This is a genomic window from Azospirillum sp. UENF 211521, assembly GCF_058780535.1.
The window spans coordinates 286527-342897 of the sequence record NZ_JBSNCF010000005.1 but is presented as its reverse complement, the minus strand read 5'-3'; the positions used below and the strand labels follow the sequence as shown (position 1 = coordinate 342897).

51 protein-coding genes (2 of these 51 only partly in view) are annotated in these 56371 nt (G+C 69.9%); 34 read left to right on the top strand and 17 right to left on the bottom strand.

Translation table 11 applies throughout. The features are described 5' to 3' along the window. From ACWPN5_RS30745 to ACWPN5_RS30725, 5 genes are all read left to right on the top strand, one after another. Positions 1–143, top strand: the end of a protein-coding gene (locus tag ACWPN5_RS30745) for a class I SAM-dependent methyltransferase (protein WP_145683894.1). The gene continues 565 nt to the left of window position 1, outside the view; 143 of the gene's 708 nt are visible here — the last part of the coding sequence; the start codon falls outside the window, past its left edge; it ends in the stop codon at positions 141–143. A 508-nt stretch (positions 144–651) separates the two neighbouring features. Next, complete coding sequence (locus ACWPN5_RS30740) at positions 652–1020, top strand: nuclear transport factor 2 family protein (protein WP_200478277.1); 369 nt, start codon at positions 652–654, stop codon at positions 1018–1020. A 49-nt stretch (positions 1021–1069) separates the two neighbouring features. Then, positions 1070–1918 carry an alpha/beta fold hydrolase gene (locus ACWPN5_RS30735; protein ID WP_492299346.1) on the top strand — a complete coding sequence of 283 codons (849 nt, stop codon included), beginning with the start codon at positions 1070–1072 and terminating at the stop codon, positions 1916–1918. A gap of 61 nt (positions 1919–1979) precedes the next feature. Beyond that, positions 1980–2825, top strand: a complete 846-nt coding sequence (locus ACWPN5_RS30730) for a helix-turn-helix domain-containing protein (RefSeq protein ID WP_492299344.1) — start codon at positions 1980–1982, stop codon at positions 2823–2825. A 102-nt stretch (positions 2826–2927) separates the two neighbouring features. Continuing rightward, positions 2928–3356 (top strand): nuclear transport factor 2 family protein, encoded by a 429-nt coding sequence (locus ACWPN5_RS30725; RefSeq protein WP_492299342.1) that lies wholly within the window; start codon positions 2928–2930, stop codon positions 3354–3356. A 63-nt stretch (positions 3357–3419) separates the two neighbouring features. On the opposite strand, the gene ACWPN5_RS30720 is transcribed toward ACWPN5_RS30725, so the two are convergent. Together ACWPN5_RS30720 and ACWPN5_RS30715 are read right to left on the bottom strand one after the other, a co-directional pair. Continuing rightward, positions 3420–4010: an IMPACT family protein gene (locus tag ACWPN5_RS30720; RefSeq protein WP_145683904.1), complete on the bottom strand. Its 591-nt coding sequence runs from the start codon at positions 4008–4010 to the stop codon at positions 3420–3422. Positions 4011–4456: 446 nt separating this feature from the next. After that, a complete protein-coding gene (locus ACWPN5_RS30715) occupies positions 4457–4990 on the bottom strand; it encodes an RNA polymerase factor sigma-70 (RefSeq protein WP_492299340.1) in 534 nt (177 codons plus the stop codon). 154 nt (positions 4991–5144) lie between these two features. Here ACWPN5_RS30715 and ACWPN5_RS30710 point away from each other — a divergent pair, with 154 nt between their 5' ends. Continuing rightward, positions 5145–7574, top strand: a complete 2430-nt coding sequence (locus ACWPN5_RS30710; RefSeq protein ID WP_492299338.1) for a TonB-dependent siderophore receptor — start codon at positions 5145–5147, stop codon at positions 7572–7574. Between the two features lie 13 nt (positions 7575–7587). Here ACWPN5_RS30710 and ACWPN5_RS30705 read toward each other — a convergent pair whose 3' ends face one another. Then, on the bottom strand, positions 7588–8583 hold the full coding sequence (locus tag ACWPN5_RS30705) for a FecR family protein (protein ID WP_492299337.1): 996 nt from the start codon (positions 8581–8583) through the stop codon (positions 7588–7590). Between the two features lie 209 nt (positions 8584–8792). Here ACWPN5_RS30705 and ACWPN5_RS30700 point away from each other — a divergent pair, with 209 nt between their 5' ends. The 6 genes from ACWPN5_RS30700 to ACWPN5_RS30675 all read left to right on the top strand — a co-directional run bounded on the left by ACWPN5_RS30700 (position 8793) and on the right by ACWPN5_RS30675 (position 17634). Next, the gene (locus tag ACWPN5_RS30700; RefSeq protein ID WP_492299335.1) at positions 8793–10445 is read left to right on the top strand and encodes a cyclic peptide export ABC transporter; all 1653 of its coding nucleotides are present in this window, start codon (positions 8793–8795) and stop codon (positions 10443–10445) included. A gap of 121 nt (positions 10446–10566) precedes the next feature. After that, complete coding sequence (locus ACWPN5_RS30695; RefSeq protein ID WP_492299333.1) at positions 10567–12801, top strand: TonB-dependent siderophore receptor; 2235 nt, start codon at positions 10567–10569, stop codon at positions 12799–12801. Positions 12802–12820: 19 nt separating this feature from the next. Then, on the top strand, positions 12821–13744 hold the full coding sequence (locus tag ACWPN5_RS30690; protein ID WP_492299460.1) for an ABC transporter substrate-binding protein: 924 nt from the start codon (positions 12821–12823) through the stop codon (positions 13742–13744). Then, a complete protein-coding gene (fhuB, locus tag ACWPN5_RS30685; protein WP_492299331.1) occupies positions 13737–15731 on the top strand; it encodes a Fe(3+)-hydroxamate ABC transporter permease FhuB in 1995 nt (664 codons plus the stop codon). The genes ACWPN5_RS30690 and fhuB (ACWPN5_RS30685) overlap by 8 nt, the downstream gene beginning before the upstream one ends. Continuing rightward, a complete protein-coding gene (locus ACWPN5_RS30680) occupies positions 15731–16849 on the top strand; it encodes an SIP domain-containing protein (RefSeq protein ID WP_492299329.1) in 1119 nt (372 codons plus the stop codon). The genes fhuB (ACWPN5_RS30685) and ACWPN5_RS30680 overlap by 1 nt, the downstream gene beginning before the upstream one ends. Next, positions 16846–17634 carry an ATP-binding cassette domain-containing protein gene (locus ACWPN5_RS30675; protein ID WP_492299327.1) on the top strand — a complete coding sequence of 263 codons (789 nt, stop codon included), beginning with the start codon at positions 16846–16848 and terminating at the stop codon, positions 17632–17634. Before ACWPN5_RS30680 ends, ACWPN5_RS30675 begins: the two co-directional genes overlap by 4 nt. Before the next feature lie 16 nt (positions 17635–17650). Here ACWPN5_RS30675 and ACWPN5_RS30670 read toward each other — a convergent pair whose 3' ends face one another. Next, positions 17651–18259 carry a TetR/AcrR family transcriptional regulator gene (locus tag ACWPN5_RS30670; protein ID WP_492299325.1) on the bottom strand — a complete coding sequence of 203 codons (609 nt, stop codon included), beginning with the start codon at positions 18257–18259 and terminating at the stop codon, positions 17651–17653. 126 nt (positions 18260–18385) lie between these two features. Here ACWPN5_RS30670 and ACWPN5_RS30665 point away from each other — a divergent pair, with 126 nt between their 5' ends. From ACWPN5_RS30665 to ACWPN5_RS30590, 16 genes are all read left to right on the top strand, one after another. Next, on the top strand, positions 18386–19141 hold the full coding sequence (locus ACWPN5_RS30665; protein ID WP_492299324.1) for an SDR family oxidoreductase: 756 nt from the start codon (positions 18386–18388) through the stop codon (positions 19139–19141). A 28-nt stretch (positions 19142–19169) separates the two neighbouring features. Then, positions 19170–20360 (top strand): acetyl-CoA C-acyltransferase, encoded by a 1191-nt coding sequence (locus tag ACWPN5_RS30660; RefSeq protein WP_492299322.1) that lies wholly within the window; start codon positions 19170–19172, stop codon positions 20358–20360. A gap of 28 nt (positions 20361–20388) precedes the next feature. Continuing rightward, a complete protein-coding gene (locus ACWPN5_RS30655; RefSeq protein WP_492299320.1) occupies positions 20389–21675 on the top strand; it encodes an MFS transporter in 1287 nt (428 codons plus the stop codon). A 260-nt stretch (positions 21676–21935) separates the two neighbouring features. Further along, entirely contained in the window at positions 21936–22934 is a 999-nt protein-coding gene (locus ACWPN5_RS30650) for a LysR family transcriptional regulator (RefSeq protein WP_492299318.1), read from the top strand. A 136-nt stretch (positions 22935–23070) separates the two neighbouring features. Continuing rightward, on the top strand, positions 23071–23922 hold the full coding sequence (locus ACWPN5_RS30645) for an alpha/beta hydrolase (protein WP_492299316.1): 852 nt from the start codon (positions 23071–23073) through the stop codon (positions 23920–23922). A 20-nt stretch (positions 23923–23942) separates the two neighbouring features. Beyond that, the gene (locus ACWPN5_RS30640) at positions 23943–25124 is read left to right on the top strand and encodes an efflux RND transporter periplasmic adaptor subunit (RefSeq protein WP_145683934.1); all 1182 of its coding nucleotides are present in this window, start codon (positions 23943–23945) and stop codon (positions 25122–25124) included. 159 nt (positions 25125–25283) lie between these two features. Then, the gene (locus ACWPN5_RS30635) at positions 25284–28472 is read left to right on the top strand and encodes an efflux RND transporter permease subunit (protein WP_145683936.1); all 3189 of its coding nucleotides are present in this window, start codon (positions 25284–25286) and stop codon (positions 28470–28472) included. 189 nt (positions 28473–28661) lie between these two features. Beyond that, a complete protein-coding gene (locus tag ACWPN5_RS30630) occupies positions 28662–29117 on the top strand; it encodes a hemerythrin domain-containing protein (RefSeq protein WP_200479915.1) in 456 nt (151 codons plus the stop codon). Between the two features lie 90 nt (positions 29118–29207). Further along, entirely contained in the window at positions 29208–29657 is a 450-nt protein-coding gene (locus tag ACWPN5_RS30625) for a MarR family winged helix-turn-helix transcriptional regulator (RefSeq protein ID WP_200479914.1), read from the top strand. A 4-nt stretch (positions 29658–29661) separates the two neighbouring features. Continuing rightward, positions 29662–30471 carry an NAD-dependent epimerase/dehydratase family protein gene (locus ACWPN5_RS30620; RefSeq protein ID WP_200479913.1) on the top strand — a complete coding sequence of 270 codons (810 nt, stop codon included), beginning with the start codon at positions 29662–29664 and terminating at the stop codon, positions 30469–30471. A 181-nt stretch (positions 30472–30652) separates the two neighbouring features. Further along, a complete protein-coding gene (locus ACWPN5_RS30615) occupies positions 30653–31519 on the top strand; it encodes a helix-turn-helix domain-containing protein (protein ID WP_492299312.1) in 867 nt (288 codons plus the stop codon). A 219-nt stretch (positions 31520–31738) separates the two neighbouring features. Next, the gene (locus ACWPN5_RS30610) at positions 31739–33883 is read left to right on the top strand and encodes a TonB-dependent siderophore receptor (protein ID WP_492299310.1); all 2145 of its coding nucleotides are present in this window, start codon (positions 31739–31741) and stop codon (positions 33881–33883) included. A 157-nt stretch (positions 33884–34040) separates the two neighbouring features. Continuing rightward, positions 34041–34832, top strand: a complete 792-nt coding sequence (locus tag ACWPN5_RS30605; protein ID WP_492299309.1) for an ABC transporter ATP-binding protein — start codon at positions 34041–34043, stop codon at positions 34830–34832. Then, the gene (locus ACWPN5_RS30600) at positions 34829–35725 is read left to right on the top strand and encodes an iron-siderophore ABC transporter substrate-binding protein (RefSeq protein WP_492299307.1); all 897 of its coding nucleotides are present in this window, start codon (positions 34829–34831) and stop codon (positions 35723–35725) included. Before ACWPN5_RS30605 ends, ACWPN5_RS30600 begins: the two co-directional genes overlap by 4 nt. Next, positions 35718–37703: a Fe(3+)-hydroxamate ABC transporter permease FhuB gene (gene fhuB, locus ACWPN5_RS30595; RefSeq protein ID WP_492299305.1), complete on the top strand. Its 1986-nt coding sequence runs from the start codon at positions 35718–35720 to the stop codon at positions 37701–37703. Before ACWPN5_RS30600 ends, fhuB (ACWPN5_RS30595) begins: the two co-directional genes overlap by 8 nt. 41 nt (positions 37704–37744) lie before the next feature. After that, the gene (locus ACWPN5_RS30590) at positions 37745–39421 is read left to right on the top strand and encodes an ABC transporter ATP-binding protein (RefSeq protein WP_492299303.1); all 1677 of its coding nucleotides are present in this window, start codon (positions 37745–37747) and stop codon (positions 39419–39421) included. 14 nt (positions 39422–39435) lie between these two features. Here the strand turns inward: ACWPN5_RS30590 and ACWPN5_RS30585 are convergent, their stop codons facing one another. Beyond that, positions 39436–39690 (bottom strand): DUF1858 domain-containing protein, encoded by a 255-nt coding sequence (locus ACWPN5_RS30585; protein ID WP_492299301.1) that lies wholly within the window; start codon positions 39688–39690, stop codon positions 39436–39438. Positions 39691–39743: 53 nt separating this feature from the next. Beyond that, positions 39744–40469: a Crp/Fnr family transcriptional regulator gene (locus ACWPN5_RS30580; RefSeq protein WP_492299299.1), complete on the bottom strand. Its 726-nt coding sequence runs from the start codon at positions 40467–40469 to the stop codon at positions 39744–39746. Positions 40470–40689: 220 nt separating this feature from the next. On the opposite strand from ACWPN5_RS30580, the gene ACWPN5_RS30575 reads away from it, so the two are divergent. The 5 genes from ACWPN5_RS30575 to ACWPN5_RS30555 all read left to right on the top strand — a co-directional run bounded on the left by ACWPN5_RS30575 (position 40690) and on the right by ACWPN5_RS30555 (position 44375). After that, positions 40690–41202, top strand: a complete 513-nt coding sequence (locus ACWPN5_RS30575; protein ID WP_492299297.1) for a DUF2249 domain-containing protein — start codon at positions 40690–40692, stop codon at positions 41200–41202. A gap of 131 nt (positions 41203–41333) precedes the next feature. Next, on the top strand, positions 41334–41981 hold the full coding sequence (gene ubiT / locus ACWPN5_RS30570; protein ID WP_492299296.1) for a ubiquinone anaerobic biosynthesis accessory factor UbiT: 648 nt from the start codon (positions 41334–41336) through the stop codon (positions 41979–41981). Positions 41982–41985: 4 nt separating this feature from the next. Further along, positions 41986–42984, top strand: coding sequence for a ubiquinone anaerobic biosynthesis protein UbiU (gene ubiU, locus ACWPN5_RS30565; protein ID WP_492299295.1), 999 nt, complete (start codon positions 41986–41988; stop codon positions 42982–42984). A 12-nt stretch (positions 42985–42996) separates the two neighbouring features. After that, the gene (gene ubiV / locus ACWPN5_RS30560; protein ID WP_492299293.1) at positions 42997–43905 is read left to right on the top strand and encodes a ubiquinone anaerobic biosynthesis protein UbiV; all 909 of its coding nucleotides are present in this window, start codon (positions 42997–42999) and stop codon (positions 43903–43905) included. A 101-nt stretch (positions 43906–44006) separates the two neighbouring features. Continuing rightward, the gene (locus ACWPN5_RS30555; RefSeq protein WP_492299291.1) at positions 44007–44375 is read left to right on the top strand and encodes a c-type cytochrome; all 369 of its coding nucleotides are present in this window, start codon (positions 44007–44009) and stop codon (positions 44373–44375) included. A 224-nt stretch (positions 44376–44599) separates the two neighbouring features. Here the strand turns inward: ACWPN5_RS30555 and ACWPN5_RS30550 are convergent, their stop codons facing one another. The 10 genes from ACWPN5_RS30550 to ACWPN5_RS30505 form a co-directional block, all read right to left on the bottom strand. Then, positions 44600–45496: a polysaccharide deacetylase family protein gene (locus ACWPN5_RS30550; RefSeq protein ID WP_145683991.1), complete on the bottom strand. Its 897-nt coding sequence runs from the start codon at positions 45494–45496 to the stop codon at positions 44600–44602. Positions 45497–45572: 76 nt separating this feature from the next. Further along, complete coding sequence (locus ACWPN5_RS30545; RefSeq protein ID WP_200478025.1) at positions 45573–46577, bottom strand: asparaginase; 1005 nt, start codon at positions 46575–46577, stop codon at positions 45573–45575. A gap of 37 nt (positions 46578–46614) precedes the next feature. Continuing rightward, positions 46615–47607, bottom strand: a complete 993-nt coding sequence (locus ACWPN5_RS30540; protein WP_145683998.1) for an amidohydrolase family protein — start codon at positions 47605–47607, stop codon at positions 46615–46617. Between the two features lie 3 nt (positions 47608–47610). Beyond that, complete coding sequence (locus ACWPN5_RS30535) at positions 47611–49086, bottom strand: aldehyde dehydrogenase (RefSeq protein ID WP_186466080.1); 1476 nt, start codon at positions 49084–49086, stop codon at positions 47611–47613. A 136-nt stretch (positions 49087–49222) separates the two neighbouring features. Continuing rightward, positions 49223–49852 (bottom strand): cysteine hydrolase family protein, encoded by a 630-nt coding sequence (locus ACWPN5_RS30530; protein ID WP_200478023.1) that lies wholly within the window; start codon positions 49850–49852, stop codon positions 49223–49225. A 45-nt stretch (positions 49853–49897) separates the two neighbouring features. Then, entirely contained in the window at positions 49898–51172 is a 1275-nt protein-coding gene (locus tag ACWPN5_RS30525; protein WP_145684008.1) for a TRAP transporter large permease, read from the bottom strand. Between the two features lie 2 nt (positions 51173–51174). Next, positions 51175–51765 (bottom strand): TRAP transporter small permease, encoded by a 591-nt coding sequence (locus ACWPN5_RS30520; protein ID WP_145684011.1) that lies wholly within the window; start codon positions 51763–51765, stop codon positions 51175–51177. Further along, positions 51765–52769, bottom strand: a complete 1005-nt coding sequence (locus ACWPN5_RS30515; RefSeq protein ID WP_145684014.1) for a TRAP transporter substrate-binding protein — start codon at positions 52767–52769, stop codon at positions 51765–51767. The genes ACWPN5_RS30520 and ACWPN5_RS30515 overlap by 1 nt, the downstream gene beginning before the upstream one ends. Positions 52770–52856: 87 nt before the next feature. Further along, the gene (locus ACWPN5_RS30510; RefSeq protein ID WP_200478021.1) at positions 52857–54065 is read right to left on the bottom strand and encodes an alpha/beta hydrolase family protein; all 1209 of its coding nucleotides are present in this window, start codon (positions 54063–54065) and stop codon (positions 52857–52859) included. A gap of 169 nt (positions 54066–54234) precedes the next feature. After that, positions 54235–54834 carry a cupin domain-containing protein gene (locus ACWPN5_RS30505; protein ID WP_145684018.1) on the bottom strand — a complete coding sequence of 200 codons (600 nt, stop codon included), beginning with the start codon at positions 54832–54834 and terminating at the stop codon, positions 54235–54237. Between the two features lie 207 nt (positions 54835–55041). Between ACWPN5_RS30505 and ACWPN5_RS30500 the strand changes: the two genes are divergently transcribed. Further along, positions 55042–55869, top strand: coding sequence for a GNAT family N-acetyltransferase (locus ACWPN5_RS30500; RefSeq protein WP_145684020.1), 828 nt, complete (start codon positions 55042–55044; stop codon positions 55867–55869). A 148-nt stretch (positions 55870–56017) separates the two neighbouring features. Here the strand turns inward: ACWPN5_RS30500 and ACWPN5_RS30495 are convergent, their stop codons facing one another. Beyond that, positions 56018–56371, bottom strand: partial view of a MarR family winged helix-turn-helix transcriptional regulator gene (locus ACWPN5_RS30495; RefSeq protein WP_145684022.1) — the 3' portion only. 120 nt of this gene lie beyond the right edge of the window; only the last 354 of its 474 coding nucleotides appear in the window; the start codon falls outside the window, past its right edge; it ends in the stop codon at positions 56018–56020.

The following is a 56371-nucleotide window of genomic DNA, read 5'->3' as shown; positions in this document are numbered from 1 at the left end:
GCGCTGCTCGCACCGCCGTGGAGGCGAGTGTGCAGATGTTGAGCCCCGAGGAGGACGAAGCCGTTCTGCGAAAGGGTGGCTTCTCCGATGCCCAACTGTTTTACTCGGCGTTCACATGGCGCGGTTGGGTCGCTCACGCATAATGCGTGTGCCGTAGCGGGGCGCTGAACAATCTGCAAGGTCTTTGATGGGCCGACATCGGGCCGCGAACCGCTTCGACGAGCGGTGGCTGGAGTTGTGTCCGCATGACGGCCCATTTCCCATGATGACTATGTGGAGCAGGTTGGGAGCGCGCCTTTTCGCGACAGAAACAGGGCGGGCAAGCCCGCCCATTTCCGCTGCCGCTGAAGTCCCCATCCGACCGATATCGTTCAAAAGGTTGGATGCGGATCGAGTCCCGCCGTGCCTCGGTCGAATACCTTGGTTTACGCGTCAACCCACAAAAATCCCCATAAGCTGAAAATCCGGCGGATGGACCGGAAGGGGCTGAATGTCCCCTTTCCCATACCGATGGCGTTCCGGCAGCCGCCGATCGCCAACGCGATCAATGGCTTTGCCGTTACCTCTCGCGTAATCGCCGGAGGATCGCGGAACGACGATGCTGCTGTGGAGATCCGGTCGATCCGGACAACCCCACGAAGGAGTTCCGCCATGACGAACGCAGCCCATGTCGCCCAGCGCTACATCGCCGTCTGGAACGAGACCGACCCCGACCGCCGGCTGGCCCTGCTCGTCGAACATTGGAGCGATGATGCGCATTACCTTGACCCGATGGCTCAGGCGAACGGCCACGCCGGCGTCAACGCCCTGATCGGTGCCATGCAGCAGCGTTTCCCGAACTGTCGTTTCATCCTGCAGGGCACGCCCGACGGCCACAACGGCCGCGTGCGCTTCTCCTGGTCCCTCGCTCCGGCGGGGGCAGCGCCCATTGCCGGCGGCACCGACTTCATCCGGTTGGCCGCCGATGGCCGCATCCGCTCGGTAAGCGGCTTTCTGGACCGGGTTCCGGAAGGTGCATAGCACACCGGCCATCCTGTCCCGCAACGTCCCGAACCCAGGAGCACCGGCCATGAGCATGGCTTCGACAATTCCCACCGCACCGGATCAGCCCGGCTTCATCCGCACCGAAGACGGAGTGGCCCTCTTCTACCGGGATTGGGGACTGGGGAAGCCGGTCGTCTTCCTGTCCAGCTGGTCGCTGACCTCCGATTCCTGGTCCTACCAGATGCTGGCGCTGGCCGAGCGCGGCTACCGCTGCATCGCTTACGATCGCCGCGGCCATGGCCGGTCGAGCGACCCGGGAACCGGCTTCGACTTCGACCGGCTGGCCGACGACCTCGCCACCCTGCTCGACACGCTCGACCTGCATGGCGTCACATTGGTCGGCCATTCCATGTCCTGCGGGGAAATCGTCCGCTATCTGAGCCGGCACGGCGACCGCCGCGTTTCCCGAACGGTTCTGGTTGGCACGGTGACCCCGGCGCTTTTCCGCACCGATGAGAACCCCGACGGACTCGATCCCGCCGTCTTCGAATCCTTCCGCTCGGATTGCCTGCTGCGGGACTTTCCGAAATGGCTGGAGGACAACATCCGCCCCTTTATGACGGCGGACAGTTCACCCGGCATGATGGCCTGGGTGAAATCGATGGCCTTGCAAGCTTCGTTGAAGGCGCTTCTGGACTGCCATCGCGCGACGACGTCCACAGATTTCCGGCGGGAACTTCAGGACATCACCGTACCGACCTTGCTGATCCACGGCGATTTGGATGTGTCCAGCCCGCTTGGCACCACCGGGATGACCACCGCCGAACTGATGTCGAACGCGACGCTGATCGTCTACGAGGGGGCGCCGCACGGTCTGTTCCTGACGCATATGGACCGCTTCAACCGCGACCTGCTGACCTTTCTGGATGGATGAGCGGCGGCGCTGGTATCATGGAACGCAGAACACCGAAAACGCCGGACGGGAGGCCGGAACGATGCCGCAAACAGCCGCCCGTCACCATCCGTCCCCCAGGACCGTGCCGCGCCAGCCGGTCGGGGAATTGCTGCGCATCTGGCGCAAGCGGCGCGGCTTCAGCCAACTGGACCTTGCCTGCGAGGCCGACGTTTCGACCCGGCATGTCAGCTTCCTGGAAACGGGACGCTCGCAGCCCAGCCGGACCATGCTGCTGCATTTGGCGGAACGGATGGACATTCCGCTGCGCGACCGCAACGCGCTGCTCGCCGCAGCGGGCTTCGCACCGGTCTTTTCCGAACACCGGTTGGACGATCCGGAGATGCAGGCCGCCCGTCAGGCCGTCGATCTCGTGCTGACCGGGCATGAGCCTCATCCGGCGCTGGCTGTGGACCGGCATTGGACGCTGGTCGCCGCCAACCGTGCGGTCGCACCGCTGCTCACCGGATCCGCGCCGGACCTTCTCCAGCCTCCGGTGAACGTGCTGCGCCTCAGCCTCCACCCCTCCGGGCTGGCGCCGCGGATCGAAAACCTTGCTCAGTGGCGGACGCACGTCCTGCACCGGCTGATGCGCCAGATTGACGTCAGCGCCGATCCTGTGCTGGCCGCGCTGTTCGGCGAGTTGAAGGGCTACCCGGTGCCCGACGGGCAGCCTTCGCAGAGCCGGAGCGAGCCGCTGTCGTCGCATGATGGCGTGGTGGTTCCTCTGCGGCTCAGGGCGGAAGGCGGGACGCTCAGCTTCTTCAGCACCACGACGGTGTTTGGAACGGCGGTGGACGTCACCTTGTCCGAACTGGCCATCGAGGCTTTCTTCCCGGCCGACCTCGCCACAGCGGAGATCATGCGGCAGGCCCTCGCCCGGTTGTGAGGAGCAGACCCGCCCGACGGAGGCACCGCCTTTGCGCCGGCATGGCGGACGGGACCCGTGCCCTATCATGGCGGACCATCCCATGGCGGGCGGAGTTGCGGCATGGCCCGGACCGACACGCAGACCGACATCGAGTTGCTTCGCGACCTGTATGACCGCTACGCCGTGGGCGATGCGGCGCCGCTGTTCGAGCATCTCGCGTCCGACGTCGAGTGGATATCCTGCGGCCGCTCCCCGGCCCTCGCGGCCTTCTCCGGCATCTTCCACGGCCCCGATGGTGTCCAGCGCTATTTCCAGGGGTTGGCCCAGGAATGGACGATCACCAAGCACGAGATGCAGGACATCGCAAGGAACGGGGACCAGGTCGTCACGCGCAACCTCGTCGAGGCCGTCAGCAAGGCCACCGGGAAACCGGTGGCGGTGACGACCGAACACCGCTGGCTGCTGCAGGACGGCCGAATCCGCCGCTTCGAGGAGCGTTGCGACGATGAAGCGGCCCTGGAGGCGGCTTGCCGCCCGTCCGAGCCCTAACGGCCCGGTTGCCCAACGGAGCGCGGTGATGGGACCGGCGCTCGCCGGATGGATTTTCATTCGCTATCCGAGCGACTTCTGGACCTTGGCTTGACCGCGAGAAGCGTCTGTGATCATGCCAACGACATCGTCCAGCTGCTCGCAAGGAACATTGATCCGGAGTTGCACGCCTTGGGGCGTGAAGCCGCTGGTCTCGGCAGAGGCTGCTGGGAAGGCGCCAAGCCCCGACCTGATCCTGGCCTCGTCGGCGAAGGCGCAGGTGACGGCCAAGGCTGCAAAGCGGATGATCGGCTGACGCTCAGCGGCATGGAGACACGCCGCTGCGGTGCCGCCGTAGGCACGCACCAGCCCGCCCGCACCGAGAAGAACGCCGCCGAACCAGCGGCTGACCACCAGCGCCACCCGATCCAGCTTCTGGCCGTCTATGGCCTGAAGAATCGGGCGTCCCGCCGTTCCCCCCGGTTCGCCGTCATCGCTGGACCGGTAGAGGTCGCCGATCCGGAAGGCCCAGCAGTTGTGGCCCGCATCCCGTTGGCTGCACGCGGCGATAAATCCACGTGCCTCCTCTTCGGTCGTGACCGGCCCCGCCGAGGCCAGAAAGCGGCTCTTCTTGATCTCCTGCTCGAAATGCTCTTTCCGTTTCAGTGTGAACATTACCTTTTGCCACTGTCATTCCTGCATGGGCCAGAGGCCGCCCTGGCCAAGGACTGATGGAATTTATTCATTCCATGAGGGGATTGCGACGTCGGCGCAACGAAACCGGCAATGACGGAGCTGTGCCACTCCATCCATGACAGCCATCAGCAAGTCTGCCGATGAGCGTGGGCTCAGCCGTAGCACCGCTCCAGCCAATCGACCGCAAATGCGGTGGCGGCGACCGCCTCGACCATCATGCTCGGCGCCTCTCCCATGGTGCCCTTTCATACTGTCGAGCGTAAATTCTGTCACATCAGGATTTATGCTCGCCCTCAAACGGCAGGCGCAGCCGGCCGATGCACGGCTTCCGGCACCCCAACAGCGCCCGCCGCTTCCGCCGGGCCCATGACGAGGTTGCGCAACTTTCTACGGCCGACGTGCTGGCGGGAGACCTGACGGAACCGTCAGGAGGACGGGTCGGCCCGTTTCATCGCCTTGCGGCAATGAACCAGCGCGTCGCGGATCATGACATTGACCAGCGTCGGCGACACGCCGAGGGTCTCCGCGATGTCCTTCTGGCTGTGGCCGTGGATCCGATGCATTTCGAAGGCGTAGCGGGTGCGCTCCGGCAGGTCGGCCAGCGCCGATTCGAGCGTGTGCAGGAGCTGGCGGTTCACGTTCACGCTTTCCGGCGAGGCCGCGTCCGGCGTGCTCACCGCCTGCCCTTCCTCCTCCGCCGCCATCAGACGCGATTCCAGGCCTTTCCGGCGGTAGTGATCGATCGCCAGATTGCGCACGACCATCATCAGGTAGCCCGCCTTGGCCCGGATGGAACTGGTCGACTCCGTCCCCAGCAGCTTCAGGAAGGCGTCCTGGACCACGTCCTCGGCGTGGTGCCGGCACCCGGTGATCCGCTCGGCCACCCCGATCAGCGACCGCCGATGCGTCGTGAAGACGTCGGTCAGGGTCTGATTCTCGGCGGTTCCTACCGGTCGCATGGGACGATCCTTGTGCAAAGCGACGCCGCGGCGGGGCGGCAAACCCCAAGGCTTGACAAGCCGTCGCAAGCTAATGCAACTGACAGTCATTTGCAAATGAGGAAAAGGCAGAAATTCCTGCGGTGATTTCTAGTATTCGTTGCGCGAGTTCTGGATGACCCCGCGCCTCGCAAGCTTTCTGCTCGGCGGGCTGGCGCTCGGCTGGCCGGTGCTCGGCTGTTCCGTGCTCGCCGCGCCGCCCGCCGCCCTGGATTCCGCGCAGCCCGCGGCCCAGGACAGGCCGCTGGCGATCCCGGCCCTTCCCCTGGGCGAGGCGCTGACCCGCTTCGGCCAGCAGACCGGTTTGCAGATCCTCTACAGCCCGGACCTCGTGTCGGGCCGCCGGTCGCGCGCCCTGGCGGGACGGATGGCCCCGGCGGCGGCCCTCGCCGAACTGCTGAACGGGACCGGCCTGTCCTTCGACCTGCGCGACGGTATGGCGACCATCGGCCGGCCGCAGGAAACCGCCGATGTCCTGCCCCCCTTGACGGTCGAGGGCCGACCGCTGCACAGCGGCCGGACGGCGAGCGTCGCCAGTCCCGACCAAAGCATCGGCCGCACCGAAACCCCCGTCGAAGACCTGCCGCAGGGGCTCTCCATCGTCACGCGCGCCGATCTCGACCGGCGCGACGTCCAGGACATCAACAGCGCGCTGGCCTACAGCGCCGGCGTGCGCCCCATCGACTATCCCGGCGGCCAGGGCGCCATCGACGTCTATGTCCGCGGCTTCCGCCAGACCTCCGAATCCGTCCTGATCGACGGATTGCGCAGCGGCTACAACCCCTATGGGCTGGAGTACGAGCCCTTCGGCGTGGAGCGGGTGGAGGTGCTGAAGGGACCGGCTTCCGCCATCTACGGCGCGATGCCGCCCGGCGGCGCCATCGCCCTGACCAGCAAGCGCCCGACCGATCAACCGCTCCACCGGCTCCAGTTCCAGGGCGGCAGCCATGACCGGCGGCAGGTCACCGCCGATCTGAGCGACCGCATCGACGCCGAGGGATCGCTGCGCTACCGGCTGACCGCGCTGTCACGGCGCAGCGGCACGCAGGTCGACCACACGCCGGACGACCGCCTCTACGTCGCCCCCGCGCTGTCCTGGTCGGCCGGCGAGGGCACCGAGATCACCCTGCTCGCCAGCCTCCTCGACTTCCGCAAGATGGGGGCGGAGCAGAGCTTCCCGGTGTCGGGCACGGTGCTGGACAACCCCTACGGCCGGCTCGATCCCAGCCTGTTCCTGGGCTATCCGGGGGTGAGTTCCTACCGCTCGCGCACCCTCTCGGCCGGCTACGAGGCCCGCCACGCCCTGAGCGGCGACTGGACGCTGCGCCACAGCCTGCGCCACAGCCGCAGCCGCGTCGGCTATCGGTGGAGCTGGTCAGACTCCGGCGCGCTGGAGGCGAACCGCTATTACCGGTTCGGGCTGCAGGACCGGCCCAAGACCAGCTCCACCCTGCTGGCCGACGCCAACCTGCAGGGCGGCGTCACCGCCGGGCCGCTGCGCCACAGCCTGCTGGCCGGCGTCGATCACGCCCGCTACCGGGTGCATGAAACGCGGCGGAACGGAACGGTGGCCGACCCGATCGACGTCTTTGCCCCGGTCTATGGCGGCCCCTACGCCTGGGACGCGGCGCTGCTCAACGACCTGACCGACCGCATCCGCCAGACCGGCCTCTATCTCCAGGACGAGATCGCCGCCGGCGGCTGGCGGCTGACGCTCGGCGGGCGGATGGACTGGAGCCGCACGGACGTCCGCGGCCTGCTGTCCGACAGCGTGCCGGTGGAGACGAGGCAGTTCGACCGCGCCTTCACCAAGCGCATCGGGCTCGCTTACCGCTTCGACAACGGCCTGGCGCCCTACGCCGGCTATGCGACCTCCTTCCAGCCGACCAGCGGCAGCGACGCGCAAGGCCGTCCCTTCTCGCCGAGCCGCGGGGCGCAGATCGAAACCGGGCTGCGCTACCGGCCCGAGGGCGTCGACGCGCTGTTCACCGCGTCGCTGTTCCGCGCGGTGCAGCGTAACCTCACCACAGCCGATCCGGACCATCCCGGTTATCTGACCCAGACCGGGGAAACGCGGTCGCGCGGCGTCGAGCTGGAGGCGCGGACGGCGGTCGGCGAGACGACCGATCTGACGGCGGCCTACACCCTCACCGACGCGCGGGTCACCCGCGACACCCCCGCCCCCGATGGCACCGACAAGACCGGGCATCGGGTGGCCTCGGTCCCCCGCCACGCCGCGTCGCTCTGGCTGCGCCAGCGTTTCGAGGACGGACCGGCCGACGGCCTGACCGCCGGCATCGGCGTGCGGTACGTCGGCGCGACGGACAACGCCGCGAACAGCGTGCGCGTCCCCGCCTACACGCTGGTCGATGTCAGCCTGGGCTACGAGCTGGACCGGCTCGGCCCGTCGCTCGACGGGGTCGGGCTGACGCTGACCGCGACCAACCTGTTCGACCGCCGCTATTTCTCGCCGGGCTTCTATGAGGATTCGGTCTTCGTCGGCAACCGCCGGGCGGTGCTGGCGACCCTGTCCTATCGCTGGTGACCAGCTCCCGGCCTCAGCGGGCGGAGAGGAGCAGCGTGCCGTCCTTCGCGGCGATCGTCACCGGCAGCACCCGCGGCAGCGACGCCACCACGCGGTCGAGGTCGGCGACGTCGTACACGCCACCGATGCGCATCGCCCCGACCCGGCGGTCGGCCAAGCGCAGCGGCTGCGCCAGATAGGGGTTCAGCAGCGGGACCGCCTCGGCCAGGGTAATGTCGTCGAACACCAGCTTGCCCTCGCGCCAGGACAGGACCCGCGCCGGATCGACGCGCGCGACGCTGCCGAACCGGCTGTCGCGGGCGAAGCGGCCCTGCTGGCCCGGCGTCAGCCGCAGGGGCTCCTCGCCCGCGGCGGCGGCGGCGGCGCTCACCGTCACCGCGCCCTCGGCCAGCGTCACGGCCAGTTCGCCGTCGTTGGCCCAGACGTTGAACCGCGTCCCGGTTACCCGGACCCGATGGGCGGCGGTGAAGACGGTGAAGGGCCGCGCGGCGTCGCTTGCCACGGCGAAATAGGCCTCGCCATGGTCCATCAGCACGCTGCGGCGGTCGCGGAACTGGGCGTAGAACAGAGTGGTGCGGACGTTCAGGTCCACCGTCGAGCCGTCGGGCAGATCGACCACACGGTGCCGGTCGCCGCCGAGGAAGACGTCCACCGTGCCGGGCAGCACACCGAACGACCAGCCCACCGGCCAGCCGACGGCCAGCACCGCCGCGACGCAGGCCGCCAGCGCCCAACGCCGCTGTTTCGGCGCCCGGACACTGGGAGAGCGCGCCGCCGCGACGGGCCGGGCCGGAGCGGGGGGCGCGGTCACCCGCGGCCGCAGCCCGGCGGACAAACCCCACAGCTCCCGCATCGCGTCGAACTCCGCGAGATGGCGCGGGTCGTCCCGGCACCAGCGCGCGAAGGCGGCCCGGTCGGCGTCGCTCACCTGCTCCGCTTGCAGGCGCAGGCACCAGTCCGCCGCCTCTTCGGTCACGCGGTCGTCGTCGGAAGGATGGGACGGAGGCATACAGGCGCGCTCGGCTCCGGAAATCGTGTGCCAGCTATAGGGCAGACCGGGACCACACCGCAAGACGGGGCGGATCGCCGCGACCGCTCCGCCGGCGCCGCTTCAGTTTTGCCCCGCTCGTTCGTCCTAGTCGTCAAGGGCCGTGCGCGTCCGCCTTCCCGGCGGGGTCGTCGCGCGGCCGCCTGTCGCCCCGTCCCCCAGGAACCCCGATGCCGACGTCCCCCCGTTCCAGCCTGTCCGCGCTGCTTCACCTCCTGCGCCCCTTCTGGCCGCTGCTGACCGCCGCCACCCTGCTGGGTGTGCTGGGCGGGCTCAGCGTGACCGGGCTGCTGGCCGCCATCAACCGCATCCTGCACGCCGGCGACAGCCCCGGCGCCGGGCTCCTGCTCGCCTTCGCCGGGCTGTGCGCCATGGCGCTGGCCGGGTCGGTCCTGTCCGACATCGGCACCAACCGGATCGGGCAGCGGGTCATCGCCCGGCTGCGCAAGGATCTGGGCGACCGCATCCTGACCGCACCGATCGACCGGCTGGAGCGCTACCGCAGCCACCGCCTGATCCCGGTGCTGACCCACGACGTGGACACCATCAGCGACTTCGCCTTCGTCTTCGCGCCGCTGGCGGTGTCGCTCAGCGTCACGCTGGGCAGCCTCGTCTATCTGGCCCTGCTGTCCTGGCCGATGTTCCTGGCGACGGCGGCGGCCATCCTGATCGGCAGCGCCGTGCAGTACGTCGCGCGCGGCCGTGGCATCGAGGGGTTCCAGGAGGCGCGCGCCCACGAGGACGAGTTGCAGAAGCACTACCGCTCGCTGGCGGAAGGGGCGAAGGAGCTGCGCATCAACCGGCCGCGCCGGCTGCGCCTGCAAAGCGAGGCGCTGCGCGGGACCATCGACCGCATCTGCGAGGTCCAGATCCGCTCGATCACCCTCTTCGTCGTCGCCAAGGGGTTCGGCTCCACCCTGTTCTTCATCGTCATCGGCGTGGCGCTCGGCGTCGAGGCGCTGTGGCCGAGCACCGACCGCGGGACGCTCAGCGGCTTCATCCTGGTCCTGCTCTACATGAAGGGGCCGCTGGAGCATCTGATCGGCACCCTGCCCATCGTCAGCCGCGCCCAGGTCGCCTTCCGCCGCATCGCCGAGCTGTCGGCGGCCTTCGCCTCGCCGGAGCCGCATCTGCTGATGAAGGACACCGGTCCTCCGCCCAAAACCATCGACTCGCTGGAGCTGCGTGACGCCCGCTACGCCTACCCGCCGGCCGGGCCGGGCGAGGAACCTTTCGTGCTCGGCCCCGTGTCGCTGCGCGTCGGACGCGGCGAGATCCTGTTCATCGTCGGCGAGAACGGCTGCGGCAAGACCACGCTGATCAAGATGCTGCTCGGCCTCTACGCCCCGCAGGACGGAGAGATCCTGCTGAACGGCGAACCGGTGACGCCGGAGACCCGCGACGACTACCGCCAGCTCTTCACCACCATCTTCGCCGACTATTTCCTGTTCGACGACCTGATCCAGGCGGGCGGAACCGTGCCGGAGGAGGCCCAGGCCTATCTGGAGCGGCTGGAGATCGCCCACAAGGTCAGTCTGGTCGACGGGGTGTTCAGCACGACCGACCTGTCCACCGGACAGCGCAAGCGGCTGGCCCTGCTCCAGGCCTGGACGGACGGGCGGCCGGTGCTGGTGTTCGACGAATGGGCCGCCGACCAGGACCCGGCCTTCCGCCGGATCTTTTACACAGAGCTGCTGCCCAGCCTGAAGGCGATGGGCAAGACGATCATCGTCATCTCCCACGACGACCGCTACTTCGGCGTGGCCGACCATCTGCTCCGGCTGACCGCCGGAATGGTCGCCCAGGACGAGTTCGCCCGCTAAAAAATTCACGCCGGCGGAAAAATCCCCTTAAGTTCCGCCTACCCCCTTCGTCTTAGAGCCAGGAGACGGGTTTCGCAGGACGCGGAACCCGCCGGATCGAGAGTCATTCGGGGGTTTGGACATGGAGATTGGGGTTGGGCTGGCCGGAGCGGCCGGCCGTCCGGCGACGGGCACGCGCGGGCGTCTGAAGGCTTTCCTGCTGGCGACGACGATGGCCGGAATGGCGGCGCTGGCGCCTCAGTCCGCCGCACTGGCGCAGCAGCCGGATGCCGGATCGACCGGCGGTAACGCCACGGTTCTCGCCCCGATCACCGTGCAGGGCGTGGTCGGCGGCACCGACGGCTATGTCGCGACGCGCAGCGCCGTCGGCACCAAGGTGGACACGCCGCTCATCGAGATTCCGCAGACCATCTCCGTCGTGACCCGCGAGGAGCTGGACCAGCGCGCCGTGCAGGATTTCGGCGGTGCGGTGGCCTACTCGCCCGGCATCGTCGTGGTCGATTATCCGGGCGGCCCCGGCGCCCCGGACTTCTCGATGCGCGGCTTCCGCGACTTCAGCCTGTTCGGCATCTACCGCGACGGGCTGCGGGCCGGTTTCAACAATTACGACACCAATTTCGAGCCCTATGGGCTGGAGCGCGTCGACATCGTTAAGGGCCCCTCGTCGGTCCTGTTCGGCCAGACCGCGCCCGGCGGCGTCGTGAACCTGACCAGCAAGCGGCCGACCGCCGAGCCGCTGCACGAAATCCAGCTGCAGACCGGCAATTACAAGCGCCGTCAGGCCGCCTTCGATCTCGGCGGGCCGGTCGATGGCGAGGGCAAGGTGCTCTACCGCCTGACCGGGCTTGGCCGCCTGTCCGACACCCAGGTCGACCACGCGCCGGACGACCGCCTCTACATCGCGCCGGCGGTGACCTTCAAGCCGACCGACAGGACCAAGCTGACCCTGCTCGCCAGCTACCAGTCGCTGAAGATGAGCGGGTCGGAGCAGAGCATCCCGCGCAGCGCGCTCGACCTGATCGGCACCGACCTCTATTTCGGCGTTCCGGGCGTGTCCGACTGGCGGGTGAAGAACACGTCGATCGGCTACGAGGTCGAGCATGAGCTGAGCCCGAGCTGGACCATCCACCAGAACGCCCGCTACATGCATTCGCGGGTGAGCTTCCAGTCCTCCTTCAGCACCGAATGGCCGGTCGAGCTGGTGGACGGGCGCTATTACCCGGTTGGCCTGCAGGACCGTCCGAAGAACACCGACACCTACCTGATCGACAGCAACATCCAGGGCAAGCTGACCACCGGCCCCGTCTCGCACACCATTCTGGCCGGCGTCGATTACGGCTACTACTCCGGCAAGGAGACACGGCGGAACACGCTGAATTCGCTGGTCGTCGACATCTTCAACCCGACCTATCCGGGGACGGAGTTCCTCTACGCCGACCCCTGGGTGAACGGGAAGAGCAAGCTGTCGCAGATCGGCGCCTACCTCCAGGACCAGCTGCGCTACGACAATTGGATCCTGACGCTCAGCGGCCGTCAGGACTGGGTGGTCGGCAAGGAGGTCGACTATCTTTCCAACGGCTTCCAGACCACGCGCGACCACGACTTCACCGGGCGCGCCGGCCTCGGCTACGTCTTCGACAACGGCATCGCGCCCTACGCCAGCTACGCGACCTCGTTCCAGCCGTCCACCGGCACGCTGGCCCCGGAACGCGGCGGCGGCACCTTCAAGCCGACCACCGGCACGCAGTACGAGGTCGGCGTGAAGTACCAGCCGACCGGCTGGACCAGCTTCATCTCCGCCTCGCTCTACCACATCACCCAGCAGAACGTGTCGACCAACGACCCGCTCTACAGCGGCTACGCGGTGCAGGAAGGCGAGATCCGCAGCCGCGGCGTCGAGCTGGAGGGCAAGATGGCGCTGACGGAGGCGTTCAGCCTGATCGCCTCCTACGCCTTCATCGACGCCGAGATCACCAAGGACAACCCGGCCGTCGGTTCCTCCACCAGCTCGGTCGGGCTGCGCCCGAAGGGGATTCCGCGCCACATGGCCTCGGCCTGGGGCGACTACACCTTCCGGTCCGGTCCGCTCGACGGGCTCGGCCTCGGGGCGGGGGTGCGCTATGTCGGCTCGTCCAAGAACATCGCCAACACCGCGTCCATCCCCGAGCACGCGCTGATCGACGCCGCCATCCGCTACGACCTGGGCGCCCTGCGTCCGGAGCTGGCGGGGGCCAGCGCCGCGCTCAACGTCAGCAACCTGACCGACAAGAAGTATTATGCGCCGGGCTTCTACGACAACACGGTGCTGTACGGCAACCGCCGCCAGATCCTGGCGACGCTGAAGTACAGCTGGTAAGGCCGGCCCCTTGTCCCCGATGCCCGGCATCAACGGCACCGTCGGCCGGCGCCGCGTTCTCCGCACCGCCGCCCTGCTGCCGGTCGGCCTGATGGCCGGCGGCGCATGGTCGGCGGAGCGAAGGACGGACGGCGGACTCTGCGCGCTCGACTGGACGAGCGCGCAGGCGTTGCTGGCGCTGGGCATCACCCCCCGCGGCCTCCCCGAGATCGACCGCTACCGCCGGGCGGTGGTCGAACCGGCGGTTCCGGACGGCGTTCCGGACATCGGCGCGCGGGCGGAGCCGAACCTGGAGCTGCTCGACCGGCTGGCCCCGGCGCGTTTCGTCGGCGACGGCTCGCTGTCGGCGGTGCAGGGCCGCCTGGAACGGATCGCCCCTGTCACCGTCCATCCGCCCTTCGACACCCGGTCCGACGGGGATGGGGAGCCGGGCGGGCAACTCGCCTTCGCCGTCGCGGCGCTGCGCGGTCTGGCCGTCGGTCTCGGCGTGCCGGAGGCGGCGGAGCGGGCGGTCGCCCGGCTCGACCGCACTCTGGCGGCGGCGCGCGACCGGCTGTCCGGATGGGAGCGCCGCCCGCTCCACATCCTCAGCGTCCTCGACGGGCGGCGCGTCCTCATCCACGGGCGCAACAGCCTCTATCACGACGTCCTCGACCGGCTGGGGATCGCGAACGCCTGGACCGGCCCCAGCGGCCCCTATGGCCACGCCACGGTGACCATGGACCGGCTGGCCGGGCGCCCCGATGCCGGGCTGGTCAACATCGGCAGCGAGGGCGGGCGGGCGCTGGAGGCGCTGGCCGCCCTGCCGCTGTTCGCCGGGCTGCCCTTCCTGCGCGAGGGCCGGGTCACCATCCTGCCGCCCATCCTGTTCTACGGCGGCGTCCCGGCGGCGGAGCGTTTCGCCCGCCTGCTCGGCGAAGGGCTCGCGCCGCATCATGGCTGACACCGCGATGGCACCCCCGTCCCGCCGCTTCGGTCCCGCCTGGCCGGTCGTCGGCCTGTTCCTGCTGGCCGGGCTGGTCTCCGCCCTTGTCCTTGAGCGGCAAGTGCCGCCGGAGCTGTGGTGGCGGGCGCTCGTCGCTCCCGACCCGGGACGGCTCGACCAGCTCGCCGCCCATTACGTCCTGTTCCCGCGCTTCGCGGTCGCCCTGCTGGTCGGGGCGGCGCTGGGGCTGGCCGGGGCCATCCTCCAGCAGGTCCTGCGCAACCCGCTGGCCGAGCCCGCCACGCTGGGCATCTCCGCCGGCGCCCACCTGTCGCTCGCCGTCGCCACGCTGTGGCTGCCCGAGGCGCTGGCGCTGGGGCGGGAATGGGTGGCGCTGGCCGGCGCCGGGTTGTCGGCGGCGGCGCTGCTGGCGCTGTCCTGGCGCAAGGGGCTGTCGCCGGTCACCGTCGTTCTGGCCGGCCTCGTCCTCAGCCTCTACGCCGGGTCGGTCAGCGGCGTGATGGTGCTGTTCAACCACGACCTGCTGATCGGCCTGTTCCTGTGGGGCGCCGGCTTCCTCGACCAGCAGGATTGGGGCACGGCCGCCTTCCTGGCGCCGCGGCTGGCCGTGCTGGCGCTCGCCGCCGCGCTGGTGCTGCGTCCGCTGGTCCTGCTCGGCCTCGGCGAGGGCGGGGCGCGCAGCCTGGGCCTGTCGGTGGCGGGCGCCCGGCTGGCCGGTCTGGTGATCGCGGTGATGCTGGCGGCGTTGAGCGTCGCCGCCGTCGGCGTGGTCAGCTTCGTCGGGCTGGCCGCCCCGACCATCGTCGGCATGGCCGGCGCCCGCCGGCTGGGTCCGCGCCTGCTCTGGGCGACGCTGTGCGGCGCCGCCCTGCTGTGGGCGACCGACGCCCTGGTGCTGCTGGCCCCGGTCACCTACCGCGAGCTGCCGACCGGCGCCGTCACCGCGGTGCTGGGCGTGCCGATGCTGCTGTGGCTGCTGCCCCGCCTGCGCACGGCGGCACCGCCGGTCACGGCCGCCACAGCATCGCCGCCGCGGGCGCACCGCCCGGCGTTGCTGCTCGCCGCCGGTGCCCTGCTGCTGCCGCTGGCCCTGTGGGCGGCGGTCGCCGCCGGCCGCGGTCCGGACGGCTGGGAGTGGAGCGTCGGCGACGCCCTTGCCGCCGTGGAGCCCTGGCGGATGCCGCGGGCGCTGGCGGCGCTGGCCGGCGGGGCGATGCTGGCGGTGGCCGGCGCCACGCTGCAGCGGATGACCGGCAACCCGCTGGCGGCGCCGGAAATCCTCGGCGTGTCCTCCGGCGCGATCCTCGGTGTGATCGTTCTGATGTTCTCGGCCGAAACCCCCGGCCGCGGCGCCCAGATCCTGGCCGGCGGGGCGGGAGCGGCGGCGGTGCTGGCGGCGATGATGGCGCTCGGCCGCAGGGACGGCTTTTCGCCCGACCGGCTGCTGCTGGCCGGGATCGCCACCAGCTCCATCTCCGGGGTCGTCGTCGCCGTCCTGATGGCCGGGCACGACCCGCGCCTGCAGACGCTCGTCACCTGGCTGTCCGGCTCGACCTACATGGTCGGCCCGACCGACGCGCTGGCGGCGCTGCTGCTGGCCGGGATCGCCGTCGCCGCCATCCCCTTCGTCGCCCGCTGGCTCGACCTGCTGCCGCTCGGCGGCGGGGTGGCGGCGGCGCTGGGGGTCAGCCCGCCGCTCAGCCGCGCCGTCCTGTTCAGCCTGTCGGCGCTGCTGACCGCGGCGGCGACGCTGATCGTCGGGCCGCTGAGCTTCGTCGGGCTGATGGGGCCGCACCTCGCCCGCATGCTCGGCCTGCAGCGGGCGGCCGCCCATCTCTTCGGCTCCGCCATGCTCGGCGGGCTGGCCATGCTGGCGGCCGACTGGCTTGGACGTAGCGTGATCTTCCCCTATCAAGTGCCGGCCGGGCTGCTCGCGTCCGTGATCGGCGGCCCCTTCCTCCTCTGGCTTCTGGGACGGCGCTGATGCCCCGCTTCTCCTGCGACACCGCGATTTCCCAAGACCGCCTCCCCGGCACCCCCGCCGCCGCCGCGGACTGGCTGGTCGCCGCCTCCGAGCCCTACGGCCTGACCTTCACCCGCGACGGCGACCGCCGGACGACGGACGGACCGTTCGGCCGCCTGACGCTGACCGTGGGCACGGACGCGCTGCGTCTGCGGGCGGAGTCGGACGACCGCGGCCTCCTGGAGCGGTTCCGCGGCTCCGTCACCGAGCAGTTGCTCGGCCTGCTCAGGGAGGACGCGGCGATCGTCTGGACCGGCGACGTCGAGACCGGGGCCTTGTTCGCCGATTTCCGCGAAATCCGCGTCGCCGCCGTCCGCGACCTGACCCCGCGCCTGCGCCGCATCACCTTCCGCGGCCGGGATCTCGGCCGCTTCGCGACGTCGGACAACCTGCATGTCCGCCTCTACCTGCCGCCGCCGGGGCTGGAGGCGCCGTCCTGGCCGCGCCCCAGTCCCGACGGGCGGCCGGTCCTGCCCGCCCCCGAGCGCCGGCCAGCGGTCCGCTACTACACCCTGCGGCGCGTCGACGCCGACGCCGGTGAGCTGGACATCGACGTCGTCCTGCACGAGGACGACCGCCATGATGACGGCCATTCCGGCGAGGCCCCCGGCGCCGACTTCGCCCGGCGGGCGCGGCCCGGCGACCTCTGCGGCATGTCCGGCCCCTACGGGCTTGGCGTCCGTCCGGCCTCCTGGTACCTGCTGGCCGGCGACGAGACGGCCCTTCCCGCCATCGCCCGCATCCTGGAGGAGCTGCCCGACGACGCCCGCGGCACCGCCCTGATCGAGGTGGAGGACGCGGCGGACGAACTGCCGCTCCGCGCTCCCACGGGGTTCGCCGTCCGCTGGCTGCACCGCCGCGGTGCCGCGGTGGCCAGCCCGCTGGTCGAGGCGGTGCGCGCCCTGCCCCTCCCGGCAGACAGCGCCACCCTGTTCGCCTGGGTCGCCTGCGAGTTCGACGACCTCGCCCGGCTGCGCGAGCATCTGCGCGGCTGCGGCATCGACCGCGACCGCATGCTCGCCGTCGCCTACTGGCGGCGCACGCCGCCGGGAACGTCGGCCAACGGGACCTCCGCATGACGACCGCCATGGAGCCGATGTTCCGCCTCGACGGGGTGCGCTTCGCCCTGCCGGGGCGCCTGCTGCTCGACCTGCCGTCCTGCGACCTCTTCCCCCACCGGGTGACCGCCCTGATCGGCCACAACGGCTCCGGCAAATCGACCCTGCTGAAGATCCTCGCCCGCCAGCAGCCGCCGAGCGGCGGGCGGGTGCTGTTCGACGGCCGGCCCCTGGACCGCTGGAAACAGCGCGCCCTCGCCCGCCGCATCGGCTACCTGCCGCAGCACATGCCCGCGGCATCCGGGCTTCTGGTGCGCGAACTGGTGGCGCTCGGCCGCTATCCCTGGCACGGCGCGCTCGGCGCCTTCCGCGCGGAGGACGCCCGCAAGGTGGAGGAAGCGCTGGCGCTTACCGACACCGCGCCCTTCGCCGACCGGCTGGTCGACAGCCTGTCGGGCGGCGAGCGGCAGCGGGTGTGGCTGGCCATGCTGATCGCGCAGGACGCCGGCTGCCTGCTGCTCGACGAGCCGATCTCGGCGCTCGACGTCGCCCACCAGGTGGAGGTGCTGGCCCTGGTCCGCCGCCTGTCGCGCGAGCGCGGCATCGGGGTGGTCGCGGTGCTGCACGACGTGAACATGGCGGCGCGCTTCTGCGACGACATCGTCGCCCTGCAGGGCGGGCGGCTGATCGACCGCGGCCCCCCGGCCGAGATCATGACGCCGGCCCGGCTGGACGCCATCTACGGGGTGCCGATGGCGGTGATCCCCCACCCGGACAGCGGCGAGCCGGTCGCGCTGGTGCGCTGAGCACCGGCGGGCGCGCTCACGCCCCGCCGCTTCCCACGCCGTTTCCCAGGATGCCGAGCTGACGGCGCAACGCCGCCAGGATCTCCGCCGACCAGTCCGGATCGGTCGGCGCGGTGGCGCGGGCCAGCGCCATGCCGCCGACCAGAGCCGACACGATGGCGATGGCGCGGTCGCGGCGACCGGTGCCCCCCTCCCCGCTCCGCTCCGGCAAGCGCTCTTCCACCGCCGCGAAGAAGCGCTCGACGCCGGCCCCGAAGCGCTCCTGCACCGCCAGGTCCTGCCGCGCCACCTCCCCGGCGAAGGCGGCCATCGGGCAGCCGGCGTCCGGACGGTCGCGGTGCCGGTCGCTCAGATAGCGCGTCAGGAAGGCGTCGAGCGCCCCCTCCGGCGACGCCTCGTCGGCGGGCAGCCGGCCGAGGCTCTCCGCGAAGGCGGCCTCGCACGCCTCGGCGGCCAGCGCGTCCTTCGAGGCGAAATGGCCGTAGAAACCGCCGTGGGTCAGCCCGGCGGCCTTGGTGATCTCCGCCACCCCGACCTTGTCGAATCCGCGCTCGCGGAACAGGCGTCCCGCCGCCTTGACGATGGCGGCCCGGTTCTCCGCCGCCTTTTCCTTGGAAACCTTCACGTCGTCACCCTGTGCATGGCTGCCACGCCTCCACCGTGGGAGGTCGCGGCGATATTCATGATGGACGTCATGAATAAGTCCATTCATGATGACCATCATCATAACCCAGCGAGCGTGGAGAGGACAATGACGGATATGAGCGGCGGCGTGGCCCTGGTCACCGGCGGCACCTCGGGCATCGGGCGGGCGACCGCGCTGGCCTTCGCCAAGGCGGGCGCTACAGCCATCGTCACCGGGCGGCGCGAGGCGGAGGGGCTGGAGACGGTGGACCTCGTCCGGCAGGCCGGCGGGCGCGCCGTCTTCGTCCAGGCCGACGTCGCCGACGCCGGGGAGGTCGCCGCCCTGTTCGCCCGGATCGAGCAGGACCACGGCCGGCTCGACTACGCCTTCAACAACGCCGGCATCCATTTCGGCCGGTCGGTGGCCGACACGACGGAGGCCGACTTCGACCGCATGGTCGCCGTCAACATCAAGGGCGTCTGGCTGTGCCTGAAGCACGAGCTGCCGATCATGCTGCGGCAGGGCAAGGGCGCCATCGTGTCCACCGGCTCGGTGCTGGGCCAGATCGGTCTGGCCGGCAACAGCGTCTATTCCGCGAGCAAGGCGGCGGTCGAGGGCATGACCCGCAGCGTCGCCATCGAGGTCGCCAAGTCCGGCGTGCGCGTCAACGCCGTCTGCCCGGCGATCATCCAGACGCCGATGAGCGCCGGCTCCTTCGGCGGCGAGGAGGCGGTCAACGCGGCGCTCGGCCCGCTGCACCCGGTCGGTCGCGTCGGCCAGCCGCGCGAGGTCGCCGACACCGTGGTCTGGCTGTGCTCCGACGCCGCGTCCTTCATCACCGGCCAGTCGATCAACATCGACGGCGGCCTGACGGTGCAGTGATCCTCACCCCATTCAGGAGTTCGCGATCATGGAAACCCTCGACCCCGTCGTCATCGTGTCCGCCGCGCGCACGCCGCTCGGCCGTTTCCAGGGGGAGCTGTCGGCCCTGCCCGCCCACGCGCTGGGCGCCCACGCCGTTCGTGCGGCGCTGAGCCGCGCCGGGTTGGCGCCGGAGCGTGTGGACGAGGTCCTGCTCGGCTGCGTGCTCCCCGCCGGCCAGGGGCAGGCGCCGGCCCGGCAGGCGGCGCGCGGCGCCGGTCTGCCCGACGCCACCGGCGCCACCACCGTCAACAAGGTTTGCGGCTCCGGCATGAAGGCGACGATGCTCGCCCACGACCTGCTCCGCGCCGGCTCCGCCGACCTCGTGGTCGCCGGCGGCATGGAGTCGATGTCCAACGCGCCCTACCTGCTGGCCAAGGCCCGCGGCGGCTACCGCATCGGGCACGACCGCATCCTCGACCACCTGATGCTCGACGGGCTGGAGGACGCCTATGAGGGCGGGCGCCCGATGGGCGATTTCGGCGAGGCGACCGCCGACCTCTACGGTTTCACCCGCGCCGAGCAGGACGCCTACGCCGTCGAGACGCTGACCCGCGCCCGCGCCGCCATCGCGAGCGGCGCCTTCGCCGCCGAGATCGCGCCCGTCACCCTGGCCGTCAAGGGCGGGGAGCGGACTGTCGCCGACGACGAGAACCCGCTGAAGGTCGCGCCGGAGAAGATCCCCGGCCTGAAGCCGGCCTTCCGCCGCGACGGCACGATCACCGCGGCCAGCTCCTCGGCCAACGCCGACGGGGCGGCGGCGCTACTGCTCACCCGCCGCTCGTTGGCCGAGCGCGAGGGGCTGCCCGTGCTGGCGACCATCCTCGGCCACGCCACCCACAGCCAGGACCCGGCCTGGTTCACCACCGCACCCATCCCGGCGATCCGCAAGCTGCTCGACCGCGTCGGCTGGGGTGTCGACGACGTCGACCTGTTCGAGATCAACGAGGCCTTCGCGGTCGTCGCCATGGCGGCGCAACGCGACCTCGGCATTCCGCGCGACGTGTTGAACGTCAACGGCGGGGCCTGCGCGCTCGGCCATCCCATCGGCGCCACCGGCGCGCGGCTGATCGTGACGCTGCTGCACGCGCTGGCCGCGCGGGGGCTGCGCCGCGGCGTCGCCTCCCTGTGCATCGGCGGCGGCGAGGCCACCGCCATCGCGGTCGAACGGCCCGCCTGACCCTTTCCGCCAGACCGGAACCCCATCCATGCTGTCCTCCCCCGTCGCCGCCGCGCTGGCGCGGCGCAACGTCCATTACGGCTGGGCCGTCGTCGGCGTCACCTTCCTGACCATGCTGGTGTCGGCGGGTGCGGTCGGCGCCCCCGGCGTCCTCCTGCTGCCCCTGCAGCGCGAGTTCGGCTGGTCCACCGCCGACATCTCCATAGCACTCGCCATCCGCCTGCTGCTGTTCGGCCTGATGGGGCCGTTCGCCGCCGCGCTCATCAACCGCTACGGCGTCAAGCGGATGGTGCTGTCCTCGCTGACGCTGGTCAGCGGCGGGCTTCTGCTGTCGCTCGCCATGCGCGAGGTCTGGCAGCTGATCCTGCTGTGGGGCTTCGTCGTCGGCTTCGGCACCGGCCTGACCGCCATGGTGCTGGGCGCCACCGTGGCGACGCGCTGGTTCAGCCGGCGGCGCGGGCTGGTCGTCGGGCTTCTGACCGCCAGCTCGGCCACCGGGCAGCTCGTCTTCATGCCGCTGCTGTCGATGCTGACCGAGCAGATGGGCTGGCGCGTGGCGCTGGCGCTGCTGTGCGGGCTGCTGTGGGTGGCGGCGCTGGCCGTGCTCGCCCTGATGCGCGACCGTCCGTCCGACCTCGGGCTGGCCGCCTATGGCGAGGAGGGGGCGGCGACCGCCCCGCCGCCGCCCGCCGGTTCGGTGGTGGCCGCCGCCTTGGGCGCCCTGCGCGACGCGTCGAAGACGCGGGTCTTCTGGGTGCTGTTCGCCACTTTCTTCATCTGCGGGGCGAGCACCAACGGGCTGATCCAGACCCACCTGATCCCGCTCTGCGTCGATTTCGGCGTTCCGGAGGTGCGGGCCGCCGGCCTGCTGGCGCTGATGGGCGTCTTCGACTTCGTCGGCACGGTCGCCTCGGGCTGGCTGTCCGACCGCTACGACAACCGCTGGCTCCTGTTCTGGTATTACGGCCTGCGCGGGCTGTCGCTGCTGTTCCTGCCCTATTCCGACTTCACGCTTTACGGCCTGTCGCTGTTCGCGGTGTTCTACGGGCTGGACTGGATCGCCACCGTGCCGCCGACCGTCCGGCTGACGGCGGAACGCTTCGGGCGGGAGCGCGCCAACCTCGTCTTCGGCTGGGTCTTCGCCGGACACCAGATCGGCGCCGCCTGCGCCGCCTTCGGAGCCGGCTACGCCCGCAGCACGCTGGACAGCTACCTGCCGGCCTTCTTCATCGCCGGGCTGCTCTGCCTGGGGGCCGCGCTGCTGGTCCCGACGCTGGGCCGCGCCCCGGCCGCCAAGCCGGCGCCGGCCACCTGAGGGAGCCCCATCAAGAGTTGCCACGCTGGCGCAGTAACCCTCTCCCCTCTGGGGAGAGGGTGGCCCGAAGGGCCGGTGAGGGGGATGCGCGCAGCGGTACGTTCGGCAAAAGCGCAACCCCCTCACCCTAACCCTCTCCCCAGAGGGGAGAGGGGACAATTAAAGCCCCATCGACTTCGCGCCGGGCTGTGCTTAGATAGGCGCAACCCGGCCCGCTCCGTTTGTGTGCGGACCGCCCCCACTGCGTCGATGGACCGACCATGGACAAACTGCACGCGATGCGCGTCTTCGTCCGCGTCGTCGAGGTGAACAGCTTCACCAAGGCCGCCGACACGCTGGGCCTGCCGCGCGCCTCGGTGACGACGACCATCCAGAATCTGGAGGCGGCGCTCGGCGTGCGCCTGCTCCAGCGGACGACCCGCAAGCTGAGCCTGACGCTCGACGGCGCCGCCTATCTGGAGGGCGCCACCCGCATCCTCTCCGACCTGGAGGAGATCGAGACCTCCTTCACCAGCGCCCGCAAGACGCCGCGCGGGCGGCTGCGGGTGGACATGCCGGGCTCGGTCGGGCGGCTCATCATCATCCCGACCATCCACGAGTTCCACGCCCGCTACCCCGACATCGAGATCATGATCGGGATGAGCGACCGCCCCATCGACCTGATCCAGGAGGGGGTGGACTGCGTGCTGCGCGTCGGCGATCTGGTGGATTCCAGCCTGATCGCCCGCCGGGTCGGCGCCTTCCGCCCGGTGACCGTTGCCAGCCCGGCCTATCTCGCCCGCCACGGCACGCCCAAGACCATCGAGGAGCTGGAGGGCCACAGCGCCGTCAACTACTTCACGCGCACCGGCAAGATGCACGAGATGAGCTTTGAGCGCGACGGCGTCATCCACGAGGTGAAGCTGAACGGCCCGGTCTCGGTCAACGACGCCGACGCCTACGTCACCTGCGCGCTGGAGGGGCTGGGCATCGGGCAGACCGCCCGCTTCATGGCATTGCCCCACCTGCGCAGCGGCGCCCTGGTGGAGATCCTCAAGGAGTGGCGCCCGGCCCTGATGCCGATCTCCGCGCTCTACCCGCACAACCGCCACCTGTCGCCCAAGGTCCGCGCCTTCGTCGACTGGGTCGCCGAATTGTTCGAGGGCTGCCCGCTGATGCAAGGCGAGGAGATCGACGGCTACGAGTGCCCGGAGCGGGAAAAGCCCAAGCCGGCTCCCGCCACCGCGGAACCGGAGGGTACCCGTCTCTGCGTGGTGTGAGCCGGGCCTCATGTGGATCGGATTGTTCATCCGATCCGAATTGTGTTGCCATTGACCGCGTATTTATTCCGACCGGTCAAACGCCCACACTCCCTCCTGTTGCAATGCGGGAGGGGTGCCGGGGCACCGTCGGATCATGGGCCGCTCGTCGGATCAGTCGAACACACGCAGTACCGGGACGGAGCCGTGCCGGCTTTCGGTCGATGACCGGACCATCGCCGGCCACGCCCAGGACATCCGGCTGCGGCTCTACCGGCCGCTGATCGGGCTGACCGTCCCGGCCCTGCTGTATCTGCACGGTGGCGGCTTCACCTCCGGTTCGCTGGAGGAGGCCGAGACCGCCGCCGCCGCCATCGCGGAGAGCGTGCCGGCGCTGGTCGTCTCGGTCGGCTACTCCCTGGCCCCGGCCCACTGCTTCCCCACCGCCGCCCACGACGCCCATCAGGCGGCGCTGTGGACCCTGGCCGAAGCCCGCGACCTGAACATCGCCAAGGGCGGGCTGGGCGTCGCCGGGCACGACGCCGGCGGCCATGTCGCCGCCTCGCTGACCTTCCTCGCCCGCGACCAGGGCGAGGTGGACATCCGCGCGCAGGCCCTGCTCGGCCCGATGCTGGACCCCAGCCTGACCCGCGCCGGCGACGCCCAGGCCATGCAGTGCGACGTTCCGGCGACCGCCTACGCCCGCTGCTACCGCGCCTATCTGCCCGACGCGGCGCAGCGCGTGCACCCCTACGCCGCACCGCTGGATTCCCGCCGGCTGGCCGGGCTGCCGCCGACGCTGATCGTCACCGCGCAGAAGGACGTCCTGCGCATCGAGGCGGAGCAGTACGCCGCCAACCTGATCGGAGCCGGCGTGCCCACCGAGGTCACCCGCTTCCCCGCCATTTCGCACGCCGCCCTGCCCGGCCATCGCCCGGCGCTGCTGGCGGTCGCCGACTTTTTCCGCCGCCGCCTGTCCTCCGCGGACGGCCGTGGCGTCCCCGTCTGACTCCCCAGGAGAGTGGTCCCATGTCGTTGTCTCCTTCGAAGCTCGCCCTCCTTCTCGCCGTCGGCGCCGCGACCGCCGGTGTCGCCGGCGTCGTCTCCACCCAGGGCCGCGCCGACGCCCCCGCGGCGTCCGCCGCCGCCCCGCCGCCACCCGAGGTGGACGTGGCGCCGGTTGTCGCCCGCAAGATCACCGACTGGCAGTCCTACTCGGGCCGCCTGGAGGCGGTCGACCGGGTGGAGGTGCGCCCGCAGGTGTCGGGCGCCATCACCGCCGTGCATTTCCGCAACGGCGCCCTGGTGAAGAAGGGCGATCCCCTCTTCACCATCGACCCGCGCCCCCACGTCGCCGAGGTCGCGCGCGCCGAGGCCCAGGTCGCCGCCGCGCAGGCCGCGGTGCGCTTCACCACCGCCGACCTCGACCGCGCCCAGCGGCTCGTGCAGAACAACACCGTCTCGCGCCAGACTCTGGACGAGAAGGAGAACGCCGCCCGCGAGGCCGGCGCCAACCTGAAGGCGGCGCAGGCGGCCCTCGACCTCGCCCGCATCGACCTGGAGCACACCCAGGTGACCGCCCCGATCTCCGGCCGCGTCTCGCGCGCCGAGGCGACGGTCGGCAACGTCGTGGCGTCCGGCGCCTCCGCCGCCCCGCTGACGACCCTGGTCTCGGTCTCGCCGATCTACGCCTCCTTCGACGTCGATGAGCAGACCTACCTGCGCCACATCGCCAGCGTGAAGGACGCCGCCGACGTGCCGGTCCAGCTCGGCCTCGCCAACGAGAGCGGCTATTCGCGCGGCGGCACGGTGGAGCATGTGGACAACCGGCTCGATTCCGTGTCCGGCACCATCCGCGTGCGCGCCAAGTTCGACAATCCGGACGGCATGCTGGTCCCCGGCCTCTACGCCCGCGTCAAGGTCGGCGGCAGCACCCCGCACGACGCGCTGATGGTCGAGGACCGCGCCATCAACACCGACCAGGACAAGAAATTCGTCCTGGTGGTCGGCGGCGACGACACCGTGCAGTACCGCGAGATCATTCCCGGCGCCGCGCAGAACGGGCTGCGGGTGGTCAAGAGCGGCCTTGCCGCCGGGGAGCGCATCGTCGTCAACGGCGTCCAGCACGCCCGCCCCGGCGCCCGCATCAGCCCGAAGACCGTGGCGATGGGCAAGCCGGCGGACGCCATCGAGACCGCCGCGAACCAGTAACAGCCCCGCCCCCTCCCCAACCCTCCCCCGCTTTGCAGGAGAGGGAGTCCGTCGCAGACCCTCTCCCGCGTAGCGGGGGAGGGAGGGCCCCGCTCCGCCAGGAGTGGGAGGGAGGGGGTCTTGCGTCCAAACTCCATGCCGCCCGCTGGGAAGGCCATCATGAACATCTCGAAATTCTTCATCGACCGCCCGATCTTCGCGGGCGTGCTGTCGGTGGCGCTGTTCCTGGCGGGAGCGATCTCGCTGTTCCAGTTGCCCATCTCCGAATACCCGGAGGTCGTTCCGCCGTCGGTCGTCGTGCGCGCCCAGTTCCCGGGCGCCAACCCCAAGGTCATCGCCGAAACGGTCGCCTCCCCCTTGGAGGAGCAGATCAACGGCGTCGAAAACATGCTGTACATGCAGTCGCAGGCCAACAGCGACGGCAACATGGCGCTGACCGTGACCTTCCGGCTGGGCACCGACCCCGACAAGGCGCAGCAGCTCGTGCAGAACCGGGTGGCGCAGGCGTTGCCGCGCCTGCCGTCCGACGTGCAGCGGCTGGGCGTGACGACGGTCAAAAGCTCGCCCACCCTGACCATGGTCGTTCATCTGCTGTCGCCCAACGACCGCTATGACATGACCTACCTGCGCAACTACGCCATCCTGAACGTCAAGGACCGGCTGAGCCGGATCAGCGGCGTCGGCGAGGTGCAGGTGTGGGGCGCCGGCGACTATTCCATGCGCGTCTGGCTCGACCCCAACAAGGTCGCCCAGCGCGGCCTGACCGCGTCCGATGTGGTGGCGGCGATCCGCGAGCAGAACGTCCAAGTCGCGGCGGGCGTCATCGGCGCCTCCCCCTCCCTGCCCGACACGCCCCTCCAGCTCTCGATCAACGCGCAAGGGCGCCTGACGACGCCTGAGGAGTTCGGCGCGATCATCCTGAAGACCGGGGAGCAGGGCGGCGTCACCCTGCTGCGCGACGTCGCCCGCGTCGAGATGGCGGCGGCGCAGTACGGCCTGCGCTCGCTGCTCGACAACAAGCCGGCGGTGGCGCTGGGCATCAACCAGTCGCCGGGCGCCAACGCGCTGGCCATCTCCGACGCCATCCGGGCGACCATGGCCGACCTCAAGGCCGACATGCCGGACGGCGTCGATTACAGCATCGTCTACGACCCGACGCAGTTCGTCCGCTCCAGCATCGACGCGGTGATCCACACCCTGCTGGAAGCCGTCGCCCTGGTCGTTCTGGTGGTCATCGTCTTCCTCCAGACGTGGCGCGCCTCGATCATCCCGTTGCTGGCGGTTCCGGTGTCCATCGTTGGCACCTTCTCGCTGATGCTGGGGCTGGGCTACTCGATCAACGCGCTGTCGCTGTTCGGCATGGTGCTGGCCATCGGCATCGTCGTGGACGACGCCATCGTCGTCGTCGAGAACGTCGAGCGCAACATCGAGAACGGCCTGTCGGCCAAGGAAGCCACCTACCGCGCCATGCAGGAGGTCAGCGGCCCGATCATCGCCATCGCGCTGACGCTGGTCGCCGTCTTCGTCCCGCTGGCGGCCATGAGCGGCCTGACCGGCGAGTTCTACAAGCAGTTCGCGATGACCATCGCGATCTCCACCGTCATCTCCGCCTTCAACTCGCTGACCCTGTCGCCGGCCCTGGCGGCGGTCCTGCTGCGCGGCCACGACCAGCCGCAGGACTGGCTGACCCGCGCCATGAACAAGGTCTTCGGCGGCTTCTTCCGGCTGTTCAACCGGGTCTTCCACCGCGCCTCGACCGGCTACGGCCGCGGCGTCGGCGGGGTGGTGCGGCACAAGGGGCTGATGATGCTGGTCTATGTCGGGCTGCTCGGCGTCACCGTGCTGCTCGGCCGCACCGTGCCGATGGGCTTCGTCCCGGCGCAGGACAAGGAATATCTCATCAGCTTCGCCCAGCTTCCCAACGGCGCCTCGCTCGACCGCACGGAGGCGGTGATCCGCGAGATGACCGACATCGCGCTGGCCCGCCCCGGCGTGCAGAGCGCCGTCGCCTTCCCCGGCCTGTCGGTCAACGGCTTCACCAACAGCTCCAGCGCCGGCATCGTCTTCGTCACGCTGAAGCCCTTCGCCGAGCGCAAGGACCCGTCGCTGTCGGCCGCCGCCATCGCCGGTGATCTGCAGAAGCGCTACGCGGGGCTGAAAGAGGCCTTCGTCGCCATCTTCCCGCCGCCCCCGGTGATGGGCCTCGGCACGCTGGGCGGCTTCAAGATGCAGATCGAGGACCGCGGCGCGCTGGGTTACGAGGCGCTGAACGCGGCGGTCGGCTCCTTCCTGAAGAAGGCCATGGAAACACCGGAGCTGGGGCCGGCCTTCTCCAGCTACCAGATCAACGTGCCGCAGCTCGACGTCGATCTCGACCGCGTGAAGGCCAAGCAGCAGGGCGTGCCCATCGGCGAGGTGTTCGACACCATGCAGATTTATCTGGGCTCGCTCTATGTGAACGACTTCAACAGCTTCGGCCGCGTCTATCAGGTCCGCGTCCAGGCGGACGCGCCCTTCCGCGCCGAATCAGCCGACATCGGCCTGCTGAAGACGCGCAACGCCCAGGGCGACATGGTGCCGCTCTCCTCGCTGGTCACCGTCAAGCAGAGCTACGGGCCGGAGATGGTCGTGCGCTACAACGGCTACACCGCCGCCGACATCAACGGCGGCCCGGCCCCCGGCTATTCCTCCGGCCAGGCCCAGGCGGCGGCGGAGCGCATCGCCCAGGAGACCCTGCCGCGCGGCGTGCGGTTCGAATGGACCGACCTGACCTATCAGGAGATCCTGGCCGGCAACGCGGCGCTGTGGATCTTCCCCATCAGCATCCTGCTCGTCTTCCTGGTGCTGGCCGCCCAGTACGAAAGCCTGACCCTGCCGCTGGCCATCCTGCTGATCGTCCCGATGAGCCTGATGTCGGCGCTGGCCGGGGTGTGGCTGACGGGGGGCGACAACAACGTCTTCACGCAGATCGGCTTCATGGTGCTGGTCGGCCTGTCGGCAAAGAACGCCATCCTGATCGTCGAGTTCGCCCGCGAGCTGGAGCATCAGGGGCGCAGCGTGGTCCAGGCCGCCATCGAGGCCAGCCGGCTGCGGCTGCGGCCCATCCTGATGACTTCGATCGCCTTCATCATGGGCGTGGTGCCGCTGGTCACCTCGACCGGCGCCGGCTCGGAGATGCGCCACGCGATGGGCGTGGCGGTGTTCGCCGGAATGATCGGCGTCACCCTGTTCGGCCTGCTGCTGACCCCGGTCTTCTACGTCCTGCTGCGCACGATGGTCGGGGCCGGCAAGCCGGCGGCGGCGGTGCCGACCGGTTCGGCGCTGGCTCACGGGCACGGGGACGACTGAGCGTCCCTGACCGCACCATCGCCTCCAGCGCGGCGGGGAGCCGGGGCCGAGCGCCCCGCTCCCCGCCGCGTCGTTTCTTCGCCGACCCTCACTCTGCTTGCTCTGGCACAACGAACGGCGAGGCTCCCGCCGGCACTCTCACCGTCACGCACCGCCCATCCGTCGGCGGCCCCGGTTGGAGACCTCGTCATGTCCAGTGCAGCCATCAGCACCACCCTGTACCGCCATCACCACGCCACCGTCGGGCAGCTCGTCGACCGGATCGACTCCCTGTTGGCGGCGCCGTCCCCGGTGGCGAACGCCGCCGCCCTCGCCACGGCGGTCCGCGACCTGTTCGGTGTGTTCACCGTCCATCTGTCGCTGGAGGACAGCGCGCTCTACCCGCGCCTGCTGACCCACCCGACCCCGGCGCTCCGCGCCACGGCGGCGCGCTTCCAGGCCGAAATGGGCAGCCTGCGGGCCCGCTTCGACCGCTACCGGTCCAGCTGGCCCGGCCCGCTGGCCGTGTCCAAGGACCCGGAAACCTTCGTCCGCGAAACGCGGGAGGTGGTGACCGCGCTCAAGCACCGCATCGCCCGTGAGGATCTTGAGCTGTACGACGTCATCGACCGCACCGCCCTTGCCGACAAGACGGCCAATCGCTGACGACGGTGCCCACGCCTCCCTCTTGACAGTTCGTTCGCTACCTTGCGAATATTGCTAGGTAGCGAACGAATTATGGGGAGCTTGCCTGTCATGGATCAGCGGAGCGACGCCGGGCATCCGACCGTCGGAGCGTGGACGAAGCGGTGCTACCTCGCCGGCCGCGCCCTCATGGACGCCACCCTGCGGCCGTACGATCTGGGATCGACCCAATGGTACGTGCTCTGGCATCTGGCGCATGTCGGCCCGACCGTTCAGCGCGATCTCGGGCGGGTGCTTGAACTCGAACGGGCGACCTTGAGCGGAATCGTCGCCACGCTCGTCCGCAAGGGGCTGGTGTGCCAGACATCGAGCGGGAACGACCAGCGCCAGCGACTTCTGACGCTCACCGCCGCGGGCGAAGCCCTGTGGCGTGAGCTTCCCGATCTTTCGTTCATTCACGACGCCGCGTTCGGCGGCATCGACGAGGCCGAGCTGGCCACGACGATCCGTGTCCTGCAAACGGCGACCGAACGCCTGAACAACCTTCTGCGCAAGGAGTGAGCCGATGACGATCCTGATCACCGGAGCGACGGGGCTGGTCGGTGAGCGGCTCGTCCCGCGGATGATCGAAGCGGGACGGTCCTGCCGGCTGCTGCTGCGGGCCGGAAAGCCCTGTCCCGCCGGAGCAACCGCCGTGACGGGCGACATTCTCGACCCGTCGACGCTGCCGGACGCCGTCCGCGGCGTCTCGGCGGTCGTGCACCTGGCGGCGGTCTTCCGCACCCAGGACACGGACCTCATCTGGCGGAGCAACCTCGACGGAACCCGCAACCTGATCGCCGCGGTGAAAGCGCACGCCCCGGAGGCGCGCTTCATCCTGTCGAGCACCAGCCACGTCTACGACATCGACACCCCGCATCCCGGCCGGGAGGACGACCCGGTCGATCCGAAACAGGCCTATCCCGCAAGCAAGGTGGCGGCGGAAAACGTCCTGCGGGACAGCGGCCTGACCTGGTCCATCGTCCGCTTTCCGTTCGTTTACGGCGATGGGGACGGGCATCTCGAATCGCTCCCGAAACACGTCGGCGACTGGCATCCGGCGCATCGGATGAGCACCATTCATCACCGCGACATCGCCACGGCGATGACGCTGGCTTTGAACGGGGTGTTCGATCGGCGCATCGTCAATGTTGCCGACGACGCGCCGATGTCCATCCTCGAGCTTGCCGGGGTGCTGGAGACAAGACTGGCGTCGCGTGCCGAGCCCCTCCCACATCCCTGGCATCTGCACGTCGATGCATCCCTCGCGCGCCGTCTCGGCTTTCGCCCGACGGTGAGAACGGTCCACCAAGCCCTTCAGGAAGGGTTGATGTGACCGGGAATTCAGGGTTCGTCGCGCCCTTGCCCCCTCTCCACCGGCTGGCCGGGGCGGCAAGTAAGAATGCGACTTGTTCGCAATTGCCTTTTGCCCTATAGGTCTGGCGGCTCGGGGGAGGATTCCGGGGGTCTGTTCAATCCGGTGGCTGGGAGGCCGATCCATGCCGTTCCATCCCAGAATGCAAAGCAGCACGGAAGGGATCACCATCCTGGGTGACCTTCAGTGGCGCGCCTGGAACGGGATGATCGCCGACATCTGGAACGTCGCCTGCGACCGGAACGGCCAGGGCGAGTATGTGTCCGAGGCTCCGCGGCTGGTCGTCGTCCTCGATCAGGTGGGGGAAGGCGGCCTGCACGTCACGGCCGCGCCCGGCCGCGGCGAGGCCGGCCGGCTCAGCCGACGCGAGCCTTTGAGCTACGTGCCCGCCGGCCTGCGGGTGTGGTCGCGCACGGTGAACGTCCGCCGGCTCACCCATCTCGACCTCCATTTCGACATGTCCGTGCTGGGGGGCCGCGTCGCGGAGGGGCTGGACGTCCGTGGCATGGAGCGGCCGCGGCTGAATTTCGCGGATGAGCGCCTGTTCGCTCTGGCCCGCCTGATCGCCGCGGAGTGCCGGACGTCGGGGAACCTGCACGATCTCTATGGCGAGAGCCTGATGGCCGCGCTGTTCGTCGGCCTCGCGCAGGCGGAACCCGTCGCCGACCGCAAGCGGGGCCAGTTGCCGCCGCGCCAGTTGAAGCGCGTCACCGACTACATTGAGGAGCATTGCAGCCGCCCCATCCGCCTGCAGGAACTGGCCGAACTGACCGGGCTGTCCACCACCCATTTCTGCACCGCCTTCAAGGCCTCGACCGGCCTGCCGCCCCACAAATGGCAGATGCGGGTCCGTGTGGAACGGGCCAAGAGCCTGCTGACCGGATCGGACATGACGCTGGCAGCGGCCGCGGTGATGGCGGGCTTCTCCGATCAAGCGCATCTGACGCGCGTTTTCCGCCAGATCGTCGGCACCACGCCCGCCGCGTGGCTGCGCAACCACACCGGCTGAGCCGGGCGCTGCCCGACGCACCGCCCGAGGCACCTTGGCACCGACGAATGCCGGAAGATCGTCCAACCCGTCCAAAGACCGTTCAATCGCGCCGCTTCATGCACATGCTAATCATTCGCAACAACGCAGGCTCTTCGGGACCCACCGGTCCGAAGGCGTTTCGCGGATGCCGCATACAGTCCGAGGCCGATTGCGATGAGTGATATTTCCAACAAGCGAATGTCCGACAAGCGACGGGCCCGCCTCCTCTTGAACGGCACGGCGCTCGTCGCCCTGCTGGTGCCGGCGCTCGCCCAGGCGCAGGACGCCACCGCCCCGGCGGTTCTGGCTCCGGTGACCGTGGAGGGCAGCCGGGCCGCCGACACTGCGACCAGCCCGGTCCGCGGCTACGTGCCCGCCCGCTCGGCCACGGGCTCCAAGACCGACATCCCGCTGGAGGCGGTCCCGCAGTCCGTCTCGGTGATCGGGCGCGAGGAGATGGACGACCGCGGCGCGCAGAAGGTGGACGAGGCGCTGCGCTACACCCCCGGCGTCTTCAGCCAGCCCTTCGGCTCGGACAGCGACACCGACTGGATCTTCATCCGCGGCTTCCAGGCGACGCAGACCGGCATTTACCAGGACGGGCTCCAGCTCTACAGCTACGGTTTCGGCGGCCAGTTCGTGGACAGCTACACGCTGGAGCGGATCGAGGTGCTGCGCGGCGCCTCCTCCGTCCTCTACGGCGGCAGCAACCCCGGCGGTCTGGTGAATTACGTCACCAAGCGGCCCGGCGACACGCCGGTGCGCTCGGTCGAGGCGGGGATCAACCAGCACGGCACCGCCCATCTCGGCGTGGACGTCGGCGGCGCCATCGACCCGACGCTGAGCTACCGGCTGACCGGGCGCATCGCCGGCGGCGACAGCTACACCGACTTCGCCGACGGCTTCCGCGGCACCATCTCGCCCAGCTTCAAATGGTCGCCGAACGAGCGCAGCACGTTGACGGTGCTGAGCAACTACACCGACATCGACGAGACGCACAACGGCGGCGCCTTCCTGCCCTATGTCGGCACGGTGAAGCCGGCCCCCTTCGGGCGCATCGACCGCGAGTCCAACTTCACCGAGCCGGACATCGACACCTATCGGCGCCGGCAGGCCTCCGTCGGCTACGAGTTCGAGCATCGCTTCGACAACGACCTGACCTTCCGCCAGAACGCCCGCTACGGCTACAGCCGGGTCCACGAGGTCTCGGTCTACCCTTACGGTTACAACGCTTTCTCGGCGGTGCCGACCGACCCGGACAACCTGCTGTCGCGCATCAATTTCGAGCACACGACCAAGGTCAACACCTTCTTGATCGACAACCAGCTCGAATCCAAGTGGCAGACCGGTCCGGTCGCCCACACGGCGCTGGTTGGCGTCGACTACAAGTATTTCAAGATGGATCAGGTGCAGGCGTCCGGCTCGGCCACGCCGATCAGCGCCACCAACCCGGTCTACGGCGCCGCGCAGGGCCAGCGCTTCTCCTACATCGACCAGGAGCTGACGATGGGTCAGCTCGGCGTCTATCTGCAGGACCAGATGCGCTTCGGCCAGGGCCTCCTGGTGACGCTGAACGGGCGCTACGACATCGCCTCGACCGATGCCGACGGCACGCCCGCCTACGACGGCAAGGACGGCAAGTTCAGCGGGCGCGCCGGTCTGGCCTACGAGTTCGCCAACGGCATCACCCCCTATGTCAGCGCCTCGACCTTCTTCAACCCGGTGCTGGGATCGTCGGCGGTGGCCGGCGTGTTCAAGCCGGAGACCGGCCAGCAGTACGAGGTCGGCGTCAAGTACCGCCCGGCCTGGATGGACGCCATCTTCACCGCGGCCCTGTTCGACCTGACGCGCACCAACGTGGTGACCGGTGCCTTCAACGCCGAGACGCAGCTCGGCGAGGTCAACTCGCGCGGCATCGAGCTTGAGGCCAAGGCCAACATCACGCCGAACCTGAAGGCGGTCGCCTCCTTCACCGCGCTCGACCTCGACATCAAGAAGGACGCCAACCCGGCGCTGATCGGCAAGACCCCCTACATCGTGCCGCAGGTCCAGGGCTCGGCCTTCCTCGACTACACCTTCCGGGAAAGCGCGCTGGACGGCGTGTCGGTGGGCGGCGGCGTGCGCTACGTCGGCTCGTCCTGGGCCGACAACGAGAACACTTTGAAGGTCCCCGCCGCCACCGTCTTCGACGCGCGGATCGGCTACAAGCCCGCCGCCTGGGGCGTGAATCTCGCCGTGACCAACCTGTTCGACAAGGAGTATGTGGCGAGCTGCCAGACCCAGTTCTCCTGCGGTTACGCCGAGGGCCGGACGGCTTTGCTGACCGTCAACATGACGTGGTGACGTGAATTCCCTCTCCCCTCTGGGGAGAGGGTTTGGGTGAGGGGGTTGCGCTTTTGCCGAACGTGCCGCTACGGACATCCCCCTCACCCTCCCCACGCCTGCGGCGCGGGTCCCCTCCCTCTCCCCGGAGGGGCGAGGGATACAGAGGTGAAGACCGATGAGCCCGGACCAGACCCAACCCCTCTACGACCTCGACGGCGTGAGCTTCGCCGTTGCCGGACGGGCGATCCTGTCGGGATTGTCTCTCCGGCTGGATCCGGGGCGGATCTATGGGCTGGTCGGCCCCAACGGGTCGGGCAAGAGCACGCTGATCCGCCTGCTGGCGCGCCAGCAGCCGCCGGGCGGCGGGACCATCCGCTGCCTGGGGGCGGACCTCGCGCGGATCGGCGACCGCGACTTTGCCCGCACCATCGCCTACATGCCGCAATTCACCCCGCCCGCCGAAGGCATGACGGTGCGGGAGCTGGTGGCACTGGGCCGCTTTCCCTGGCACGGCGCGCTCGGCCGCTTCGGGGTGGAGGACGCCGCCAAGGTGGCGGAGGCCATCGCCGAAACCCACCTGGACGCCTTCGCCGACCGGCTGGTCGACAGCCTGTCGGGCGGCGAGCGGCAGCGCGTCTGGCTGGCCATGATGCTGGCGCAGGACACGCGCGGCCTGCTGCTCGACGAGCCGACCTCGGCGCTGGACATCGCCAGCCAAGTGGAACTGCTGGGGCTGGTGCGCCGGCTGAGCCGGGCGCGCGGCATCGGCGCGGTCATCGTGCTGCACGACATCAACATGGCGGCCAGCGTCTGCGACGAGATCCTGGCGATGCGCAACGGCGCGCTGATCGCCCAGGGCACGCCGGATGCCATCATGACCGGCGAGACGCTGGAGGCCATCTACCGCCTCGCCATGACGACCGTCCCGCACCCGGTGACCGGCAAGCCGATCGGTTGCGTGCTGTGACGGGGCGCCCGACGATCACCCGCCGCAACGCGCTGGGCCTCGCCGCCGGAGCGGCGCTGCTGCCCCGCCTCGGGCGCGCCGCGTCCGGGCGGCGGGTCGCCGCCATCGACTGGGCGGGGCTGGAGACGGTGCTGGCCCTGGGCATCCTGCCGGTCGCCGCGACCGAGCTGATCCAGTTCCGCAAGACCGTCGTCGAGCCGGAGGTGCCAGACTCGGTCATCGACCTCGGTCTGCGCGGCATGCCGAATTACGAGGCGCTGACGCTGGCCGAGCCAGACCTCATCCTCACCTCCAACTATTACGAGGGGCAGCGGGCGAGCCTGGAGCGGGTGGCGGATACCCTATCGCTGCCGATCTACCAGCCGGGCGTGCCGCCCTACCCGCTGGCCGCCGAAGCGGCGCTGACCCTCGGCCGGGCGCTGGGCCGCGAGGCGGAGGCCCGCGCCGTCGTCGCCGGGGTCGACGCGGAGATCGCCCGGCTGGGCGAGTCCCTGCGCGGCGCGGTCCGCCGCCCGGTGCTGGCGATCAACTTCGGCGACGCCCGCCATGTCCGCGCCTTCGGCGACGACAGCATGTTCGGCGCGGTGCTCCAGCGGTTGGGGCTGCGCAACGCCTGGGCCTCGCAATCGAGCTACAGCGCCGCGGCGCCGCTGGGGATCGAGGCGCTGGCCCGGATGCCGGACGCCATCACCGTCGTCGTTCCGCCGCTGCCGTCCGACGTGGCGCGGGGGCTGGAGGACAGCGCCCTGTGGCAGGCCCTGCCGATGGTGCGGGAAAAGCGGGTGAGCGTGATCGAGCCGGTCAACCATTTCGGCGGGCTTCCGGCGGCCCTGCGCTTCGCCCGCCTCGTCAGCGCCGCCCTGCTGCGGCCGGAGACCGTTCGCCATGGCTGAGCGCGCGGGACTCAACCGCATCCTGCTGTGGAGCGGGCTGGCGCTGGCTGCCGCCCTTCTGTCGATCCGGCAGATCGCCGGGCACGCCGCCCCCGCCATACCCCTGCCGCCGGACGTGGCGGCGCTGGACGGCGTCATCCTCTATCACAGCGTGCTGCCGCGGATCGCGGTGGCGCTGGTCGCCGGGGCGGCGCTCGGCCTGTCCGGACTGCTGCTCCAGCGCGTGCTGCGCAACCCGTTGGCCGAGCCCTCGACGCTCGGCGTGTCGGCGGGCGCCCAGCTCGCCCTGACGCTGGGGATGCTCTACGCCCCGGCGCTGATGGACGGCGCACGGGAGGGGGTGGCGCTGGCCGGCGGGCTGGCGGCGGTCGGGCTGATCCTCGCCATGACGTGGCGGCGCGGGCTGGAGCCGGTGGCCGTCATGCTGGCCGGGATGATGGTCGCCCTGACCGCGACGATGGGCAGCGCCGCGCTGATCCTCGCCAACGGCGAGTATCTCTTCTCCATCTTCCTCTGGGGCGGCGGGGCGCTGGCGCAGCAGAGCTGGGGGCCGACGCTGACCATCGCCGTCCGTCTGGCGATCGGCGTCGGCGCCGCCTTTCTGCTGATGCGCCCGCTGACCATCCTGGGGCTGGACGATGCCAGCGCCCGCGGCCTCGGCGTCGCCCTGAACGCCACGCGCTTCGGAATCATCGGGATCGCGGTCTGGCTGGCGGCCAGCGTGACGGCGGAGGTCGGGGTGATCGGCTTCGTCGGTCTGGCCGCGCCGGCGCTGGCCCATCTCAGCGGCGCGCGGACCCAGGGCCAGAGGCTGGTCGCCGCCCCGCTGATCGGCGCGCTCCTGCTCTGGCTGACCGACGGGCTGGTGCAGCTTCTGGCCGGGGTGGACGGAGAGCGCGTGCCGACCGGCGCCGCGACGGCGCTGCTCGGCGGCCCGCTGCTGCTCTGGTTGCTGCCGCGCCTGCGCATGTTCGAATGGCCGTCCCTGAACAGCCGTCCGGCGCCGTCGCGCCGCAGCCCGCACCATTACCGGCTGATCGCTCTGTTCGCCGTCCTCGGCGCGGTCGCCGTGGACCTCGCGCTCACGGTCGGCTATGGCCCGGACGGCTGGATGCTGTCCACCGGCCCGTTGCTCGACACGCTGCTGGGCTGGCGCGGGCCGCGCGTGGCGGTCGCGGCGGCGGCGGGAGCGATGCTGGCCGCCGCCGGGATGCTGTTGCAGCGGGTGACCGCCAACCCGCTGGCCAGCCCGGAAATCCTCGGCGTCGGCACCGGGGCGGGGGTCGGGCTGACCGCCGCGCTGTTCCTCGTCGCGGCCCCCGGCTTCGGCGTGCAGCTTGCCGCGTCGGCGGCGGGGGCGGTGCTGACTCTGGCCGCCATGCTGGCCCTGTCGCTGCGCGCCGGCTTCGGTCCGGAGCGGCTTCTGCTCGCCGGCATCGCCATGAGCGCCCTGTGCAGCGCCGTCCTGACCGCGGTCATCGCCACCGGCACGCCGCAGGCCTTCGCCCTGCTGCGCTGGCTGAGCGGCTCGACCAACGAGGCCGGTCCGGGCGACGCCTGGTTCTGCGTCGGCACGGCGGCGCTTCTGCTGGCAACCCTGCCGCTGACCGCCAAGTGGCTGGAGATCCTGCCGCTGGGCGACGTGACGGCGCGGGCCGTCGGGTTGCCGGTGCGGCGCTGCCGCGTCCTGCTGGTGCTGCTGGCCGGGCTGCTGACCGCGGCGGCGGCGCTGTTCGTCGGGCCGCTGAGCTTCATCGGGCTGATCGCGCCGCACCTCGCTCGGCTGGCCGGGCTGGGCCGTCCGCTCCAGCAGGGGATCGCGGCCGTGCTGATCGGCGCCGGGCTGATGGTGGTGTCGGACTGGCTGGCGCGCACCGTCGCCTTCCCCTATCAATTGCCGCTTGGCCTGTTCGCCGCGCTGCTCGCCGGCCCCTATCTGGTCTGGCTGCTCGGCCGCTCCAACGCCCGCAGCCATTGACGTCATCCGATCATTTCCGCCGTTCCGCAATGAGAAGAGCCATGCTTCGCCGCTTCCTCTCCTACTACCGCCCCTTCACCGGCCTGCTGGTCCTCGACATCGTCTGCGCCGTCCTGTCGGGCCTGCTGGAGCTGGGGTTCCCGATGGCCGTGCGCGCCTTCGTCGACCAGCTTCTGCCGACCCAGGACTGGCCGCTGATCGTCGCCGCCACGGTGGCGCTTCTGGCGATCTACATGGCGAACGGCGGCCTGATGGCCATCGTGACCTATTGGGGCCACATGCTCGGAGTGAACATTGAGACGGAGATGCGCCGCAAGAGCTTCGACCATCTGCAGAAGCTCTCCTTCAGCTTCTACGACAACAACAAGACGGGCCATCTCGTCGGGCGGGTCACCCGCGACCTGGACGAGATCGGCGAGGTGGCGCACCACGGCCCCGAGGACCTGCTGATCGCGGTCATGACCTTCGTCGGCGCCTTCACACTCATGGCCGTCGTGCATCTGCCGCTGGCGCTGATCACCGCGGCCATCGTTCCGGTGATCGCCTTCGTGACCAGCCGCTACGGCGGGCGGATGACGAAGAACTGGCAGGCGCTCTATTCCCGTGTCGGCGACTTCAATGTCCGCATCGAGGAGAATGTCGGCGGCATGCGCGTCGTCCAGGCCTTCACCAACGAGGACCACGAGCGCAAGCTGTTCGCCGAGGACAACGACCGCTACCGCACGACCAAACTCGCCGCCTACAAGATCATGGCGGCCTCGATGACGCTCAGCTACATGAGCATGCGGCTGATCCTGATCGTCGTCATGCTGACCGGCGCCCATTTCGTGCTGGTGGGCGAGCTGACCCAGGGCGGCTTCTTCGCCTTCCTGCTGCTGGTCAACACCTTCTTCCGCCCGATCGAGAAGATCAACGCGGTCATCGAGACCTACCCCCGCGGCATCGCCGGCTTCTGCCGCTACACCCAGCTCCTCGACACCCAGCCGGACATCGCCGACGCGCCCGGCGCCGTGGCGGCCCCGGCGCTGAAGGGCGACATCCGGTTCGAGGGCGTGTCCTTCGGCTACGACCCGGCGCGCCCGGTGCTGAAGGGCGTCGACCTCTCGATCAGGGCCGGCTCGACCGTCGCCTTCGTCGGCCCGTCGGGTGCCGGCAAGACGACCATCTGTTCGCTGCTGCCGCGCTTCTACGAGGTCATGGCGGGGCGGATCACCATCGACGGGCTGGACATCCGCGCCATGACGCTGGCCTCGCTGCGCCGGCAGATCGGCATCGTCCAGCAGGACGTGTTCCTGTTCGGCGGCACGATCCGCGAGAACATCGCCTACGGCCGTCTCGGCGCCGGCGACGCGGAGATCATGGAGGCGGCGCGGCGGGCCCATCTCGACGGGCTGATCGCCTCCCTGCCGGAGGGGTTGGACACGATCATCGGGGAGCGCGGCGTGAAGCTGTCCGGCGGGCAGAAGCAGCGCCTGACCATCGCCCGCATGTTCCTGAAGAACCCGCCTATCCTGATCCTCGACGAGGCGACCTCCGCGCTCGACACCCAGACCGAGCGGGAAATCCAGAAGTCGCTGACGGAGCTGGCTGAGGGGCGGACCACCCTGGTCATCGCCCACCGTCTGGCGACCATCCGCAACGCCGACGAGGTCTATGTCGTCGGCACCGACGGCGGGCTCCAGCGCATCACCCACGAGGAACTGGCGGCGCGCGGCTGAGGGCAGGGCGCGCCTTATCCTTCAGCGGCGATGGCCCGGGCGAAGTCGGCGAGCAGGGCGTCGGCGTCCAGGCCATAGTCGCCCGCCACTTCGGCGACGGTCTGGAAGCGCGCCATCGGGCAGCCGGGACAGGCCATCCGGTGCGCGAGGAACACGGCGATGGTCGATGGCCAGCGCTCCAGCACATCCTCGACGAGATCGGAGGACGAGGGCAAGGCCGCGGTGGCGGAGTGTGGCGGCGGGGCGATCATCCAGGCACTCTGGCACACCGGCGCGCGCGTCTCTTTGCGCCCGCGCAAACGGAACGAAGGCTCCGCCCCGGCTATTTCTCCTCCGGCTTCCCCGGCCTGGGCAGATCCTCGGCGATGGCGACCAGCGCGTGCGGCTGGCGGATCGTCACCTGCTGGCGCCCGCCCTCGACGATCCCCTGCCCCTCCCAGCCGCTGAGGATGCGGCTCACCGTGTGCAGCGTGGTTCCGGTCATCTCCGCGATGTCCTGGCGGGACAGCGGGAAGTCGATCTCGACGCCGTTTCCGACCCGGCGCCCCGCCTGACGCGCCAAACGCAGAAGCGCGTGGGCGACGCGCCGCTCGACCCGCTCGGTGGACAGTTCGCGCAGGCGGGTCTGCACCTCCTGCAGGCGGCGGCCGACGATGTCCAGGGCGTTGAGCGCGATGCGCGGGTGGCGCTCCATCAACTCGCCCATCGTGGCGGCGGTCCAGTGGACGCCGACGCAATCGACCATGGCGAGCGCGTCGGCCGGGTAGATGCCGCCTGAGAAGACCGCCGCCGTGCCGAACATCTCCCCGCCGCCGATGTAGCGGACCACCAGCTGCTGCCCGTCGGCTCCGGTCTGGGCGATCTTGACCCGCCCGTCGATCAGCGCGTGGCAGAGCGCCGCCCGGTCGCCCTGGGAAAAGATGGTCGTCCCCTTCTCGAACCGCCGGGTTTGCGCGGAGCGGACGATCTCCGCCAGCGCCGCCGCGTCCAGGCCGGAAAACAGCCGCAGGCCACGCAGAACGGCGGGATCGGGGGCAAGCGGCGTCATCGGACCATCCTCAAAAGGCAAGGCCGCGCCCGACCACCCCAGCGGGAAGCCGTCACGGAAACGTTGTCTTACACCATGACCGCCCGCGCGCCGCGCCGCAACCCGCCTGCGCCACAAACCACGACCAAGGTATCGGTTCGTCCTGTTTGCTCTGGAACAAAGAGCGATCTGATCCAGGTCTTTAGTCTTGTCTGCGCATCACAACCCTTCGGACCTCCCCATGCAGATCGCCGAACTGTCCACCGCGGCCGAGCCGGTCATCGACGTCCAGTCCATCCCGCCTTACCAGCGCCACCCGCTGATCCTCCAGGCCACGCAGGACCTGGCGCCGGGCCGCGGCTTCATTCTGGTCAACGACCATGACCCGCGCCCGCTCTCTCTCCAGATCCAGGCGCTGTTCGGCGACGCAGTGAGCTGGACCTATCTGGAGCGCGGTCCGGAGCGCTGGCGGGTGCGCATCGGGCGGCCGGACTCGGGCACCGCGCCGGCCACCTCCCTGCGGGTCCTCATCGGGCGCGGCGGGCAGGCCAGCGCGGTGGCCGCCGAAACGCCGCTCGGCGTGGCGGAGGGCGGGTTGGTCTGCGAGATCACCGACTGCCCGCCGGGCACGACCGCGGAGCAGGTGCTCGACCTGATGCAGGGGGTCATCCCGCCGGCCGGACAGCTTCACCTGCCCTACGAACGGCTGGTCGCCCGGCGCTCCGGCTCCTGCTGCGGCGGCATGTGCGGCTGATCGCCCCAGGGGGCGTTTCGGGACCTTGGCCTTGACCGTCATCAAGGATGGTATGACCACCGGGCTGTATTGCCGAAGCCCGGCGGGCTCCGCCCGCCAAACGACCATTCCGAAGGGAAGGAGACAGGCGTATGCGCGATCCCGGATTCATGGTTCAGGATCAGGCCCATGAGACGGCCCCGGACCCCCGTGCCCGCGACGTCGAAGTCCAACTGACGCGGGCCGGATTGGGGGTCGCGCGGCGGCTCGGCGACCGGGCCGGCGGCCTGCTGTTCGACCGGCTGCTGCGGATTCTGGAGGCGCGCCACCCGCGCGCCTTCGCCGCCCTCGGCGAGCTGCCCGACGCCCGCCTGCTGATCGACCCGGTGGACGCGCCCGCCGCCCTGCTGCTCCGCGTCGGCCCCACCCTCGCCCTGCGGGTCTGCGACCGCAACGCCGAGGCGGAGGCCACGGTGCGCGGCCCCTGCGCGCGGCTGCTCGATCTGCTGGAAGGGCGCATCGACGGCGACGCGCTGTTCTTCCGCCGCGAACTGTCCATCGAGGGCGACACCGCGCTGATCCTGGCGCTCCGCAACACGCTGGACGGCGAGGAGATGGACCTGTTCGGCGACGTCGCCGCCGCGGCCGGTCCGCTGCGGCACGCCCTGCCGGTGGCGCGGCGCAACGCCGGGCGGGCGCTCGACCTGCTCGCCACGGCGCGCCGCCTCGCCCCGCCGCCGCTGCGCTGGGGCATGGCCATGCTGGAGCGGCGGCTCACCGGCTCGCGGCAGGGAGCGTGACGGCATGGGTCCCTTTGAACTGATCTGTCCGGCGGGCAACCCCGCCGCGCTGCGCGCCGCCGTGGACGCGGGCGCCGACGCCGTCTATCTGGGCTTCCGCGACGAGACCAACGCGCGCAATTTCCCCGGCCTGAACTTCTCGCGGCCGGAGCTGGCCGAGGCCATCGCCTACGCCCATGCGCGGTCGGTCCAGGTCTTCGTCGCCATCAACACCTACCCCCAGGCCGGCAACCTCGCCCCCTGGCAGCGTGCGGTGGACGACGCCGCTCGGCTGAAGGCGGACGCGGTCATCCTCGCCGACCTCGGCCTGCTCGCCTACGCGGCGAAGCACCACCCCGACCTGCGGCTTCACCTGTCCGTCCAGGCCTCCGCCGCCAACGCCGAGGCGATCCGGCTCTACCGCGAGGCCTTCGGCGTGCGGCGGGTCGTGCTGCCCCGCGTGCTGACGGTGCCGGAGATCGCCCGGCTGAACGCCGAGGTTGACGTGGAGACGGAGGTCTTCGTCTTCGGCGGCCTCTGCCCGATGGCGGAGGGGCGCTGCTCGCTGTCCTCCTACGCGACCGGGCTGTCGCCCAACAAGCAGGGCGTCTGCTCCCCGGCCAGCCATGTGCGCTACGAGCCGCGCGGCGAGGCGCTGGCGTCGCGCCTCGGCGGCTTCACCATCAACGTGTTCGGCGCCGGGGAACCGGCGGGCTACCCGACGCTGTGCAAGGGCCGCTTCGTGCCCGGCGGCGGCACCTCCCGCGACCCGGCCTACCTGTTCGAGGAGCCGACCAGCCTCAACGCGCTGGCCCTGCTGCCGGAGCTGAAGGCTGCCAAGGTGTGCGCCCTGAAGATTGAAGGCCGCCAGCGCGGCAAGGCCTACATCGCCGCCGTGGTCGGCGCCTACCGCCGGGCGTTGGACGCGTTCGAACGCGGGCTGCCCGTGCCGGCGCTCGACCTGGAGGCCATGGTCGAGGGCGGGGCCCAGACCACCGGCGCCTACACCCGCGCGTGGCGCTGAGGAGTTGCGTTCATGAAACCCACCCTGACCCTTGGCCCCGTCCTGTTCAACTGGCCGGCGGAGCGCTGGCGCGATTTCTACGCCCGCATCGCCGACGAGGCGCCGGTCGACGCCGTCGTCGTCGGCGAGGTCGTCTGCTCCAAGCGCGCGCCCTTCCTCGCCCCGGTCATGGACGAGGTGATCGCCCGTCTGGCCGCCGCCGGGAAGGAGGTCTGGCTCGCCAGCCCGATCCTCGTGGGCAGCGACCGCGAGCGCGCGGCGATGCGCGACCTCCTGGAAAGCGACCTGCTACCGATCGAGGCCAACGACATGGGCGCGCTGGCCCTGCTGGAGGGACGCCGCCACGCCGTCGGCCCCTTCATCAACAGCTACAACGAGGCGACCCTGGCCTGGCTGGCCGGGCGCGGCGCCGTCGCGGTGTCGCTGCCGGCGGAGCTTCCCGCCGCCTCGGTCGCCGTGATGGCGAAGACGGGGGAGGCGCTCGGCCTGTCCATGGAGGTGCAGGTGTTCGGGCGGGCGCCGCTCGCCATCTCCGCCCGCTGCTACCACGCGCGGGCGCACGCGCTGCACAAGGACGGCTGCCAGTTCGTCTGCGCCAACGACCCGGACGGCATGCCGGTCAGCACCGTCGACGGCCAGCCCTTCCTGTCGGTCAACGGCACGCAGACGCTGTCGCACGGCTATCTGGCGCTGGCGGCGGAGATCGACCGGCTGCGGGCGATGGGCATCCGGCGCTTCCGCCTGTCGCCGCAGGACCTCGACATGGTGGCCGTCGCCACGGCCTTCCGCGCCGTTCTGGACGGCGCGCGCAGCGGACAGGACGTGATGGCGGAGCTGCGCGGCATGACCGCCGTCCCGCTGGAAAACGGCTTCTTCCACAACATGGCGGGTGCGGCCTACGCCGACGCCCCGGCCGCCTGACGCATCCGCCATCCGATGTCTGTCGGACCGCTGCTCCCGCGCGGTCCGGCTGACCTTTGAGTCCGTTGAAACTTTTAAGTCCGTTAAACGAGGAAAGCCCTATGAAGCGCATGTTTGCCCTGCTCGCCTTCGGGCTGGTCGCGTCGTCTCCCGGCCTTGCCGCCGCGCAGGACGCCGATGCCGGCGCGAAGGTGTTCAACCAGTGCAAGGCCTGCCACACCATCGAGGCCGGTGGTCCGAACCGCGTCGGCCCCAACCTGCACGGCGTCGTCGGCCGCAAGGCCGGCTCCGTCGAGACCTACAAATACTCCGACGCCATGAAGAACGCCGGCCCCTGGGACGAGGCGACGCTCGACGCCTATCTGGCGGACCCGAAGAGCGCCGTCCCCGGCAACAAGATGGCCTTCGCCGGCGTGAAGAACGAGCAGGCCCGCAAGGACCTCATCGCCTATCTGAAAAAGAACAGCTGACGAAAAATCCAAAAATCCTTGCCGGCTTGACGGTGGTCAAGGATGGGAGGGCATCCAGGCTGCAAGGTGGCGGCACGATCGTTGATCGATTGCGTCCCGCTGGACGAACACCCTCCCGTTTTTCTGCCCCCTCGCGCCCATCGGCTTTCCGCCGATGGGCTTTTTTCCATACCGATCCACTCGACGGCATGGCCGCCCGGCGGCCCGAAGCGGCGGCGTGACCGTCAGGCCGGGGTCGCCGTCTGCGACCGGTACCAATCCAGGATTTCGGCGCCGGTCCACATCACCACGCCCTCATGACCGAGAATGTGGTCATAAAGGGCTTCCAGATACTTGATCCGATGCGGCACGCCGGTCAGGTACGGGTGGATGGAGATGGCCATGACACGCGGCGCCGTCGCTCCGTCCTGGTAGAGGCGGTCGAAGTGGTCGCGGCCGCGCCTGAGGATTTCGTCGGACGGCTGCTGCTGGACGGCGCTCATGACCACGTCGTTGATCTCCACCGTGTAGGGGATCGAGACCAGCGAGCCGGAGCGCGTGCGAATGGGCACGGGCTGCTCGTCGAGGACCCAGTCCGCGACATACTCGATGCCCGCCTCGGCGAGCAGGTCCACGGTTTCGTCGGTTTCCGTCAGCCCCGGGCTTTCCCATCCCCGCGGCGGCCGGCCGGTGAAGTCGCTGATGGCCTTGATCGTGTCGGCGATCGCCGCGCGCTGGTCGTCGACCCTGTGCATGGGCTTCTGCACGAACCCGTGCCCCATGAAGTCCCACCCGGCGTCCCGTGCCGCGGCGCAGGCGTCGCGATAGACCTCGCAGGCCGTGCCGTTGACGGCGAAACTCGCCTTCAGGCCCCGGCTCCCCAAAGCCTCGACGAACCGCCAGAATCCGACGCGCATCCCATACTCGTGCCAGGCCCAGTTCGGCACGTCGGGCAGCAGCGGCTGGCCCATGGGCGGCGGGAGAACCGCGCGGGGCATGGCCGCCTGCGGGCTCCAGTTCTCGACGTTGACGATGGTCCACACGGCCACCCGGGCGTCGCCGGGCAAACGCAACGGACGCCGCTTGTGGATCGGCTCATAGGGCACCCGGGCACGGATGCTCGCCCCGACATCATTCGTCATCGTTGTCTCCTTGCGTTTTCTGGCCCCTGTGACGCGGCGGAAGCGCCGCGCCGCCATCGATCGGGAGGCGGTCCGATCAGGTTTCCACCCCGCCGCCCCAGGGGCGGAAGGCCGCCGACACCTCGTCGCGTCCGGCCTGTCCCCGGCGGAGAAGCAGGGTCAGCAGCAGCTTCGCCTTCAGCCCGTCGAGCCAGCCGGCGCGGATCAGGCCGCGCCGCTGCAGGTCGATTTCCCCGCCCGGAAAGCCGTAGGTCCGGGCCAGGGTCTCGCCGGCCCCGGTGCGCGACGCCAGCACGACCGGCATCGCCGCCGCCGCCCGCTCCAGCGCGTCGGCGACCGCGGTGGCGACATGACCGCCGCCCGTCGCCTCGACGACCATGCCGTCGAAACCCGCCTGCCGGGCCGCATCGACCAACGTCCCGTCATCGCCCAGCGCGACGGTGATCAGCGCGACGCGCGCCTCGCCGGCCTTGTGGGATCGCGGCAGCGCGGGAACGCGCTCCACCCGCGCCGCCAGCCGCACCCTGCCCTCGGCCACCCAGCCGATCGGCCCCGCCTGCGGCGAGGTGAAGGCGGCCGGGCTGCTGGTGTGGGTCTTGCGCAGGAAGCGGGCGGCGTGGATTTCGTCGTTCAGCACCACCAGGCAGCCCAGCCCGCGCGCCGCCTCGCTGGTCGCCACCTGGACGGCGGCCAGAAGGTTGGCCGGGCCGTCGGCGCCGGGAACGGTCGGGTTGCGCATCGCCCCGGTGACGACCACCGGCGCCGCAAGGTCGAGGAGACGATCGAGAGCGAAGGCCGTCTCCTCGATGGTGTCCGTCCCCTGGGTTATGACGACCCCGCGGGCGCCGCCGGCGACGGCCTCCTCGACGGCGGCCGCCAGCGCCTCCAGATCGTCGAACCGCAGATGGGCGCCCGGCACCTGCCGGAAGGACCGGGCGTCGATCGCCGCCAGCTCGGTCAGGGCCGGCACCGCCGCGACCAGCATCTCCCCGGTCAGGGTCGGCACGACGCCGCCCCGGTCGCTTCGCGTCATCGCGATGGTGCCGCCAAGCGCCAGCACCGTCACCGTCGGCTTTGTCATTGGTTACCCCCTCGCTGCTTCGCTTGGCCCGGCCCGCTCAACGGCCTTCGCCCAGCAGGCGCAGCGCCGTTCCGCAGCACAGCTCGTGGTTTTCCGTGTGGGTGATCCCCGGAACGGCGGCCAGCGTGTCCAGCGGCGTCTGATCCGCCATGTCGAAGGGCGAGTCCGTCCCGATGGCGATGCGGTCGGCGCCGACCAGATCGATCAGGTAGCGCAACGCCTGCGGATCGAAGACGAGGCTGTCGAAGTAGAACCGGCGCAGCAGGTCCTTGGGATTGGTCCTGGTGTGGGCGTGGGTCTCGGGGCGGACCTTGTGGCCGTGCACCAGCCGGCCGATCTGGTAAGGCGCGAAGCCGCCGCCGTGCGCCAGCAGGATCTTGAGGTCCGGCAGCTCGTCGAGCGCGCCGCTGAACATCAGGTTGGCGACGCAGACCGCGGTGTCGAGCGGGTTGCCGATCAGGTTGGTCAGGTAGTGGCATTCGAGTCCCGACTTGGACCCGACATAGTAGGGATGGGCGAAGACGAACACGCCCAGCTCGGCCGCCCGCCGCAGCACCGGGCGGAACCGCTCCTCGGCCAGCTGGGCGCCCTCGATCGACGTGCCGATCTCGACGGCCTTGAAGCCCCATTCCTTGACGACCCGCTCCAGCTCGGCGACGGCGGCGTCGGGGTGCTGCATGGGGATGCTGGCCATCCCGCGCAGCCGGTCCGGCCGGGCGGCGACCATGTCCGCCACCCCGTCGTTGACCAGCCCGGCGACCGTCAGCGCGAGGTCGGCGTCGGCCCAATAGTAGAACATCGGCGGCGCCGGCGAGATCACCGACACGTCGATGCCCTTGCGGTCCATGGACTCGAGCTTGGCCGCGGGATCGAAGAATTCCTGGAACAGAGGGTAGACGTAGCCCTGGTCGTGGACGACCCGCCGCGCGTTCCCCTCGCCCTCGATGCGGGCGGCGAAGGTCTGCGGCTGTCCGGCGATCGCCTCGACGATCCGGGGCGGGATGACGTGGCTGTGAAGGTCGATGCGCATGGCTCAGCTGTACCTCTTCATCGCGCCGTCATCCGCGAACCAGTCGAAGGCGGCGCTGGACAGGTTGACGATGACGTTCTGGATCTGCGTGTATTCGTGGTAGGCGGCGATGCCGTTCTCCCGGCCGATGCCGCTCATCTTGAAGCCGCCCCAGGGCGAGGCGGGGTCGATGCGGTGGTGGTCGTTGATCCACACGATGCCCGCCTGCATCCGGTGCGCGACCCGGTGCGCCTGCCGGACGTCCTCGGTCCAGACGCTGGCCGCCAGCCCGAACTCGGTGCCGTTGGCGAGCGCGATGGCCTCCTCCTCGTCGTCGAAGGGCATCACGCAGACGACCGGCCCGAAGATCTCCTCCTGCGCGATCCGCATGTCGTTGCGCACGCCGGTGAACACGGTCGGCAGGTACCAGTAGCCGCGCTCGTAGGCCGCCCCCTCGGGCCGGCGTCCGCCGACCGCCAGCGTCGCGCCCTCCTCCTGGCCGATGCGGACGTACTTTTCGACGATGGCGCGCTGGCGCTCCGAGACGAGCGGACCGACCTGCGTCCTCAGGTCCTGCGGATCGCCGAGGCGGAGCGCCCGGGTCCGCGCCACCAGCTCCTCAACCACGGCGTCGTGGATCGAGCGGTGGACGATCAGGCGCGAGCCCTGCACGCAGGTCTGCCCCGTCGCGATGAAGGAGGCGAACAGCGCCGCGTTCACGACGGCCTGCGGCGCCACGCCCGGGAAAGCCACCATCGCGGCCTTGCCCCCCAACTCGCCGGCGAAGCGGGTGAGGTTCTGGCCGGCCAGCGACGCCACGGTCTTTCCGGTTTCCGTGCCGCCCGTCAGGTCGATCTTGCGGATGCCCTTGTGCCGGGTCAGCGCCGCGCCGGCATCGGCACCGAAGCCGGGAACCACGTTGTAGACCCCGTCGGGCAGCCCGGCGTCGCGCAGCACCTCGCCCAGCAGCAGCGGGGTCAGCGGCGCCAGCTCGCTCGGCTTCACCACCATGCTGTTGCCCGCCGCTAGCGACGGGGCGACCTTCTTGGTCAGGATCAGCAGCGGGTGGTTCCACGGCGTGACATGGCCCACCACCCCCAGCGGCACGCGCCGCGTGTAGTTCAGGAAGGGGCCATTGAACGGCGGCACCGTGTCCTCGTGGGTGCGGGCCAGCGCGCCGAAATAGTCGTACCATTCCGGCAGGCGGCCGAGCTGCGCGGACAGCTCCCGCCGCGCCCGGCCGGTCTGGTCGACCTCGATGCGCACGAATTCGTCCATGCGGCTGCGCAGAATCTCGGCGGCTTTCGCCATGACGCGGGCGCGGGCCTCGGGCGGGGTCTCGCTCCACCCGTCGAAGGCGCGCTGCGCCGCGGCCACCGCCGCGTCGATGTCCGCCGCGCCGCCCTCGGCGACCTCGGCCAGGACCGACGCATCCTTCGGGTTCTCGACGGCGAAGGTTCGGCCGGACGCGGACGGCCGCCAGTCCCCGTCGATCCACATGCCCCATGTCCGCTGATTCCGCTCGGCTGGCATCGGCAATACTCCCCCCTTGGCAGGCCGATGGTTCGGCTTCCGCCCGGTGTGTTCCGGCTTTTGAAGACCATGGGCCGGGGCGGCGTGGCCCCGTGGCGCCCCCTCAGCGGCGGCCGAAGGTGCGCAGCGCCTCGTCGCCCGTCATCACCCAGCCGAAGGCGGCGCGGACGCAGGTCAGCGCCGCCTCGTGCGCCGCCGGTCCGTCCATGGTGTCGACGCAGTCCTCGATGCACACCGCGGCGTAATCCATGACGTTGGCGCGGACGGTGGTCGCCAGCACGCAGCTGTTGGTGTTCACCCCGGTGATCAGCAGCGTGTTGATGCCGTGCCGGCGCAGCATGAAGTCCAGATCGCTGGCGACGAAGCAGTCGTAGCGCTTCTTCGTGTTGACGATCCAGTCACCGTCCGCGTGGAGCTGCGGCATGATCCGGCAGCCGGGCATGCCTTCGATGTTGTGGCGTTCGACGTTCTTCCGCGTCGCGGTCGGGTTGTCGGCCCGGGTGCGCCAGAACGGGTTGGAGCGGATCTCGTCGGCATCCCGGTAGGTGGTGACGAGGTGCACGATGGGAATGCCGGCCGCCCGGCAGCCGTCGAAGAAGCGTCGGTTGGCCTCGACCACCACGGCGGCGCGGTCCGCCGCCAGCGGCATGGTCGCCACCGCGGGATCGAGGTGCCCGCGGTGCAGGTCGATGGCGATGACGGCCGGCTTGGGGCTGTCGACTCCGAAGTCCATGGGAAGCGTCCTTTCGCTTTGATGAAGGGCCGTCCGGTCGCGCGCTCAGCCCTGGAGCATCGTCGGCCACATGACGGTGATCGGGATGTAGGTCGCCAGGAACAGCGTGATGAGCGCGAGCAGGATGAAGGGAATGACGCTCTGCACGATCTTCGCGTAGCTGATCTTGAAGGTCGTGATGCCGATGAAGATGTTGAGCCCGAAGGGCGGCGTGATCATGCCGATCGCGAGGTTCAGCACCAGGACCGCGCCGAAATGCACCGGATCGATGCCGGCCGCCATGGCGGCGGGATAGACCAGCGGCGCCAGCACGATGATCGCCGAGTTGGGATCGATGAACATGCCGGCGATCAGGAAGACGATGTTGACGACGAGCAGGACGGCCCACGGGCTCAGCCCGTCGAGCAGCCCGCTGATCTGCTGCGGCACCTGCAGAAGCGTCAGGTACCAGGTCATCGCCCCGCCGGCCGCGATCAGGATGAGCAGGGTGGCGATGACCGTGCCCGACGCCACCGAGACCTTGAACAGGTCTGTGATGGGCAGCTGGCGGTAGATGAAGCACTCGACGACGATGGCGTACACGCAGGCCGCGGCGGCCGCTTCCGTCGGCGTGAAGACGCCGCCGTAGATGCCGCCGAAGATCACCGCCGGCAGGCCCAGCGCCCACACCGCCCGGCGCGCGGCGGTCACGATCTCGGGAAGCGAGGCCCGGGCGCCCCGCATGATGCCGTGCCGGCGGGCGTAGTAATAGGCGTATCCGGCGAGGACGGCGGTGAACAGGACGCCCGCGCCGAGACCGGCCAGGAAGACCGTTCCGACCGACGCCGAGGTCTGCACCGAGTAGAGGATCATGGCCACGCCCGGCGGGATCAGCATCGACAGGGTCGAGGCGGACAGGATGAGCCCCGCCGAGAAGCCCGCCCCGTAGCCCTGCCGCAGCAGGGACGGATAGACGATCGGCCCGATGCTCACCACGGCCGCGGCGCCGATGCCGCTGATCGCGCCGAACAGCGCGCAGGACATGACGGTGGCGATCGCCAGCCCGCCCGTGATGTGCCCGACCATCGCCTCGACCAGGGCCACCAGACGGGCGCCGATCTCGCCCCGCGCGATGATGTCCGCCGCGAAGACGAACAGCGGCACGGCGATGAGCGAGAAGATGTTGACGCCTTCCACCACCCGCTGCGCCATCACCATCGACGGCAGGGGCGGACCAAAGGCCTCGAACGTCGTGATCGTCGCGACGAGGATGCCGAGGAAGATCGGAAAGGACAGGACCAGCAGCCCGATGAAGACCGCCGTGAAGAAAGGAACAGCCATTCTCAGTCCTCCCTGGGCTGATCGGCGGGCTGTTCGGTGAACAGCGGGCGCGCGTTCCGCGGGTCGAGCAGGTGCGACAGCGCCATGTGCAGGAAGGCCATCGCCATCAGCGCGCTGCCCAGGGGCAGGGACACGTGGAGGAGCCCGCGCGGGATCGGCAGCACCGGGCTCATCTGGAATCCGGTCAGCATGCGCTCCGCCAGCGCGTAGCCGTACTTGGTGATGTAGAGCATGGTGACGAGGCCGACGGTACCGATGAGCACGGCGATCCAGCGCTGCACCGGCGGCGGGACCATGCGCAGGACGATGTCGATCATGATATGCCGCTGCTCGCGGACCAGCACATAGGACCCGAGGAAGGTCATCCAGACCATCAGGTAGCGGGCCAACTCCTCACCGCCGACGAAGCTGAAGTCGAGGGCGTAGCGGCCGAGCGCCCCGACGAACAGGGTCAGGGTTATGGCGAGAAGAGCGAGGCCGACGAACGCCTTCGCAAGCAGGTCGGCGCCCTGGAGGAGCCGGTCCAGCCACCACACGAGGGACTGGCCCGGCATGGTGGAGCGGGACACCCGCTCCCCCTGCCGCTCCGCCATCACTTGAGCCCCAGCTCGCTCTTGAAGCTGTCGAGGATCTCCTGGCCAGGGGCACCCGCCTTGGCCACGTAGAATTTCTCCAGCCCCGGCAGGGTGGTTTCACGAAGCGTCTGGTACTCGGCGTCGGACAGCTCGGTGACGGTGACGCCGCGCTCCTTGAAGGCCGTCATCGCCTGGCCGGTCATCTCCTCGGTCTTGGCGACGACCACGCCGGCCGCCGTGTCGACGGCTTCGCTCACCGCCGTCCGGCACTCGGCGGACAACCCGTCCCACCACGCCTTCGAAACCATGAACAGCTGGTCGAGGTTGCCGTGGTTCGACATCGTCACGTTGCTCTGGACCTCGTGGAACTTCATCACGAAGGTCGTCACCAGCGGGTTTTCCTGCGCGTCGATCGTGCGGTTCTGCAGCGCGTTGTAGGTCTCCGGGAACGGCATGTTGACCGGGTTGAGGCCGAGGATCTTCTGCTGTTCCACCAGCACGGGCGACGGCATGACCCGCGCCTTGAGGCCGGCGAAGTCCGATGGCTGCTTCAGGGGCTTGTTGGCCGTCCACTGCTTGTAGCCGGTGTGCCAGACGCCCAGGCTGACGACGCCCTGTGCCTCGGTGGTCTTGAGGAGCTTCGCCATCGCCGGACCCTTGTGGACCTTCAAGAGGTCCTCGGTCTTCGTCGGCCAGAAGAAGGGGAAGTCGAAGATGCCGATCCTGGGCTCGAAGCCGACCATGAAGGAGGCCGGCAGGACCACCGCCTCGACCGAGCCGATCTGCATGCCCTCGATCAGGTCGGTGGTGCCGCCGAGCTGGGCGGACGGATAGACGGTCGCGTTGATGCTGCAGCGCGTGTCCGCCGCGAGGAGTTCCTTGACCTTGACGGCTCCGAGGTCGCGCGGGTCGCCGGACGGCACGACGTGCGCGATCTTCATGGTGGGGGTGGCCGCGTGACCCACCGAGGCCAGGGCGATCACTGCGGCGGTGAAGGTGAAGAAGAATCCCTTGAGTCGCATTGTTTCGCCTCTCCCTGTTCGTGTTTGCCCTGTTCATGTTCGGCGGGGCATGCCCCGGTCTTCCCGCTGGGGCATGCGTTGCGGACGTCAGCGCAGCGCGTTCATCTCCCGCTGGTCGATCCCGAGCCGGTCGGCCAGCCAGTCCGCCATCTTCTCCTGGCCGATCGTCGGGTTGTCGTGCTGGCAATGCTCGGCGCCCGTCTCTTCGACGCTGACCATTTCAAGCGTGACGTCGACGCCGTGCGCCTTGGCGTACTCGTAGACCTGGGTGGCCTGCCGGACGCTCAGCACGTCGCTGCCGCCGTGGCAGATCAGGTAGGGGCAGCGGATCTTGTCGATGTGGCCTTCGAGCTTGAAGTCGCGGCCCTTTTCGAAGGCCTCCCGCATGGAGGAGGCGCCGAAGACCCATTTGATGTGGTCGGCGAGCCCGTGGCCCTCGTTGGCCTCGCCCCACAGCTCGTTCACGTCCCACACGGCGCCGTGCGAGATCACCGCCGCGATGCGGTGCTCGTAGGAGGCGGCGCGGGCCGCGTAGAAGCCGCCCAGGCTGGAGCCGCAGACCGCGATGCGGTCGCGGTCGATGTCGTCGCGCGTGTACAGATAATCGATCATGGCGCCGACCGGCACCTCGTAGTCGGCCCGGTTCGGGATGCCGTGGCGGCGCAACGTGCCGCCCTGGCCCGGTCCGTCGATCATCAGGACCGACATGCCGCGCTGGACCGGCGCCCGCGCGCTCATGAACCACATCTCGTCCTTGATGCTGTCCAGCCCGCCGAAGGCGATCAGGACCGGCTGCTTCTCGACGCGCACCGGGCTGCGGACGAAGTAGCCGTACATCTGGCCACCCTCGTAGGGGATCGTGACCTCCTCCATCCGCGGGTTGAGCCAGCGCCCCCACTTCTTGGAGCAGTTCTCCATCCGGGTGAAGGTCTCCAGACGGCGGGGGTCCGCCGCGTCGAGCCAGAACTCCGCCTGCCGGAAGTAATCGGCAGCCCGCAGCCAGCAGGCCTTCGCCGTCTCGATGTGCCCCTTCGCCTCCTCCTCGTCGCCGCGCCGGTCGTTCCGGTCGGCGATGTGCAGCCACTCCTTGTGCCAGCTTTCCTTGTCGCCGGGGATCATCCGGCTGGCGGCCTGGAAGCATTCGCTGATGGCGCCGCCGCCTTCCTGGGTTTCACCCAAGGCCCGGCGGAACTGATAGGCCATCCAGGGATGATCCGGCCAATGATGCCATCCGTAGGGCTGGTAATGCGGGTCGCGTCGGTCGGTGATCGCGTTGATCAGTTTCTGCTCTGCCACCACGGTCCCTGTCTCCCTCGAACGATGTTGGTTGGCTGCCGCGGCGCATTTCTTGGTGCACTGACTGCTGCCGGGTATGACCAAACAGTACGGAGGGGTGGAACCTCTGTCAAGTAACTTGAATAGCGTTCTATGAGCTTACCTGCGCCTCCCGTTTCGGGAGCCAGCCTCAGAAGCTGGGAGGCGTGTTGAGCCACAGCACGCGCGTCGGCTCCGCGCCGCTGTTGCGGTAGCTGTGCGGGTGTTCGGAGCGGAAGCAGAAGGAATCGCCCACGCGCAGCACATAGATCCGGCCGGCGACGGACAGTTCGAGCTCACCCTCCAGGATGTAGCCGAACTCCTCCCCTTCGTGCTCCAGGTCGCCCTCGCTGCCGCCGCCCGGCTTGATGTGATGGATGTTTCCCTGAAGCAGATGGCCGTCGGAATAGGGGATGAGGCGCTCCAGCGTCAGCCCGGTCCCGCGGCGGAGCTGGTCGGTCTGGATCATCGTGCGGCTGCCGGCGCGCGCCACGATGTGGGCCGGGTCGTCCACCTGCGCGAACAATTCCCCCACGGTCATGCTGAGGCCCCTGGCCAGCCGCTGGATCATGTTCAGCGACGGGTTGGCCCGGCCGTTCTCGATCTTCGAGAGCAGGGACTCCGAACACCCGACCTCGTCCGCCAATTGCTTCAGCGTGAGTCCCTTCAGCATCCGGGTGTGCCGGATCTTCACGCCGATGCGCGCTTCGCTTGGCGTCGTGTCCGCAGACGGTTTGGTGGCACCGCTCATCACCGTATCCTCGACAAGTTCGTTCCAGCGTATGTTATCACATGACAGTGACTTGAACAGCGTTCACGACACGCATGTCGGTCCGAGGGTCGGCACGCGCCCGTCGCGACACCGGAAGCGCGTTGCAACACGACCGTCGCGGGGCCGTCATCAAGCTGTCGCGAACTTCCGTCATCAAAAGGTCAGAGCCAACCGTTCGGACTGGATATGACCGTGAGAACACCGCACGCCGCCGCTCCGGCCGTAGCCGCGAAGCCGTCCCGGCTCGAAGTCCGTCTGGCCGCCGGCTCCGGCGAGATCGACGCCGCGCAGGCGCTGCGCTACCGCGTTTTCCACGACGAGATGGGCGCGGCGCTGACCGGCGGCGTTCCCGGCCGCGACGTCGACGCGTTCGACGCGGCCTGCGACCACCTCGTGATCCTCGACCACGAGGCCGCGCCCGGCGGCGCGGTGGTCGGCACCTACCGGCTGATGCGCCGGTCCATGGCCGAGCGCTGCGGCGGCTTCTACACCGCCACCGAGTTCGACATCGCGCCGCTTCTGGCCCACCCCGGCGAATTGCTGGAGCTGGGGCGGTCCTGCGTCGATCCGGCCTACCGCACCGGCGCCACCATGCAGCTGCTGTGGCAGGGCATCTCCGCCTACATCCTCCGCCACGATGTGGCGCTGATGTTCGGTTGCGCCAGCCTGCCGGGCACCGACCTCGACGCCCTGGCGCCGGCGCTCGCCTACCTGCACCGCAACCATCTGGCGCCGCAGGCCCTGCGGGCCCGCGCCCTGCCCGACCGTCGCGTGGACCTCGATCCGCTGTCGGTGCGCGCCGCATCCGGCGACGAGGTGGCGGCGCGCTTCGAGCCGCGCGCCGGCGCAGCCGGATTGCCGCCGCTTCTCAAGGGCTATCTGCGGGTCGGCGGCTTCATCGGCGACGGCGCCGTGGTCGATCACGCCTTCAACACCACGGACGTCTGCCTGATCGTGCCGATGGACGCGCTGTCAGGCAAGTACGCCCGCCATTTCCTGCACCGCGTCGGCTGAGGAAGCCGGCCGAATTCCGCCTCCGTTTCCCCGTCATCAGGTCCGTACTTTATTCTGGGCGAACCAAGCTTATCCGACTGGCCGGGTAACGGGGACCACGTCCATACCGGAGGGATGGTTCCAGCGGCGCCAATGTGCGCTTCTCTCATCAATGTGCGTCGAGTGACGTCCAGCCGCCGATATGGGCGTAAACGGAATCCCGCAGTTGCGCGATCTCGCGGTTGAGCTTTGCCAATGCGGCGGGTGACTCCCCGGAGGCGTGAAGCAATGTATCGCCCAGGCAACCGGCCTTGGAGCGCAGAGCCGCTCCCTTGGCCGTCAGCGACACGATCACCTGCCTTTCGTTGGTCGGGTTGCGCGTGCGATGGATCAGCTCCGCAGCCTCCAGGCGTTTGAGCAGAGGCGTCAGCGTGCTGGATTCAAGGGCAAGCTGCTGGGCGATGCTCCCCACCGTCTGCCCGTCTTCCCGCCACAGAATGTTGAGCACGAGATACTGCGGATA

What these genes read in the sequence shown, in the direction of transcription:
- ACWPN5_RS30665 (WP_492299324.1), top strand. Translation starts at nt 18,386, where the DNA reads ATGACGGATATGAGCGGCGGCGTGGCCCTGGTCACCGGCGGCACCTCG.
- ACWPN5_RS30640 (WP_145683934.1), top strand. Translation starts at nt 23,943, where the DNA reads ATGTCGTTGTCTCCTTCGAAGCTCGCCCTCCTTCTCGCCGTCGGCGCC.
- ACWPN5_RS30525 (WP_145684008.1), bottom strand. Translation starts at nt 51,172, where the DNA reads ATGGCTGTTCCTTTCTTCACGGCGGTCTTCATCGGGCTGCTGGTCCTG.
- ACWPN5_RS30725 (WP_492299342.1), top strand. Translation starts at nt 2,928, where the DNA reads ATGGCCCGGACCGACACGCAGACCGACATCGAGTTGCTTCGCGACCTG.
- ACWPN5_RS30705 (WP_492299337.1), bottom strand. Translation starts at nt 8,583, where the DNA reads ATGCCTCCGTCCCATCCTTCCGACGACGACCGCGTGACCGAAGAGGCG.
- ACWPN5_RS30605 (WP_492299309.1), top strand. Translation starts at nt 34,041, where the DNA reads ATGAGCCCGGACCAGACCCAACCCCTCTACGACCTCGACGGCGTGAGC.
- ACWPN5_RS30710 (WP_492299338.1), top strand. Translation starts at nt 5,145, where the DNA reads ATGACCCCGCGCCTCGCAAGCTTTCTGCTCGGCGGGCTGGCGCTCGGC.
- ACWPN5_RS30675 (WP_492299327.1), top strand. Translation starts at nt 16,846, where the DNA reads ATGACGACCGCCATGGAGCCGATGTTCCGCCTCGACGGGGTGCGCTTC.
- ACWPN5_RS30505 (WP_145684018.1), bottom strand. Translation starts at nt 54,834, where the DNA reads ATGAGCGGTGCCACCAAACCGTCTGCGGACACGACGCCAAGCGAAGCG.
- ACWPN5_RS30520 (WP_145684011.1), bottom strand. Translation starts at nt 51,765, where the DNA reads ATGGCGGAGCGGCAGGGGGAGCGGGTGTCCCGCTCCACCATGCCGGGC.
- ACWPN5_RS30530 (WP_200478023.1), bottom strand. Translation starts at nt 49,852, where the DNA reads ATGGACTTCGGAGTCGACAGCCCCAAGCCGGCCGTCATCGCCATCGAC.
- ACWPN5_RS30540 (WP_145683998.1), bottom strand. Translation starts at nt 47,607, where the DNA reads ATGCGCATCGACCTTCACAGCCACGTCATCCCGCCCCGGATCGTCGAG.
- fhuB (WP_492299331.1), top strand. Translation starts at nt 13,737, where the DNA reads ATGGCTGACACCGCGATGGCACCCCCGTCCCGCCGCTTCGGTCCCGCC.
- ACWPN5_RS30690 (WP_492299460.1), top strand. Translation starts at nt 12,821, where the DNA reads ATGCCCGGCATCAACGGCACCGTCGGCCGGCGCCGCGTTCTCCGCACC.
- ACWPN5_RS30610 (WP_492299310.1), top strand. Translation starts at nt 31,739, where the DNA reads ATGTCCGACAAGCGACGGGCCCGCCTCCTCTTGAACGGCACGGCGCTC.
- ubiT (WP_492299296.1), top strand. Translation starts at nt 41,334, where the DNA reads ATGCGCGATCCCGGATTCATGGTTCAGGATCAGGCCCATGAGACGGCC.
- ACWPN5_RS30660 (WP_492299322.1), top strand. Translation starts at nt 19,170, where the DNA reads ATGGAAACCCTCGACCCCGTCGTCATCGTGTCCGCCGCGCGCACGCCG.
- ACWPN5_RS30535 (WP_186466080.1), bottom strand. Translation starts at nt 49,086, where the DNA reads ATGTGGATCGACGGGGACTGGCGGCCGTCCGCGTCCGGCCGAACCTTC.
- ACWPN5_RS30635 (WP_145683936.1), top strand. Translation starts at nt 25,284, where the DNA reads ATGAACATCTCGAAATTCTTCATCGACCGCCCGATCTTCGCGGGCGTG.
- ACWPN5_RS30700 (WP_492299335.1), top strand. Translation starts at nt 8,793, where the DNA reads ATGCCGACGTCCCCCCGTTCCAGCCTGTCCGCGCTGCTTCACCTCCTG.
- ACWPN5_RS30735 (WP_492299346.1), top strand. Translation starts at nt 1,070, where the DNA reads ATGAGCATGGCTTCGACAATTCCCACCGCACCGGATCAGCCCGGCTTC.
- ACWPN5_RS30515 (WP_145684014.1), bottom strand. Translation starts at nt 52,769, where the DNA reads ATGCGACTCAAGGGATTCTTCTTCACCTTCACCGCCGCAGTGATCGCC.
- ACWPN5_RS30615 (WP_492299312.1), top strand. Translation starts at nt 30,653, where the DNA reads ATGCAAAGCAGCACGGAAGGGATCACCATCCTGGGTGACCTTCAGTGG.
- ACWPN5_RS30500 (WP_145684020.1), top strand. Translation starts at nt 55,042, where the DNA reads ATGACCGTGAGAACACCGCACGCCGCCGCTCCGGCCGTAGCCGCGAAG.
- ACWPN5_RS30655 (WP_492299320.1), top strand. Translation starts at nt 20,389, where the DNA reads ATGCTGTCCTCCCCCGTCGCCGCCGCGCTGGCGCGGCGCAACGTCCAT.
- ACWPN5_RS30575 (WP_492299297.1), top strand. Translation starts at nt 40,690, where the DNA reads ATGCAGATCGCCGAACTGTCCACCGCGGCCGAGCCGGTCATCGACGTC.
- ubiV (WP_492299293.1), top strand. Translation starts at nt 42,997, where the DNA reads ATGAAACCCACCCTGACCCTTGGCCCCGTCCTGTTCAACTGGCCGGCG.
- ubiU (WP_492299295.1), top strand. Translation starts at nt 41,986, where the DNA reads ATGGGTCCCTTTGAACTGATCTGTCCGGCGGGCAACCCCGCCGCGCTG.
- ACWPN5_RS30545 (WP_200478025.1), bottom strand. Translation starts at nt 46,577, where the DNA reads ATGACAAAGCCGACGGTGACGGTGCTGGCGCTTGGCGGCACCATCGCG.
- ACWPN5_RS30645 (WP_492299316.1), top strand. Translation starts at nt 23,071, where the DNA reads ATGGGCCGCTCGTCGGATCAGTCGAACACACGCAGTACCGGGACGGAG.
- ACWPN5_RS30550 (WP_145683991.1), bottom strand. Translation starts at nt 45,496, where the DNA reads ATGACGAATGATGTCGGGGCGAGCATCCGTGCCCGGGTGCCCTATGAG.
- ACWPN5_RS30630 (WP_200479915.1), top strand. Translation starts at nt 28,662, where the DNA reads ATGTCCAGTGCAGCCATCAGCACCACCCTGTACCGCCATCACCACGCC.
- ACWPN5_RS30680 (WP_492299329.1), top strand. Translation starts at nt 15,731, where the DNA reads ATGCCCCGCTTCTCCTGCGACACCGCGATTTCCCAAGACCGCCTCCCC.
- fhuB (WP_492299305.1), top strand. Translation starts at nt 35,718, where the DNA reads ATGGCTGAGCGCGCGGGACTCAACCGCATCCTGCTGTGGAGCGGGCTG.
- ACWPN5_RS30740 (WP_200478277.1), top strand. Translation starts at nt 652, where the DNA reads ATGACGAACGCAGCCCATGTCGCCCAGCGCTACATCGCCGTCTGGAAC.
- ACWPN5_RS30650 (WP_492299318.1), top strand. Translation starts at nt 21,936, where the DNA reads ATGGACAAACTGCACGCGATGCGCGTCTTCGTCCGCGTCGTCGAGGTG.
- ACWPN5_RS30695 (WP_492299333.1), top strand. Translation starts at nt 10,567, where the DNA reads ATGGAGATTGGGGTTGGGCTGGCCGGAGCGGCCGGCCGTCCGGCGACG.
- ACWPN5_RS30620 (WP_200479913.1), top strand. Translation starts at nt 29,662, where the DNA reads ATGACGATCCTGATCACCGGAGCGACGGGGCTGGTCGGTGAGCGGCTC.
- ACWPN5_RS30730 (WP_492299344.1), top strand. Translation starts at nt 1,980, where the DNA reads ATGCCGCAAACAGCCGCCCGTCACCATCCGTCCCCCAGGACCGTGCCG.
- ACWPN5_RS30715 (WP_492299340.1), bottom strand. Translation starts at nt 4,990, where the DNA reads ATGCGACCGGTAGGAACCGCCGAGAATCAGACCCTGACCGACGTCTTC.
- ACWPN5_RS30555 (WP_492299291.1), top strand. Translation starts at nt 44,007, where the DNA reads ATGAAGCGCATGTTTGCCCTGCTCGCCTTCGGGCTGGTCGCGTCGTCT.
- ACWPN5_RS30720 (WP_145683904.1), bottom strand. Translation starts at nt 4,010, where the DNA reads ATGTTCACACTGAAACGGAAAGAGCATTTCGAGCAGGAGATCAAGAAG.
- ACWPN5_RS30580 (WP_492299299.1), bottom strand. Translation starts at nt 40,469, where the DNA reads ATGACGCCGCTTGCCCCCGATCCCGCCGTTCTGCGTGGCCTGCGGCTG.
- ACWPN5_RS30590 (WP_492299303.1), top strand. Translation starts at nt 37,745, where the DNA reads ATGCTTCGCCGCTTCCTCTCCTACTACCGCCCCTTCACCGGCCTGCTG.
- ACWPN5_RS30625 (WP_200479914.1), top strand. Translation starts at nt 29,208, where the DNA reads ATGGATCAGCGGAGCGACGCCGGGCATCCGACCGTCGGAGCGTGGACG.